General features: G+C 37.6%; 47 protein-coding genes, 2 pseudogenes and 1 other annotated feature (1 of these 50 only partly in view). Of the genes and pseudogenes, 39 read left to right on the top strand and 10 right to left on the bottom strand.

From position 1 onward, the window contains the following. Window positions 1–63 precede the first annotated feature (63 nt). Window positions 64–456, top strand: a complete 393-nt coding sequence (locus tag NON16_RS03595) for a Na-translocating system protein MpsC family protein (RefSeq protein WP_257347158.1) — start codon at window positions 64–66, stop codon at window positions 454–456. Between the two features lie 361 nt (window positions 457–817). Here the strand turns inward: NON16_RS03595 and NON16_RS03590 are convergent. Further along, window positions 818–1,231: pseudogene (locus NON16_RS03590) on the bottom strand (RNA-guided endonuclease InsQ/TnpB family protein); the annotation flags it as partial. Between the two features lie 50 nt (window positions 1,232–1,281). On the opposite strand from NON16_RS03590, the gene NON16_RS03585 reads away from it, so the two are divergent. Further along, entirely contained in the window at window positions 1,282–2,388 is a 1,107-nt protein-coding gene (locus tag NON16_RS03585; protein WP_257347157.1) for an enoyl-CoA hydratase/isomerase family protein, read from the top strand. 628 nt (window positions 2,389–3,016) lie between these two features. Here NON16_RS03585 and NON16_RS03580 read toward each other — a convergent pair. After that, on the bottom strand, window positions 3,017–3,412 hold the full coding sequence (locus NON16_RS03580; RefSeq protein WP_425589722.1) for a DUF1646 family protein: 396 nt from the start codon (window positions 3,410–3,412) through the stop codon (window positions 3,017–3,019). Between the two features lie 534 nt (window positions 3,413–3,946). Between NON16_RS03580 and NON16_RS03575 the strand changes: the two genes are divergently transcribed. Next, window positions 3,947–4,591 (top strand): SGNH/GDSL hydrolase family protein, encoded by a 645-nt coding sequence (locus tag NON16_RS03575; protein ID WP_257347155.1) that lies wholly within the window; start codon window positions 3,947–3,949, stop codon window positions 4,589–4,591. 238 nt (window positions 4,592–4,829) lie between these two features. Here NON16_RS03575 and NON16_RS03570 read toward each other — a convergent pair whose 3' ends face one another. Both NON16_RS03570 and NON16_RS03565 read right to left on the bottom strand, forming a co-directional pair. Next, entirely contained in the window at window positions 4,830–5,678 is an 849-nt protein-coding gene (locus NON16_RS03570) for a metallophosphoesterase (protein ID WP_257347153.1), read from the bottom strand. A gap of 68 nt (window positions 5,679–5,746) precedes the next feature. Further along, window positions 5,747–6,310, bottom strand: a complete 564-nt coding sequence (locus NON16_RS03565; protein ID WP_257347151.1) for a YkoP family protein — start codon at window positions 6,308–6,310, stop codon at window positions 5,747–5,749. Between the two features lie 207 nt (window positions 6,311–6,517). On the opposite strand from NON16_RS03565, the gene NON16_RS03560 reads away from it, so the two are divergent. Both NON16_RS03560 and NON16_RS03555 read left to right on the top strand, forming a co-directional pair. Beyond that, window positions 6,518–7,621, top strand: a complete 1,104-nt coding sequence (locus NON16_RS03560) for an MGDG synthase family glycosyltransferase (RefSeq protein WP_257347149.1) — start codon at window positions 6,518–6,520, stop codon at window positions 7,619–7,621. A 158-nt stretch (window positions 7,622–7,779) separates the two neighbouring features. After that, window positions 7,780–8,223 (top strand): YhcN/YlaJ family sporulation lipoprotein, encoded by a 444-nt coding sequence (locus tag NON16_RS03555; RefSeq protein WP_257347148.1) that lies wholly within the window; start codon window positions 7,780–7,782, stop codon window positions 8,221–8,223. Here NON16_RS03555 and gltC read toward each other — a convergent pair. Beyond that, window positions 8,220–9,125, bottom strand: a complete 906-nt coding sequence (gene gltC / locus NON16_RS03550) for a glutamate biosynthesis transcriptional regulator GltC (protein ID WP_257347146.1) — start codon at window positions 9,123–9,125, stop codon at window positions 8,220–8,222. The two genes, NON16_RS03555 and gltC, sit on opposite strands and share 4 nt — an antisense overlap. A gap of 158 nt (window positions 9,126–9,283) precedes the next feature. Here gltC and gltB point away from each other — a divergent pair, with 158 nt between their 5' ends. Genes gltB through NON16_RS03535 form a run of 3 tightly spaced genes read left to right on the top strand, consistent with a single transcriptional unit; the run spans window position 9,284 to window position 15,511 of the window. Then, window positions 9,284–13,810 (top strand): glutamate synthase large subunit, encoded by a 4,527-nt coding sequence (gltB, locus tag NON16_RS03545; protein WP_257347144.1) that lies wholly within the window; start codon window positions 9,284–9,286, stop codon window positions 13,808–13,810. Between the two features lie 15 nt (window positions 13,811–13,825). Further along, on the top strand, window positions 13,826–15,316 hold the full coding sequence (locus tag NON16_RS03540) for a glutamate synthase subunit beta (RefSeq protein WP_257347142.1): 1,491 nt from the start codon (window positions 13,826–13,828) through the stop codon (window positions 15,314–15,316). A gap of 54 nt (window positions 15,317–15,370) precedes the next feature. After that, window positions 15,371–15,511, top strand: coding sequence for a hypothetical protein (locus NON16_RS03535; RefSeq protein ID WP_257347140.1), 141 nt, complete (start codon window positions 15,371–15,373; stop codon window positions 15,509–15,511). A gap of 285 nt (window positions 15,512–15,796) precedes the next feature. Here the strand turns inward: NON16_RS03535 and tlp are convergent, their stop codons facing one another. Both tlp and NON16_RS03525 read right to left on the bottom strand, forming a co-directional pair. After that, a complete protein-coding gene (tlp, locus tag NON16_RS03530) occupies window positions 15,797–16,027 on the bottom strand; it encodes a small acid-soluble spore protein Tlp (protein WP_257347138.1) in 231 nt (76 codons plus the stop codon). Between the two features lie 240 nt (window positions 16,028–16,267). Next, a complete protein-coding gene (locus NON16_RS03525) occupies window positions 16,268–18,001 on the bottom strand; it encodes a sigma-54 interaction domain-containing protein (RefSeq protein ID WP_257347137.1) in 1,734 nt (577 codons plus the stop codon). A gap of 260 nt (window positions 18,002–18,261) precedes the next feature. Here NON16_RS03525 and NON16_RS03520 point away from each other — a divergent pair, with 260 nt between their 5' ends. The 20 genes and pseudogenes from NON16_RS03520 (at window position 18,262) to NON16_RS03425 (ending at window position 43,089) form a co-directional block, all read left to right on the top strand. Next, complete coding sequence (locus NON16_RS03520) at window positions 18,262–19,044, top strand: SDR family NAD(P)-dependent oxidoreductase (RefSeq protein ID WP_257347136.1); 783 nt, start codon at window positions 18,262–18,264, stop codon at window positions 19,042–19,044. A gap of 67 nt (window positions 19,045–19,111) precedes the next feature. Further along, complete coding sequence (gene gcvPA / locus NON16_RS03515; RefSeq protein ID WP_257347134.1) at window positions 19,112–20,512, top strand: aminomethyl-transferring glycine dehydrogenase subunit GcvPA; 1,401 nt, start codon at window positions 19,112–19,114, stop codon at window positions 20,510–20,512. Window positions 20,513–20,537: 25 nt separating this feature from the next. Continuing rightward, entirely contained in the window at window positions 20,538–22,112 is a 1,575-nt protein-coding gene (gene gcvPB / locus NON16_RS03510; RefSeq protein WP_257347245.1) for an aminomethyl-transferring glycine dehydrogenase subunit GcvPB, read from the top strand. Window positions 22,113–22,143: 31 nt separating this feature from the next. Then, window positions 22,144–23,436 (top strand): ABC transporter substrate-binding protein, encoded by a 1,293-nt coding sequence (locus NON16_RS03505; protein WP_257347132.1) that lies wholly within the window; start codon window positions 22,144–22,146, stop codon window positions 23,434–23,436. Between the two features lie 140 nt (window positions 23,437–23,576). Next, window positions 23,577–24,518 carry a carbohydrate ABC transporter permease gene (locus tag NON16_RS03500; protein WP_308216572.1) on the top strand — a complete coding sequence of 314 codons (942 nt, stop codon included), beginning with the start codon at window positions 23,577–23,579 and terminating at the stop codon, window positions 24,516–24,518. After that, window positions 24,518–25,348: a carbohydrate ABC transporter permease gene (locus NON16_RS03495; protein ID WP_257347130.1), complete on the top strand. Its 831-nt coding sequence runs from the start codon at window positions 24,518–24,520 to the stop codon at window positions 25,346–25,348. Before NON16_RS03500 ends, NON16_RS03495 begins: the two co-directional genes overlap by 1 nt. A gap of 48 nt (window positions 25,349–25,396) precedes the next feature. Beyond that, entirely contained in the window at window positions 25,397–27,118 is a 1,722-nt protein-coding gene (locus NON16_RS03490; protein WP_257347128.1) for a sensor histidine kinase, read from the top strand. Further along, window positions 27,115–28,296 carry a response regulator transcription factor gene (locus NON16_RS03485; RefSeq protein WP_257347126.1) on the top strand — a complete coding sequence of 394 codons (1,182 nt, stop codon included), beginning with the start codon at window positions 27,115–27,117 and terminating at the stop codon, window positions 28,294–28,296. The genes NON16_RS03490 and NON16_RS03485 overlap by 4 nt, the downstream gene beginning before the upstream one ends. Before the next feature lie 183 nt (window positions 28,297–28,479). Further along, window positions 28,480–29,766 (top strand): ABC transporter substrate-binding protein, encoded by a 1,287-nt coding sequence (locus tag NON16_RS03480; protein WP_257347124.1) that lies wholly within the window; start codon window positions 28,480–28,482, stop codon window positions 29,764–29,766. A gap of 28 nt (window positions 29,767–29,794) precedes the next feature. After that, window positions 29,795–30,739: a carbohydrate ABC transporter permease gene (locus tag NON16_RS03475; RefSeq protein WP_372508730.1), complete on the top strand. Its 945-nt coding sequence runs from the start codon at window positions 29,795–29,797 to the stop codon at window positions 30,737–30,739. Window positions 30,740–30,835: 96 nt separating this feature from the next. Continuing rightward, window positions 30,836–31,579 carry a carbohydrate ABC transporter permease gene (locus tag NON16_RS03470; RefSeq protein WP_257347241.1) on the top strand — a complete coding sequence of 248 codons (744 nt, stop codon included), beginning with the start codon at window positions 30,836–30,838 and terminating at the stop codon, window positions 31,577–31,579. 66 nt (window positions 31,580–31,645) lie between these two features. Further along, entirely contained in the window at window positions 31,646–34,804 is a 3,159-nt protein-coding gene (gene ebgA, locus NON16_RS03465; RefSeq protein WP_257347120.1) for a beta-galactosidase subunit alpha, read from the top strand. Beyond that, window positions 34,788–36,497, top strand: a complete 1,710-nt coding sequence (locus tag NON16_RS03460) for an amylo-alpha-1,6-glucosidase (RefSeq protein WP_257347118.1) — start codon at window positions 34,788–34,790, stop codon at window positions 36,495–36,497. Before ebgA ends, NON16_RS03460 begins: the two co-directional genes overlap by 17 nt. A gap of 51 nt (window positions 36,498–36,548) precedes the next feature. Then, a complete protein-coding gene (locus NON16_RS03455; protein WP_257347116.1) occupies window positions 36,549–37,178 on the top strand; it encodes a YesL family protein in 630 nt (209 codons plus the stop codon). 191 nt (window positions 37,179–37,369) lie between these two features. Continuing rightward, window positions 37,370–38,230: a DUF2935 domain-containing protein gene (locus NON16_RS03450; protein WP_257347114.1), complete on the top strand. Its 861-nt coding sequence runs from the start codon at window positions 37,370–37,372 to the stop codon at window positions 38,228–38,230. A 101-nt stretch (window positions 38,231–38,331) separates the two neighbouring features. Next, on the top strand, window positions 38,332–39,285 hold the full coding sequence (locus NON16_RS03445; RefSeq protein WP_372508729.1) for a S8 family peptidase: 954 nt from the start codon (window positions 38,332–38,334) through the stop codon (window positions 39,283–39,285). 106 nt (window positions 39,286–39,391) lie between these two features. Further along, entirely contained in the window at window positions 39,392–40,258 is an 867-nt protein-coding gene (locus NON16_RS03440) for a chemotaxis protein (RefSeq protein ID WP_257347110.1), read from the top strand. 98 nt (window positions 40,259–40,356) lie between these two features. Next, window positions 40,357–40,993, top strand: a pseudogene (locus NON16_RS03435) (aldo/keto reductase). Between the two features lie 42 nt (window positions 40,994–41,035). Next, entirely contained in the window at window positions 41,036–41,713 is a 678-nt protein-coding gene (locus tag NON16_RS03430) for a response regulator transcription factor (RefSeq protein WP_257347108.1), read from the top strand. Further along, window positions 41,710–43,089, top strand: coding sequence for a sensor histidine kinase (locus NON16_RS03425; protein WP_257347106.1), 1,380 nt, complete (start codon window positions 41,710–41,712; stop codon window positions 43,087–43,089). Before NON16_RS03430 ends, NON16_RS03425 begins: the two co-directional genes overlap by 4 nt. A 114-nt stretch (window positions 43,090–43,203) precedes the next feature. Here the strand turns inward: NON16_RS03425 and NON16_RS03420 are convergent, their stop codons facing one another. Next, complete coding sequence (locus tag NON16_RS03420; RefSeq protein ID WP_257347105.1) at window positions 43,204–44,073, bottom strand: YitT family protein; 870 nt, start codon at window positions 44,071–44,073, stop codon at window positions 43,204–43,206. A gap of 282 nt (window positions 44,074–44,355) precedes the next feature. Between NON16_RS03420 and NON16_RS03415 the strand changes: the two genes are divergently transcribed. The 4 genes from NON16_RS03415 to NON16_RS03400 all read left to right on the top strand — a co-directional run bounded on the left by NON16_RS03415 (window position 44,356) and on the right by NON16_RS03400 (window position 47,874). Further along, window positions 44,356–45,390, top strand: a complete 1,035-nt coding sequence (locus tag NON16_RS03415; protein WP_257347103.1) for an ABC transporter permease — start codon at window positions 44,356–44,358, stop codon at window positions 45,388–45,390. Window position 45,391: 1 nt separating this feature from the next. After that, window positions 45,392–46,066 carry an ABC transporter ATP-binding protein gene (locus tag NON16_RS03410; RefSeq protein WP_257347101.1) on the top strand — a complete coding sequence of 225 codons (675 nt, stop codon included), beginning with the start codon at window positions 45,392–45,394 and terminating at the stop codon, window positions 46,064–46,066. Between the two features lie 139 nt (window positions 46,067–46,205). Continuing rightward, on the top strand, window positions 46,206–46,553 hold the full coding sequence (locus NON16_RS03405) for a DUF1516 family protein (RefSeq protein WP_257347099.1): 348 nt from the start codon (window positions 46,206–46,208) through the stop codon (window positions 46,551–46,553). 406 nt (window positions 46,554–46,959) lie between these two features. Next, complete coding sequence (locus tag NON16_RS03400; protein ID WP_257347097.1) at window positions 46,960–47,874, top strand: class I SAM-dependent methyltransferase; 915 nt, start codon at window positions 46,960–46,962, stop codon at window positions 47,872–47,874. 824 nt (window positions 47,875–48,698) lie between these two features. On the opposite strand, the gene NON16_RS03395 is transcribed toward NON16_RS03400, so the two are convergent. Next, window positions 48,699–50,243, bottom strand: a complete 1,545-nt coding sequence (locus NON16_RS03395) for a 2-isopropylmalate synthase (protein ID WP_257347095.1) — start codon at window positions 50,241–50,243, stop codon at window positions 48,699–48,701. A gap of 66 nt (window positions 50,244–50,309) precedes the next feature. Beyond that, window positions 50,310–50,544 (bottom strand) — a binding site (T-box leader). Between the two features lie 741 nt (window positions 50,545–51,285). Here NON16_RS03395 and NON16_RS03390 point away from each other — a divergent pair. The 5 genes from NON16_RS03390 (at window position 51,286) to NON16_RS03370 (ending at window position 54,928) form a co-directional block, all read left to right on the top strand. Continuing rightward, a complete protein-coding gene (locus NON16_RS03390) occupies window positions 51,286–52,194 on the top strand; it encodes an ABC transporter ATP-binding protein (protein ID WP_257347093.1) in 909 nt (302 codons plus the stop codon). Continuing rightward, on the top strand, window positions 52,184–52,981 hold the full coding sequence (locus NON16_RS03385; protein ID WP_257347091.1) for an ABC transporter permease: 798 nt from the start codon (window positions 52,184–52,186) through the stop codon (window positions 52,979–52,981). Before NON16_RS03390 ends, NON16_RS03385 begins: the two co-directional genes overlap by 11 nt. 16 nt (window positions 52,982–52,997) lie before the next feature. Beyond that, the gene (locus NON16_RS03380; RefSeq protein ID WP_257347089.1) at window positions 52,998–53,642 is read left to right on the top strand and encodes a TetR/AcrR family transcriptional regulator; all 645 of its coding nucleotides are present in this window, start codon (window positions 52,998–53,000) and stop codon (window positions 53,640–53,642) included. Between the two features lie 182 nt (window positions 53,643–53,824). Next, window positions 53,825–54,433 carry a DUF502 domain-containing protein gene (locus tag NON16_RS03375; RefSeq protein ID WP_257347088.1) on the top strand — a complete coding sequence of 203 codons (609 nt, stop codon included), beginning with the start codon at window positions 53,825–53,827 and terminating at the stop codon, window positions 54,431–54,433. A gap of 165 nt (window positions 54,434–54,598) precedes the next feature. After that, window positions 54,599–54,928, top strand: a complete 330-nt coding sequence (locus tag NON16_RS03370; protein WP_257347087.1) for a four-helix bundle copper-binding protein — start codon at window positions 54,599–54,601, stop codon at window positions 54,926–54,928. Between the two features lie 43 nt (window positions 54,929–54,971). Here NON16_RS03370 and NON16_RS03365 read toward each other — a convergent pair whose 3' ends face one another. Continuing rightward, window positions 54,972–56,192 carry an MFS transporter gene (locus tag NON16_RS03365; protein WP_308216571.1) on the bottom strand — a complete coding sequence of 407 codons (1,221 nt, stop codon included), beginning with the start codon at window positions 56,190–56,192 and terminating at the stop codon, window positions 54,972–54,974. Between the two features lie 284 nt (window positions 56,193–56,476). Here NON16_RS03365 and NON16_RS03360 point away from each other — a divergent pair, with 284 nt between their 5' ends. Beyond that, entirely contained in the window at window positions 56,477–56,785 is a 309-nt protein-coding gene (locus NON16_RS03360) for a DUF3870 domain-containing protein (RefSeq protein WP_257347083.1), read from the top strand. Between the two features lie 449 nt (window positions 56,786–57,234). After that, on the top strand, window positions 57,235–57,671 hold the start of the coding sequence (gene glaH, locus NON16_RS03355; protein WP_257347081.1) for a glutarate dioxygenase GlaH. 499 nt of this gene lie beyond the right edge of the window; 437 of the gene's 936 nt are visible here — the first part of the coding sequence; it begins with the start codon at window positions 57,235–57,237; its stop codon lies off the right edge, out of view.

Below are 57,671 nucleotides of genomic sequence, written 5' to 3'. Positions count from 1 at the left end.
AGTCAATTATTTTTTGCCAACCAAGTAGTTAAAAAGTTTAATCGAAGAGAGATGAGAAACTGAATGACAAAAAACATTGAACATCAATTCAATATGCTAGTCCGGGAAATACGTAAAGAGTGTGTTGGGAATGGACCGAGAGAAATTACCACTCGGTTTGTAGGTCCTTGGGCGATAAGTGAGATGAAAGGGAATCTGACGAATATAGAAAAGTTTATGATCAAATCAAAAGAAGGACATCAGATGGTTCATCAAGCAAGGACCACATTAGTGAAAAAAATTTATGAAGATCCTGTAAAGGTGAACAAGCTTGAGGAATTAGTTCAGGCGAAATTTATCAGTGTTTTTACAGATATCAATATAGATACGGATATTGCAATGACAATTTACGTGTTTGACAAACCTATTATGGTCAATAGTGATATTAAAAATGAAATACATGAAGCCAATCAATAGATGTAAATGGTTCAGTTACTATTTGAGATATTCTCAACAAACTCGAATATCATTGAATTTTATTCCAATCTTGTACACTTATACATTTTATGATAATTGCACCGCATCCCCCCTTTGGATATGACTTTCTAAAGGGGGGGGAGAAGAAAAGGGTGCAGGAATTGAAAAACCAGCTGCTGGGAATGGGCCATCGCTTATATGAGTGGCAGCCTAAGGTTTATAAAGTTATCCCAATTTCCTCTTAAAGGAGGTGATGCGCGTAAGAGAGGATTTGGCNCGCTTATATGAGTGGCAGCCTAAGGTTTATAAAGTTATCCCAATTTCCTCTTAAAGGAGGTGATGCGCGTAAGAGAGGATTTGGCTTCGCTTTGTACCAGTTTTCACCGCCTATCGTTCGTCTGTTCATCACTTTTTGTGCTTTCGCTAACTTTTCCTCTAGTGAACGGAAAAACCTTGGATTGGGGTAGACGGTTCCATCCGAAAGAATAGCAACGTTTTTTAGACCAACGTCCACTATCGACGTGTTGGTTTGCGGTAATGGAATGATTTTCGTTTCTGTCATTAGAGAAACAAAATATTTACCAGAGGGATTTCTCCTGTCGGTAACACTCAAAATTCGTCCTTTGACTTCACGGCTTTTTGCAAATCGGACAAGGCCTAGTTTGGGTATTTTAATAGAGTTATTTATGACAGCTATATTTCCGTTTGTAAATTTCGTGGTATAGGATTGAACAGGATTCTTTTTAGACTTCAAACGTGAGGGGCAGGAGTTTTGAGTTAAAATGGAGGACAGAACATAATAGCTTAATAAAGGGGAGGAATTACATGAGTGATCAGCCAAGTGTTCTTTTTGAAGTAAAGAATCAGGTGGGATGGATCAAGCTGAATCGATCCCGCGCCATCAATGCGCTGTCTTTGGAGATGGTTGAAAGCATCGAAAAGCAGCTTCACCAATGGAAGGAAGACCAACAAGTCGCGTTGATTTTTCTTGTGGGGGAAGGCGATAAGGGATTATGCGCAGGCGCTGATATTCGCTTTCTCTATAACGGAAGGGGAACGGACCTCGAAAAAACGGCTCTTCCATTCTTTGCAACGGAATACCGGATGGATCTGGCCACCCATCAATATCCCAAGCCCATACTTGTCTATATGAACGGAGTCGTCATGGGGGGCGGGGTTGGCATTTCCTTTGGCTGCAAGCATCGGATTGTGACGGAAAAGACCAAATGGTCGATGCCAGAGATGAATATTGGCTTTTTCCCTGATGTGGGAGCCAGCTATTTCTTTAACCAAATGCCTGGCCACATCGGTCGCTATCTCGCCCTAACGGCTAGCATCATTAAAGCTGCGGATGTTCTATATATCAGAGCAGCCGACCGGTTCATGCCCAGTGACCGCTGGAATGACCTTAAGAGAGAGATGGATGAAATGAAGTGGACGAAAAAGATCGTCGCAGAACAATTGAATCAGCTGTTAGATGATTTTACCTCCACAATTATGCCCGGCTCATCGTTAGCTGCGATGCAGGAGAAAATTGACCTGCACTTCGCTTTTAACACGGTGGAGGAGATCATACATTCCTTAAGCCGGGCAGTGGAAGCGGGAGATCCGTGGGCGTCTGAAACAGTTAAAACGTTAATATCCAAATCTCCTACCTCCTTAAAGGTGACCTTACAGCAACTTCATGAGGGAGCTGGAAAATCCTTAGAGGATTGCTTTCGCATGGAGTTGTCCTTAGTCTTGAATCTTTTGAACACCCACGATTTTTACGAAGGGGTACGATCTGTTGTAGTAGATAAAGACCGAAATCCGAAGTGGAATCCTTCGGCGATTGAAGAGTTGAGTGAGGAATATGTCGCCTCGTTTTTCCAATATCCGTGGAAGGGTAAGGATCCGATGAGGACGGAGCCTTTGCCAACTCATCATAAATAGGCGAAAAAGCGTCCTTATTTTATTTGAGGACAAAAATAAGATTAGGGTGTAGTGAATGATTTATCAAAGATTTCGGAGCGCAAAAGAATTTTTAAACAATGTAGATGATTTCTTAATGGAAGATGAAGCAATACATAATTTAACGCTGGGGATTTTATACTAAGCAACCGTAAAAGAACAAAAAGAACCGGATGGCCGATAGTGGAGTGAGGATTACTTAAATATTTATGTAAATCAAGTAAAAATCCTCGTTATGTAGAAATTTCGATTGAATTTCGTGTGCCAGGTTTCGCATTAACATACCCCTAAATTAGATGTTTTTTTATTTTTAGCTATCAATTGAGCTTTTATACTAAGGAAGTGTGTTTAAGGCGATGAAAAAAATTCTTCACAGTCAAAACCTTTGTGACGAGCTGCTTTTTACGTTAGGCATTAATATCCATTGGGTCTATTTTGTTCGAGGTATGGGGATTCTCGGCTTAGTTTACGTGGTAACTCCATTGCAACTCTATTTCGTGGCAGCTACTTTTTAGCTGATAGGAAACAGCCATTACTCCATTTCTTCTTTGATAACGGAAATAAATTCATGGTCTAAGATGTAATTTTTTACTTTTTCACTCTAAATGGATTATCGCGTTACAAGAATTACGATGAAATATAATACCATTGCATTCAAACCAACCGGAAAAGCAAAACGGGCATATTGCAGGCTGGTAATTTTAAGCTTTCCAGCAGCAATAATATTCGGAATGTTTCCTGGTATTAGCATTCCTCCACTGACCATAAGTCCCATTAAAATTGCTTTTATCGTTGGTTCGTCCATTGCAGGACTAATTTCTGCTGAAGCCAATGTAGCGTTGTCCAAAACTGCCGAGATCATGTTTAACCAGTACAATACTAATGGACTTAAGTCTAGCAAATATATCCCCATAATAAACAAAAACACTTCTAGATTCCGTTCGACAATCTTTGTAAAAGGCAAAAATAGTACAAGCAATAATATTATTGTCAATCCAATTATCATAAACGTAGCCCCCCTTGAAATATAATTTTGAAAAACTGAAGTATTTGACTTTTCCTTTCCATTCATTATTAATTTCAACACAACTTTTTGCAATTTTTCGGACATTATTCTATTTCCTCTTGTGACAAGGTTTCTATAGCTTCTCTAATATTTGAGACATCAATATATATTTTCGTATCCTCTCCAACATATATTGCTTTAACGTTTAACTTTCGCCATAACGCTCCGAATATAGCATTTATTTGACCTGGCACACCAGGTGAAATCCAGTACTTGAAGGATCTTTTTCGCTCGAACATTAACACCAAATCGACACCAAATGATTTTATTAGATCTGATACCACACGGAGGTAATTGTTACTTTCAGAATTAGTACTTCCCACTACGAGTCTAATAAGGTTTTGATTCTTTAACTTTGTTTGTACTTTCCGTGTGGTTATTTAAATTATTGTTCTAAACGGTTGTCTATGTCGATCGCCTGTTTGTCAGCATAAAGTATTAAGAATGTTAACGAATATAGATAGGTGAATTGACGTGAATAATACTAAATTAGATTACGTTGCATTGGGAGATTCATTAACTCTCGGAGTTGGAACACTTATAGCTCCTGGCTTTGTTCCTAGATATGAGGACGCTCTTAGCATTTCTGCACATGCAGATGTTAAGCGTAAAGTGTTTGCACGGAATGGAGCAACTTCGAAGGATGTATTATCTTTCCTATCAAGAAAAAATGTTCAAGAGGCTATTCACGGGGCAGAGGTTATAACAATAAGTGCTGGTGGAAATGATCTCATTCGAGCAGCGAGATCCTACATTGCTTCTAATGACAAACGTTTTTTTGAAGAAGTTCTTTGGCGATGTATGAAGAATATATCGGCAATTTTAAACACGATTATCGAGCTGAAATCGATTGGCAGGCATCCGTATATCATCCGTTTAATCGGACTCTACAATCCATTTCCGTTTATTGATTTTAGTGACAACTGGGTAAAAGCTTTTAATAGATACTTAAACAGCTTTGAGGAAAGCAACATTGAAGTTGCAAATATATATGTTCCTTTTAAAAAAGCAGGACGTAAAGTACTCTCCATCGATGGACTTCACCCAAATGGCAAGGGATATGAAATTATTTCAGAGGAACTAGTGAAACTTGGATTCGAGCCACTATTAAACCAATAAGGAAAGCGGAAGCGCCCTGTTCAGGTGCGACAAGCGCTGGAGATTCTGTAACATAACACGCTTTTTGTGTTTGTGGAAGAATTGAAGCGACCTCGAGCACCTGGGCGCTGAAGCTAGACATTACATCTAGCATCAAAATTTTATACCTTCTGCTTACCTTCTAAGAAAAGACTGACTTTATTTAATGGTAGATTAATTTCTCCCATAAAATAAGCCAGTCTTATACATACTTTAACATTTAAGAAGCTACATGATCTTTGCCCTCTGATACGTTTAGGTTTACTTCATGGATTGTAATTTCCGGTCTTGATCCGACTCGAATATTAAATCCAGTTTGCCCAAGTCCCTCACTTATATAAAATGGTTTACCTTTTATATGATGCAAGCCCTTTACCATTTGCAAGTGGACAAGCTTACCCATCTTAATCAAATGATAAGGTTTGGGCCAATGAATTTGTCCCCCATGAAAATGACCAGATAATAAGTAATCAAACGGTGAATCATCCATATCGAGAACGACATTCGGGTCATGTGTGAGTACAAGATTAAATCCAGAAGCAGGTAAGTGCTTATACGCTTGCTCCAAATCACTATGACCTGTCCCGTAATTGTCTATACCAATGATATTGATCAGTTTCCCTTCGATCTCAATTGACATATTTTCATTTCGAAGCGTTGTACAATTATACCGATTTAACATTTCTTCCAGCTCTTGAAAGTTGCGATCTTTTAATACATAATCATGGTTTCCAAAAACAGCATATATTCCATGCGTAGGATTTAAGCGTTGGAATACTTCTAAATATTGAGGTAATTTTGGAATGCTGCGTTTTCGATCCAAAAAGTCACCCGTTAATGCAATGAGATCAATCGATTCATCTTTTAACGATTTATATAACTTTTCTGGAGTAACTGAAAGGTTCTCTAAATGTAAATCAGATATATGCAAAATATTAATAGAATGGTTCGTTTCAATTTCAGGGGAATTAATTTTAATTCTATTTAAAGCAAACAAATGAGTGTTCTTATAGGCACGATAAATTCCAAAGAATATAGCAGTCAGTATCAGAATAAAACCATACAACAAAAAAATCCCCTCCCTATATACAATTATAGGAAATAAACTGGGGATTGGAACCGGTAAATGATGGGATATTATACGCGATACCGTTCTAACAATTGTTTTTTAGACATTATTAAATAATTTGGCTCAGGAATCTTGATTGATTTTTGCGTTTTAGGGGATGTCGATAACATAAAAATCGGCAGTAAAGCAGTTAGTTTGAATGCGCGATAACCTTTACTAACTATCGAAAAGGTTTCAAAACCAAGACGATGACAGCCTTTATTTAGAAGTGTAATACCGATTATTCCTTTAATCTGGTTTTTTTCGGAGTGTGAATCTAAATAGCTTGCAACTTTTGGTAATGAGCTTTGAACAAGCTTGAATAAGTGGCGGGCTTTGTGAAGATCATTTTTTTGATTAGACATCATCCGTAATAAGCGTACATTATGCAGATGTATTTTGATCAATAGGTCATTTTTTTCAATGGCCGTACCATCCATTAGCGTAATGGATCGACCCATATATCTCGTTATTCGTACTCGAAAGATACAAGGATCCTCCTTGTTTTTTTCTAAGTACCTTAGTCTGGTGAACATAAAGTATAAAGGGTCAATTAGTTCCCAAACCGTAAGTGCGTAGCCTCTTATATTCATGTTCTTCTTTATCTCCTTCTAAATGTATGCTTCCTCAATATTGTCGGCAATACAAATAAGGATTATTGATGGAAATAAGAGGATGGTCTTCGTATTGAATGATTTCGAAAAATGAATCAAACACTAATTGTACGTGTTAAAAAGGGGGACAAAAAGGTAGCGAATCGTACTTTTTAACCTCTAATAAATAAAAACGGGCGGATTCTTATGAAATGTGCATTAATGTTACCTTTGTTATCAATCTCTTCTGGCCATCATCATGTTGCAGATTCCATCAAAGTTGAATTGGAACAAGATGGGGAATATAGGTGTATAAAAGAAGAGCTTTTATCTAACACTTTTGGGCTTGGAGAACGATTTATTTCAAATTTCTATTTAAGATGGATCCAATTCAGTCCCAAATCGTATACAGCAATCTACAAATTCACAGCACAAAAACCTGTTGGAAAAGACGTCCGATATACACTATTTGAGGCAATGTTCCTAACAACCCTCCAAAAAATAATTGAAAAATACAAACCATCAGTAATTATATGTACACATGCACTCCCTTCGTATTTATTAGGAATAATGAAGAAGAGAGGGGAGCTTTCTATACCTGTCGTCAATGTCTATACCGATTATTATATAAACAACATATGGGGAAGGCAGTTTATAGATATCCATTTCGTCCCTGACCAAGTATTTAAGCACTCCCTAACGAAAAGGGGAGTACCTTCTAGTCAGATTTATGTTCAAGGAATCCCCACTCACCGCACGATTCGATCTTCTTCATTTCGAGGGCACACCAGAAAAGAGAAGTATCATGTTCTCATTTCTGGTGGTAACTTAGGGACAGGGGACTTATACCGTTTTATCCGTCAATTAAACCCAGGTGGAAGAATTCACTATCAGGTTTTATGTGGGAAAAATAAGGGGTTGTATGAAAGGTTGACACGACAGCGAATTCCAGCGATTGAGCCTTTGCCTTATATCCATTCCCGTGAACAAATGGATCAGCTTTATAATGAAAGCGATGCTATTGTCACAAAACCTGGTGGAGTTACGGTAGCTGAATGTTTACAGAAGCGTCTCCCTATTTTTGTTTATGATTATTTACCAGGACAGGAAAAATACAATCTGGATCATTTAAGTGGTCAAAAACTTGTGAATCCTTTATTACAGTGGGATGATATCGAAAAAAAATTATTGCTGCTGTTGGATAATGAACACGTTTATTCCACCGCCCAATCCCATATCGAAAATTATCACAATCGAATGGATTCCAAAAGTATAAACGAAGGTTTCAAGCAAGTACTACAAGGACTGTAATTGTGATTCGTATAATTCTTGCGTTTTCACTCACCCTATTAAAGGTTGTTCAAAAAGTCCGGTAAAAATAGCTGTTGAACTTCAGATATTCTAGCTTTTTTTAACCTCCTTTTTGAACTCACCCTATAAGTGATGAAATGGAGCTGAAGGAGATAAAAATGAAGAAAACTATAGTAACGCTTATGGTAACAATCATGTTAACAGTAATTGTCCTCGTGAGTGCTTGTGATAATAAGAACGATTCCAATGAACAAAAAGGCATGGAAACAAAGATCACCCACACAAATGATCCTACTATATTAAAGTCAATTGATGATCTTAAAGGCGTAGAAGATATAAGGATGGTCCGTTCGAGAAATAAACTTCTTGTCGCCATTAAGATCACAAACTTTGATCGATTCCAACTCGAAGAAATAACAGGTAAAGTGAAGAAAAAACTGAAAAAACAACACCCGGATAAAGAAGTGACGGTTTCTTCTGATAAAAAAATCTTCTTAGAACTAGACCGTTTAGATAACCGAATTAAGAGCGAACAACTAGGTGAGGATCAGATTAATAAAGAAGTAGAAAAACTAATTAAACTCTCTAAGGATGAAGGTTAATAACCAAAGCGATTAAGCGTATCGTAAAAGTCCTTTAGAAACTCAAAAAAAAGCTTTTCTGATGGAGCAAGCTCTCGGTTTTTTGGGATGATGATACCAACTGTTCGAGTTACATTTGGTTCAATCAGCTCAATAGACACAGTTTCACGATCCTGGATATCGTGAAGGGTGATTTCCGGGAGCATACTCACACCAAGTCCTGCAGAAACTAGCCCTTTTATTGTATCAACATCCTCTCCTTCAAAAGCAATCCTCGGACTAAAACCGACCTGTTGACATGACCTCATAATTAAATCACGCAAAATATAACCATTTCTAAAGACAACAAATGGATCATGACGTAATTGACCTAATCTAAGCTGTGATTGATCAGAAAGTGGATGACTCTGAGGTAAGAGAGCAAGAACCTTTTCTGTAAAAAAGATATGGCCTTTTAAGTCCTTTTGTTGTCCAGGAACAGGCGAAACAAATGCGAGATCAATGTGACCCTGAACTACTGCATTGGTTAATTCATGAACGGTACCTTGTCTAAGTTGAAATCCGATTTGTGGATGGTCCTTTCGAAATGCAGAAATAACTGAAGGTAATGTTTTTGCTGCAAGACTTGTTGGAAAACCAAGACGAATTGTACCTGTTTCCGGATTTAAATATTCATAAACCTCTTGTTTAGCCTTATCTAACTCAATGATAGCAATCTTGACATGCTCTAAATAAATTCTTCCAACGGGTGTTAAACGAATATTACGTCCTTCCCGGAAGAACAGGTCAACCCCAAGCTCTTGCTCCAAGTTGGATATTTGGCGGCTTACCGCAGATTGTGCGACATGTAGCTCGGCAGCTGCATCACTAACGTGTTCCATTTCAGCTACTTTTATGAAGTAGTAAATTTGCCTCAACTCCATTGTATCAACCCCTCACAACCAATCATTCTCATTTCGAGAACGTTATGATCGAATATATATATTGAAAGCATAACAAAAAATCAATAGTATGGATACTAACAACTAATTCTGAAATTTACGAATTTAGATAAATTTAGATAAATGGATGAGGTGATTGATTGAATCGTACAGGATTACCACCAAAACAAGGACTTTATGACCCGGAATTTGAAAAGGATGCATGTGGAATCGGTTTTATCGCACAGATAGATGGGATACAGTCACATCAAATGGTTAAGGATGGACTCAGTATTCTCTGTCGACTCGAACATCGTGGAGGGCAGGGACTGGATCCTGATTCTGGTGATGGGGCAGGGATCATGCTACAGCTCCCAGATCAGCTCTTCCGAAAAACATGGTCAGAACATTTACCAGTTAAGGGAGAGTACGCCGTTGGTATGGTCTTTCTTCCAAACGATGAACTTGAAAGAAAACGTGCTGAACTGTTAATTGAACAAAAGATAACTGAAGAAAATCATGACCTGATTGGCTGGAGAACGGTACCTGTTCAAGAAGATGTTGTTTCGACAACAGCTCAGCAAACAATGCCGTTCATCCGCCAATTTTTCATAAAAAAGCCTGATTCAACTTTTTCAAACGAGGTGTTTACACGTTCACTATACATGATTCGTAAGCGAATAGAACGGGAGGTTAAAAGACAAGACTGGCCCGAAACACTTCCCTTTTATATTGCAAGCTTATCAACAGATGTCATTGTATATAAAGGAATGTTAACATCCTACCAGTTAGACCAGTTCTATGAGGATCTTGCTAATCCACTTTGCGAAAGCACCTTTACAATGGTCCACTCCAGATATAGCACAAATACTTTTCCTTCGTGGGAACGTGCCCATCCGAATCGGATGATCATGCATAACGGAGAAATAAATACGATTAAAGGAAACATGAACTGGATGAAGGCTCGTGAAAAAGCCGCCTCGTCATCTGTTTATGGGAAGCGACATTCTGAATTATTGCCCATCATCTCAGAGGCTGGCAGTGATTCTAGTATGTTTGATCAAGCATTTGAATATATGGTTATGAACGGCAGACCGCTTACTCATACAGCTATGATGATGGTTCCAGAAGCGTGGGATTTAAATACACAGATGACTGATCCTGAACGTGCTTGCTATGAGTTTCTTAGCTGCAAAATGGAACCATGGGACGGCCCAACCGCACTAGCCTATTCAGATGGAAAACAAATTGGGGCGTGTATTGATCGGAACGGTTTACGACCAGCCCGGTATTATTTAACAGATCAGAACACAATTATTTTCTCCTCAGAGGTCGGTGTTCTTGATATTGAGCCACAACGAGTTGTTCAGAAGGGCCGTCTTGCTCCAGGGGAAATGATTTTAGTAGATTTAGAAACCAATGAAATTATTCTTAACCATGAACTGAAAAAGTCAATTGCAAATGAGTTTCCATACCGTAAATGGTTAGATGACCGTTTACTTGCCCCTAAACCAGTAGAACAGGTCATTCGCGAATCTATTTCTGAAGATGAACTATTAACCTATCAACTGGCAAATGGATATACGAACGAGGAATTAATGAAAAATATTGTACCAATGGTGAAGGAGAAGAAGGACCCAATTGGTTCGATGGGTAACGATACTCCACTTGCTGTATTATCAAATAAACCACAGTTATTGTTCAACTATTTTAAGCAGCTTTTCGCCCAAGTTACGAACCCACCAATCGATGCAATTCGTGAAAAAGCAGTGACTTCGACCAAGACTTATCTCGGTCCTGAGGGAAATCTATTGGAGAATGGACCTGGGGATTGCCAAAGAATTCAATTGTCAACGCCACTCTTAAAAAAGAATACGTTCGATTACTTACTTAATGGCATGGGTAAGGGATACAAAACAGATTGTTTTTCCACTTTATATAAAATAAACGGGCAAAAGGATAACCTGGAACAATCGTTATCTAATTTATTTAACAAGATCGAGCATAGTGTAATAAACGGAACGAATTTAATTGTTTTATCAGATCGTGGTTTAGATGAAGAACATGCACAAATCCCTTCTTTAATCGTAGTCAGCGGTCTTCATCATCATTTAGTTAGGGCAGGTTTGCGTACGAAAGCAAGCATCATTATTGAGACAGCGGAGGCACGAGATGTACACCAGTTCGCCTTATTAATCGGCTATGGAGTAGATGCGATTTATCCGTACCTTGTTCATCGGACAATTGAACAGCTGATTAATGAGAAGCATCTTGATGAATTTACCTATGCCGATTCTGTTAATCAATATATGGAGGCAGCGACATCCGGTATTGTAAAAGTAATGTCGAAAATGGGGATTTCAACGATCCAAAGCTATCGTGGTGCACAGACCTTCGAAGCAATTGGAATTTCTCAATCAGTCATTAATCGTTATTTCGATGGAACCTCTTCAAAATTAGGAGGTATTGATTTATTTACAATTGCAAAAGAAACAGAAAGTCGACATCAATCGGCTTTTCAAGAAAAACAATCATTAGAATCCGGAGGAGCAATGCAATGGCGTAGTGATGGAGAGCACCATGCATTCAATCCAGAAACGATACACACTTTGCAGCATGCGTGTCGAACAAATAATTTCAACTTATATAAACGTTTCTCTAACCTTGCTTCAAATGAGACGATTACATTTTTACGAGACCTGCTGGAAATTGACACAACAACCTCCTCTATACCAATTAAGGAAGTAGAATCAGTTGAATCGATTTGGAAACGATTCAAGACAGGTGCAATGTCCTATGGTTCGTTAAGTCAGGAAGCCCATGAAATTTTAGCGATTGCCATGAATCGCATCGGTGGTAAAAGTAACAGTGGCGAAGGTGGGGAGCATCCTGACCGCTTCAATCCAGATGAAAACGGAGACAATCGACGAAGTGCAATCAAGCAAGTGGCATCAGGCCGATTTGGAGTTACAAGCGATTACCTTGTCAATGCAGATGAACTTCAGATTAAAATGGCGCAAGGAGCAAAACCAGGTGAAGGTGGCCATCTTCCAGGCAAGAAGGTGCATCCATGGATAGCTGAAGTAAGAGGATCTACCCCTGGGGTCGGCCTAATCTCTCCACCACCCCATCATGACATTTATTCAATTGAAGACCTGGCCCAATTAATCTATGACTTAAAGCACGCCAACCCGAAGGCGCGAATCAGTGTCAAACTTGTAGCAAAGTCAGGTGTTGGGACAATTGCTGCCGGGGTCGCGAAAGGAAAAGCTGACGTCATTTTGATCAGTGGTTATGAAGGAGGGACAGGTGCATCTCCAAAAACAAGCATTCGACATGCGGGGCTACCATGGGAAATTGGATTAGCAGAAGCACATCAAACATTGCTCTTAAATGGACTTCGTAGTTCTGTTGCGTTGGAAACCGACGGGAAGTTAATGACAGGAAAAGATGTTGTGAAGGCTGCTTTATTAGGTGCAGAAGAATTTGGTTTTTCTACAGCACCACTTGTTGTACTTGGTTGTATTCTTATGAGAGCCTGCCATCTTGATACATGTCCTGTAGGAATCGCAACACAAGATCCAGAGCTCAGGAAGAAATTCATTGGAAAACCTGAACACGTGGTTAACTATATGCGATTCATAGCTGAGGAAATGCGCGAAATCATGGCCCAATTAGGGTTTCGAACAGTGAATGAAATGATTGGTAGAACGGATAAACTCAAGGTTAGCACAAGATTGAATGAACATCCAAAAGCGCAAATGCTTGATTTGGCACCATTATTATTTACTCCTGAGCCATTTATTACGAACTTTAACACTGAAAATCAAGATGAACGTATCGACCATATCGATGAAAAAGTTCTTATTCCGATGTCTAAACCGGCACTTATGAAGGGTGAACGTGTTTCATTGAATGTTCAAATACAAAATACAGATCGTGCAGTTGGAACAAGGTTAGGATATGAAGTAACACGTAGATATGGGAGTGACGGTATTCCTAATGATACAATTCACACTACCTTCAAGGGTTCAGCAGGACAGAGTTTTGGAGCGTTTGTCCCAAAAGGTATAACTTTAAACCTTAAGGGAGATGCAAATGATTATGTTGGAAAAGGTCTATCGGGTGGAAAGATCATTGTATCTCCACTAGTTAAACCTAGAGTCCGTCAAATGCAAGAGACAACAATCGGAAATGTAGCCTTATTTGGAGCAACCTCTGGCGAAGCATATATAAATGGTGCTGCCGGTGAGCGTTTTGCCGTTCGTAACAGTGGAGCAAATGCTATCGTAGAAGGAATCGGTGATAATGGCTGTGAATATATGACTGGCGGCAGGGTCATTGTTCTAGGCAATGTAGGAAAGAACTTTGCTGCAGGGATGTCCGGAGGAACAGCCTATGTTTGGACGATGAATGTCGATTCTGCCATTCAGAATTGCAATAAAGAATTGATTCAATTTGAAGAGTTAAATCAGTTTGAAGAAATGGAAGAGATCAAACAGATGATCCAATATCACTATATATACACAGGAAGCTTACGAGCTCGTTATATTTTGCGGCACTGGAGGGATGTAGTCACTCAATTTGTCAAAATAATCCCTGTTGAATATAAACGTATGCAAGCAGAACTCGATAATCGAGTGGTACAACAACCTACGAACAGCTCGGACTTAGTATCACTATCATAAAAGGGAGGGAAGCAAATGGGTGACCAACATGGTTTTCAAAAGTATTCACGTAAAGAGACTGGAAATCGTTCAGCTTTTTTAAGAATCGAAGATTGGAAAGAGTATACAAAAAGACCTTCCGAGTCTGATTTGAAACAACAAAGTTCTAGATGTATGGATTGCGGCACCCCATTTTGCCATACTGGGATGGAATGGGGAGGGTCTACCGTAGGGTGTCCCATCAATAATCTTATTCCTGAATGGAACGAACTTGTTCAAAACGGGAAGTGGGAACAAGCCCTGCACCGACTAGAGGCAACAAATAACTTTCCAGAGTTCACTGGTCGGGTTTGCCCTGCACCCTGTGAAGGATCTTGTACACTTGCCCTTCATAGTGATGCCGTTACAATCAAATCTATAGAAAATGAAATTATTGAAAGAGGGTTTGAGAATAACTGGGTACAGCCATCTCCTCCAGAAAAGAGAACGGATAAGCGAGTTGCAATAGTAGGTTCAGGTCCAGCCGGATTAACAGCAGCCGATCAGCTAAACAAAATAGGGCATACCGTTACGATTTTCGAAAGAGAGGATCGAGCTGGTGGATTATTAATGTATGGAATACCAAACATGAAGCTGGAGAAGGAAGTTATCGAACGTAGGGTTAACCTTTTAGAAGCAGAGGGGATCCGGTTCGAACTTAATACAGAGATCGGAAAAGACATTACTAGTGATCAGCTAGAAGCGGAATATGATGCTGTTATTCTTTGTATAGGATCACAAAAACCAAGAGACTTACCCATTGAAAATAGAGAAGGTAATGGAATTCATTTTGCAATGAACTATTTGACCCCCTCTACAAAAGCATTTATGGAACAGGAACATCTAAACGATTCATTGGACGCTGAAGGGAAGGATGTTATCGTAATTGGAGGCGGCGATACAGGGGCAGATTGCGTTGCGACTGCGTTGCGACAAAAGTGTAAGAGTGTCGTCCAATTTGGTAAACATCCATCATTACCGGAAGAACGTGAAGTGAACAATCCTTGGCCACTTTTTCCACTAACGTTTTCACTAGAATATGCATATGAAGAAGCTATGCAAAATCTTGGTAAGGACCCACGTGAATATGAAATTATGTCAAAGGAATTTAAGGTGTCCTCGGATGGAGATGTTCAATCACTAAGCACGATTCAAGTAACAAAAGAGGTAAAAGACGACGGAACAATTATTACAAGTGAGATTCCTGGTACTGAGAAGGAATGGCCTGCCCAACTCGTCCTTATCGCAATTGGATTTACTGGTCCTGAATTGGCACCTCTGGAAAACTTCCGATTAAAGGAAGATGACAGAGGAACAATTTGGACAGAAGAGAAAACGTACAAGACGAATAAGGAAGGTGTATTTGCTGCAGGGGATGCCCGTCGGGGTCAAAGTTTAGTCGTTTGGGCCATTCGTGAAGGTCGCGAGGTCGCAAAAGAATGTCACGAATACCTGGAAAACTCTAAGATAACTGCTTCAATTGGATAAACACAAAAGACAGCGGGTAATTTATTAATATCCAATATAAAGGAGGCCGTTACTTTGGGACGAGGTAAAAACTTTAAACACAAAAAACAAGGAACGATCAACCGACCACCTGAAGGGGCAAAAATCGCACGAGAAGAGTTTTCGCGCGAAGAACCTATCGATTTAGAAAAGCTTGAGGATAAGAAAAAACAGTAATACTTCAACAAAGTTAATCAATGCTACAAAGAGGATGCAGGTAAATCAGCATCCTCTTTGTTTTCTTTTAGAAAATAAGAAGGGATGAAATTAACGACCTTTGCCTTCTAAAACATAACACTTAAGCTAAAGAAAACTTGGCAAAGCCAAGCCTTTGGCGCCGGCTGAGCTTTAGTTGCGCTTATACTATAGAAAGTATTTTTATACTTTCTTAACGTGTTAAAAAGCCGATTTCCTTAAAGAAGTAGGAAAATCGGCATTTTGCCTTTCTTAAAACTGTTTCTTTCAGATATCGTTTTGCTGATCATTCACTTCATCTTTGATTTCTTCACGCAAGCCGTCAATGCTTTCTTCGCGTCGCTGATTTTTTTGTTCAATCTGCTGCTTTTCTTCTTCACTGAGTTCTTCAGAATGTGCTTTTTCAAAATCTTTGGCCTCATTCATATTTTGCAGCGTGTTGCCAATAATATTTTCGATTCTCTCCGGGTTGTTAGAACGGTCGTCTGGTTTTGCCATGATTCACTCCTCCTTTGCATTTTAAACTTAGTATGTACCTAAGAAACCGGTGTATGTGCATAAATGTATCATTTTAGGATGAACATTAATAGTGTATAAAGAATAAGAATTTCATGTCAGACCTACCTGTCCAAAATGTGAGAAAAGAAAAAATTGGATTTAGTAAGGTAAGCTTGTGGATCTTTTAAGATTCACATGTTTCTTTATAGAGGGTAGTGAGAGTTTGTCGATATACCCGCCTTACTTTTTCGATTCCAGAATACTATACTTTTTAATTCTACGATAAAGTGTTCGAATTCCGATGCCAAGTTCTTGTGCGGAAAGTGCTTTTCCTTTGTAGTTATATCCGTATTTATCCAAAGTGTTTTTGATCATATCCTTTTCCAATTCTTCCAAGTTTAGCTGTGAATTTTGTATCCCCTCTTCTGATGGTTTTAACAATCGATCTGGTAAACTTTCCAAAGTGATCTGATTAGATGTTTCGAGGTTTAAAGCATATTCTACAACGTTTTCCAGTTCTCGGATGTTTCCGGGCCAATCGTAGTCAGTTAAGATTTCCATGACCTCGTTTGAGAAAGAGTTTATTTTTTTCCCTGTTTTAACATGAAATTTTCGCAGAAACTCATTGGCCAATAATTCAATATCATTTTTTCTAATTCTTAGCGGTGGTAAGTGAAATGGAATGACATTTAAACGATAATATAAATCAGCCCGGAATTTCCCATTATCAATTAATTGTTCGAGGTTTTGATTGGTCGCAGCGATAATTCGAACGTTAGTTGAAATAGAGCGAGTCCCCCCAACACGAAAAATACTACCATCCTGAAGCACCTTTAATAGTTTTGCTTGTAAATGGAAAGGCATATCTCCAATTTCATCTAAAAATAAAGTGCCACCTTCTGCTAATTCAAAATATCCTTTTTTTCCTCCCTTTTTTGCTCCTGTAAAAGCTCCATCCTCATAACCATATAATTCACTTTCAAACAGAGATTCTGGGATGCTTGCGCAATTCAACGGAATAAAGGAACCGTTGGAGTGAATACTTGAATAATGAATCGCTTTTGCAATAATACTTTTTCCTGTCCCTGTTTCTCCTGTGAATAATACCGTTGAGGTGCTATTTTTAATACGCTCAATTTTGTTTTTAAGATCAATTATTTGGGTACTTTCCCCTTTAATTGCGTCAAGGGAAAACAGTCGAGATCGTTCTAAATAACGTTTATTATTCCTACTGCTATTATTTATACGGAAAACAAAGCCGATTATGGAATTGTTATTTTTTATAGGTGAAGAAGTTAAACTTGCTTTGAATTTTTCAATATATATATCATGTATATCATGTCCCTTCTGAAGTAGTTTCAATACATCATTTGGTATATATGTTATTAAACTATTAGATTTTAAGTTTAAATCATTCAGCCATACTTGGGCTTTTTGATTGCAATGATTAATTTTGCCATGACTGTCACAAATTAACAAAGCTTCTGTAGAAATATTCAACGATTCCTTGAAAACTTTCAGTACATTGCTTAATTGATGGTTTTGTTCCTCTTGCTTAACTATTGAGACAATCAGTTCAGTCAATCCGTTCAGAAATTGTATGTATTCATCCTTATATTTTGCAAGTCTATGTCTACCTTCCTTCGTAAAAGAGGTCAATGAAATAACTCCTAAGGATTGGTTGTCAACTTTTATGGAATTTAACAATTCGATTTTGGCAGGACAATCAAGGTTGAATCGGCAGCCCGAACAGGAATCCATATGGCCAGGGCGATCCACTAGGAAAGACCCTTGGTCAAAAGCCGTTTTTATTGAAGGGAAGTGTACTGTTTTTCCTTTCCTCATCTCATAACGTTGAGTTGAAATAAACAATTGTCCATTTGCATTAATGATAGCAGCATCAATTTTTAAAATGTTTGAAGCTCCGACTAGTAATTGTTCAATGATTGGTTTGGACATCTCCATAGAAATCATCCATATCACCACCTGTTTCAAAGTATTCCTTACTAGTTCAGTATAAACACTATTGTCAATATTGGCAATAGACTGACAACTTTGTCATACATTTTTTGCAAGACCTTTTATTAATAACATTTTTTTCAAAAGAGTTTATTCGTAAAACATGGATTGTAAAAGGGAATACAGTATAAATGATGAATTTTTTTTGAAAAAAATAAGTTGGCACATTATTTGCATTATAGAATTGTGAGAATAGAAAAAGGAGTGCAATCAAAATGGTTAAACATCAAGATCTATTTGGTCTAGAAAACAAAGTAGCGGTTCTTACAGGTGCTGCCTCGGGTATTGGGTTTGCAACGGCTGAACTTCTTGCTGAACTGGGTTCAAATGTCATCATCCTTGATATTGATGAAGAGAAAGGGAAGGTAGCAACGGAAAAGATTCTGGCGAAAGGGGGAGAAGCATCTTATTTTAAATGTGATGTTACATCAAGCTCAGATTGTGAAATGGCCATTAAAGAAATTGAGACACAATTCGGACGTATTGACATTTTGTTTAACAATGCTGGAGTTATTCGTCGTCGCAATGTTGTAGACCTCGAAGAAAAAGACTGGGATTTAGTCCTTGATGTATCTCTTAAAGGGGCTTACCTATTGTCCAAGTATGCGATTCCCGTCATGGCAAAGAACAATGGCGGCAGTATTATTAATACCGGATCGGGTTGGGGATTGAAAGGAGGAAATGAAGCGGTGTCTTACTGTGCCGCTAAAGCTGGTGTTGTAAACCTAACGCGGGCTATGGCTATTGATCATGGTAAACAAAATATTCGTGTGAATTGCGTTTGTCCTGGGGATACGGACACACCTTTATTAAGAGATGAAGCTAACCAATTAAATGAAGAAGAAAATGCATTTTTAGTCTCTTCTGCTCTGGGAAGACCAATTGAAAGACTTGGAACGCCTCGTGACATTGCGAACGCGGTGTTATTTCTGGCAAGTGACTTGTCTACTTGGGTTTCAGGAACGGTCCTAACCGTTGATGGCGGAGGGCTAGCATAATGAATTTTGAATCATTACTTGACTCTTTGAACTACCTATAAAACAAGTATGGAGGTTGAGATAATACATGATCAATCATAAAAAAAACGCACATCCTTATATTCCGAATACAGCTCCAAGTGTCCAAGCGGAAATGTTAAAAGAAATAGGTGTCGAAAGCATTGATAAGCTATTTGACGGAATTCCTGACGAATTGCATTTCAAAGGGGAAATGGATATTCCAAAAGCACTAACCGAGTTTGAATTACGTCGTCATATGGAAGGCCTTTTAAATAAAAACAAAAGCAGTAATGAGTACATCAACTTTTTAGGTGCGGGTTGCTGGCAGCATTTCGTTCCCGCTGTGTGTGATGAAGTGAACCAACGTTCTGAGTTTTTAACTGCCTATGCAGGTGAACCGTATGAAGACCATGGACGTTATCAAGCACTTTTCGAATATCAAAGCTTAGTAGCTGAATTAGTTGATATGGATGTTGTCAATGTTCCTACTTTTGATTGGGGGCAGGCAGCTGCCACTTCCATCCGAATGGCGGCAAGAATGACTGGACGAAGTGAAGTATTATTGCCAAAAACGATCGCGACCGATCGTTACAAAATTATAAAAAACTATTGTTCCCCAGATATTGAATGCAGACTTGTAGACTATGATGAGGAGTCAGGGCAGCTTAGTATAGAAGATTTAGAGGAAAAGATTTCTACCAAAACAGCAGCGGTTTATATTGAAAATCCGTCATTTTTAGGATTCATAGAAACTCAAGGGCAAGAGATTTCAGACATTGCCCAACAGTTTGGCGCAATCAGTGTTGTTGGGGTTGATCCAAGTTCACTAGGCGTTTTAGCACCTCCAGCACATTACGGTGCAGATATTGTGTGTGGAGAGCTCCAACCTTTAGGAATGCATATGAACTACGGCGGTGGCCAAGCTGGTTTTATTGCAACACGTGATGAGGAGAAGTTTATACAAGAGTTCCCATCCAGACTGTTCGGAATCGTACCGACCATTGTGGAGGGGGAGTATGGATTTGGTGACGTTGCCTATGAACGCACTTCCTTTGCTTTACGTGAAAAAGGGAAAGAATCGGTTGGTACGCAAACGGCATTATGGGGAATCACAGCTGGTGTTTACTTATCTTTGCTAGGTCCGGAAGGCATGCACGAACTCGGACAGACGATCTTGCAAAAGTCTCAATATACGATTCAACAACTGGATAAAGTGCAAGGTGTTCAATCATCACGTTTCAAAGCAACAAGTTTTAAAGAATTTGTTGTTGATTTTAATCAGACAGGAAAAACAGTAGAAGAAATTCATAATAAATTACTAGATAACGAGATTTTTGGCGGTAAGGATTTATCTAAAGATTTTCCAGAATTAGGTCAGTGTGCATTGTATTGCGTGACAGAAGTTCATTCGAAAGAAGACATTGATAAGCTAGTTTCATCCATTAAGGAAGTAGTAGAAAGTGAATGAATTACACCCGAAAGGATTGATGTACATGAAACAGATTGTTAGAGACCATAAAGTGAGGGACTTTAATCAAGCGAAATGGGATGAACCGATCATATTAGAGCTTCATCAACCTGGGGAAAGAGGTGTGATCATTCCTGAAGCTGAAGAGATGATTGTTGAATCGGTCGGTGACGGCATTTCACAAGTACCTAAAAATATGAGAAGAAAGAAAAAGCCGGATTTACCAGAGATTTCACAGGCTAGAGTTTTACGTCATTATGTAAGACTGTCACAGGAGACTTTAGGATCAGATTTCAACGTTGAAATCGGCCAAGGGACATGCACGATGAAGTATATTCCTAAAATAAACGAACTATTGGTTCGTACACAAAAATTAACAGAGATCCACCCGTTGCAGAATGTAAACAGTGTCCAAGGCATTTTAGAAATCATTTATAAATTGGACCTTTGTATGAGAGAAATTTCTGGGATGGATTATTTCTCTTTCCAGCCGAGCGGTGGTACACAGGCATTGTTTGCAATGGCTTCTCTTGTAAGAGCTTATCATAATGAGAATGGGGAAGGGACCCAGAGGGATGAGATCATTACAACGATTTTCTCACACCCTTCACAGGCAGCAACTGCAGCAGTAAAAGGTTATAAAATCATTACATTGCATCCGGATAAAGACGGTTTTCCCGATTTGGATGCATTAAAAGAGGTTGTCTCCGAAAGAACGGCAGGGTTTGTTGTTGCAAACCCTGAAGATACGGGGATTTACAATCCGAGAATTAAGGAGTTTACAAAAGTTGTACATGAGGCAGGCGGGTTATGCTATTACGATCAGGCAAATGCAAATGGTTTACTGGGGATTACTCGTGCGAAAGAAGCCGGTTTTGATATGTGTTTCTTTAATCTCCATAAAACATTCGCCGCACCGCATATGTGTGGAGGTCCTGCAACCGGTGCTTTAGGAGTTGGCGAGAAGTTGAAAGAATTTCTACCAGGTCCGATCGTTGAATTTGAGGATGGAAAATATACACTTAATGACCAGCTTGAACATAGCATCGGTATGGTTCGATCTTATCACGGTGTACCGCAAACGATGGTGAGAGCTTATGCATGGATTAGAGCGTTAGGTGCCGATGGACTGAAAGATGTAGCGAAGGTGGCTGTCCTAAACAACAACTATTTGTATCACAAAATAACTCAAATCCGCGGGGCAAGTGCTCCTTATGTCAAAGGAAAACGTCTCGAACAAGTACGTTACAGTTGGGAACAACTGGCCAATGAAACAGGAGTCACGACCGAGGATGTCGGAAGAAGGATGACTGATTTTGCCCATCATTACTGGACGAGTCATCATCCATACATTGTTCCTCAGCCGTTTACACTCGAACCAACAGAATCCTATTCAAAAGCTGATTTAGATGAGTATATTGCTGCTCTTACTCAAATTTCAAATGAGGCCTATGAGAATCCTGAAACCGTCAAAAATGCTCCCTACAATAGTGTCATTCACAAACTTGACGAACAGGATTATTTAGATGACCCAGACAAATGGTCCATCTCTTGGAGGTCCTATTTGAAGAAGGTGAAGATGGAGGAAGGAGTTAAGTGAGAACAGTGGGGGAAAGTGAGGCGTATACAATATGAAAAAAGTGAAACATTTGCCTTTCATAATTGGAATTTTGTCATGCTTAATCCTTGCTTCATGTTCAAGCGGGAAAAATGGTTCTAACAATGTAGAAGGAAAAACGGCAGGAGAAATTACGATTTGGGGATGGGACGTTGCTGCAGATACTTTGGAGCTTGCAACTGAAAAATTTAATGAACGGTACCCGGATATTAAAGTGAAGGTTGAAAATTTCAACAGTGATGATGTATATGAAAAATTAACCGTCGGCCTAGCAGCTAGGGGTTCAGGGCTACCTGATGTGCTGCTGATGGAGGATGAGCGAATTCCAAGCTATACGAATCAATTCCCAAAAGGCTTTGTCAATTTGTCCAAGTTAGGATATGACAAGTATGAGGAACGTTTTAGTCCATCAAAAGTGAAGAGTGTAAAAAACGACAAAGGTGAATTTATTGCCGCGCCATGGGATGTAGGGCCGGCTGGTGTATTTTATCGTGTTGACTATTTCGAAGAAGCGGGAGTAGATCCTGACTCTATCAAAACTTGGGAAGATTATATAGAAGCAGGAAAGAAGATTAAGAAGATCACAGGTACAAAATTGCTTCCGATTGATATTTCGAAATATGATGGTGTATTCCACATGATGCTCCAACAACAAGGGGTATCGTACTTTAATGAAAAAGGTGAGGCTGCAATCACTTCTGATGAAGCGATTCGAGCAATGTCTGTCATTAGAGACCTGTACAAGAATGATTTAGTAGCAAATATTGACGGATGGGATGGTATTGTTACTGCAACAGTTAACGGTAAAGTTGCATCAGTGCCATATGGAGTTTGGTATACAGGAACCATCAAAGACCAGGCACCAGATCAAAAAGGAAAATGGGACGTATTCTACCTACCGAAATTTAAAGAAGGCGGTACACGTTATGCGAATGTAGGAGGCTCATCACTGTTGATTCCATCATCAACTAATAATAAGGAGGCAGCGTACTCATTTGTTGAATTTTTTACCACAGATGTAGAGACACAAATGCTAGGATTTAAAAAATATGGACTGTTCCCGTCTCTGCTAAAAACATATGATGATCCTTTCTTTAATGAAGAAAGTGATTACTTTAATAATAGTAAGATATTTCAAATGTTTGCTGAATCTGTTCCAGAAGTACCTCCAATTACCATTACGAAGGATTTTGCCCGGGCAAGCCGTACCGTTTCAAATGCTCAAGCCGCGGTTTTATTAGAAGGTGAATCGGTTGAAAGGGAATTAGATCAAGCTGAAGAAAAACTAGAGAACGAAATCAAGTAAACTTTTTAATCTATAGTATGGTGATGAGATGTTTCTAAATTTTTCAAGGAATCATCTCATCTTCTTTTTCACAAAGAAGTAGATACCGTTTATATTATTTCACAAAGGAATGAAACAAGTTTCTGAGGAAGGGTGGAAATATGGCACGATTAGATAAAGTGGAGAGTGGGAAACATTTTAAGAAAAGGGTTTTGGTTGGTAGGTTGTCAAAAACAAATGGAAAATTGGTTACGCCAAAAACAGCACCATTCATATTTATTGCTCCAGCCGTTTTATTACTTTTTGCGTTTACGTTATATCCCGTTATTTCTTCATTTTTATTAAGCTTTCAAACGTTGGTAGAAGGAGAACGTGTCTTCTCCGGACTAGATAATTATACCCGTTTATTTCATGACCCATTGTTCTATCAATCTTTGATAAATACATTTCAACTATTAATCGTACAAGTTCCTATCATGCTCTTCATTGCTTTGACCATTGCTGTTACACTCCATTCTCCGATTGTAAAAATGAATTCTTTTTTTCGGATCTCCTTTTTTATGCCGGCGATTACTGCACTGGTAGCAGCATCTATTATTTTCATGATTTTATTGGATGAGAACTATGGACTAGTAAATTATGTCCTCTCGTTAATTAGAGTGGAAAAAATTCCGTGGTTTTCGGATCCACTCTGGGCTAAAGTAGCGATCATTATTGTCATGACGTGGCGTTGGACCGGTTATAATATGATCATTTTTTTAGCAGGTTTACAAAATATTCCTCATGAATTATATGAGGCAGCTAGTATTGATGGAGCTGGGAAAATTAGTAAATTTTTTCATATAACGATTCCCCAGCTAAAACCAATCTTCATTTTTACGGTTGTATTATCTACGATAGGGACGTTACAGCTATTTGATGAGCCGTTCATTTTGACAGAGGGAGGACCGAATAATGCAACAATGACGATCACATTATATTTATATTTAAATGGTTTTAAATACTTTGATTTTGGTTATGCGTCAGCAATTGCGTATGTCCTTGTACTTATCATTGGTATGATTTCTTGGTTCCAATTGAAATTGGTAGGTGATCGTGACTAATGCGTAATCAGTATTCATTATTGAATAAAATCGTCATTTACTCTTTTCTGTTAATCGGTGTCATCATATCAATAGGGCCATTTTATTGGATGTTTATCGGGGCAACGCACCCTTCAGGTGAGATCTTTAATATCCCTCCTCAACTATTGCCTGGTGATTACCTAGTAGAAAATTTCATAAGTCTGCAAGAATCTCTGGGGATGTTGAAAATCATCTGGAATTCATTATTTATTGCATTGACTTTTACGGTTTTAAGCACGTTGATCAGTGCAGCAGCAGGTTATGCTTTTGCAAAATTTCAGTTCAAAGGAAGAGACAAGATCTTTTTTATGTTGTTGCTTACGATCATGATCCCTTACCAGGTCACATTAATTCCCCTTTTTGAATTAATGGTAAGTCTTGAATGGCTTAATACGTACAGTGCAGTTATTTTGCCAAACCTTGCTTTTCCTTTCGGTATCTATTTGATGAGGCAAAATATGAAATCTATCCCTGATTCGTTAATTGAAGCAGCAAGAATTGATGGAGCGGGAGAGTTTCGGATCTTTTTCACCATTGTTTTAGCCACAATGAGACCGGCCCTTGCGGCAGTTGCCATCTTTTTATTCATGTTTCAATGGAATAACTTTATTTGGCCTCTCGTCATTCTGAATTCTAGTGAAATGTTTACACTTCCTGTGGCTCTATCAAGTTTGATCGGTATGGCCCGAGTTGACTATGGCCAGCTAATGTTGGGAGCTACCTTATCAACCCTTCCAATAATGATTTTCTTCTTAATCCTGCAAAAACAGTTTATATCAGGCATTCTTGGTGGATCAGTGAAGGAGTAATCTGAGAGACTGTCGAAACAACTATGAATTACTGTGAGGAGGGTCATAATGAAACCATCTTTTCAACAACAAGTAATGCAAATAATTGATCATCCAAAAAGAAGTATCCAAACAAAGTTAGTATTGTTTTTCTTAATCGTTACCTTAATTCCTTTAATTTTATTAGGTGTTCTTTCCTATCATAAGTCATCAAATGTTGTGAATTCACAACTTGGTAGTTATGGAGAATTTGCGGTAAGACAATTGCAATATCAAATAGATTCAAACTTGACTCATATGCACCTCATCGCAAGTGATATTCAAAAATACCTATCAGATCCAACATTAATCGTTTTGAACAGTGAACAACCGAAAACATATGAAGGCTTTATTGAGCAAAGGAATTTCGAGCGCTTTTTAGAAGGACATAAAACGACTCAGACAAAAGGGATTTTTCTGATTACACAATCCGGATATTACTTTGGGAAAGGGAGGCTGGATATTGATGAGCTGACAGATGAACTGTATTGGAAAGAGTTTATGAAAAATAGTAATGATGGATTTTGGACAGGCCTATATACACCAGACCACTACAATTACAGATTTAGAGACGGATCGGGTGAAAAAGTCATCGGCTTACTTGTTCCTACAAAAAGCAGCTATGGAATTTTAAAAGACAGCAGGATTTTAATTGAAACGAATGCTGAAGAATTATTCCAATTGATACATACGTTGGAGAAGGATTTGAATTCGATCATTACGATAACTGACAAAAGCACTGAGGTCATTTATCAGACAGATATAGACCTCGAGAAAAGCTCGAGTGATATTGTTTGGGAAAAAAATCTCTCTTCAAGTGATTGGACTGTTGAAGTGAGAATCCCTCATGAACAATTCTATCAATCTTCAAGTGCTATACAAATGTACACCATTATCGGGATTGCTATATCTTTATTACTTGCATTATTACTTGCCTTTTTATTTTCCAAACCTATTACCGGTAGAATTAAACGATTAATGGAATCCATGCATCAGGTGAGTAATGGTGATTTGCAAACAAGGACGTTTGTAGATTCGAACGATGAGTTAGGAAAACTGGAGCGGAGCTTTAATACTATGGTTGGACAAATTCAGTCGTTGGTCCGCGAAGTCAGCCAAAAAGAAAGACTCAAGAAAGATGCGGAACTAAAAGCCTTTCATTATCAAATCAACCCCCATTTGTTGTTCAATACATTAAATTCCATTCAATGGAAAGCAAGGCTTCTAGGAGTAAAAGAAATACAAGAAATGATTTACCATTTGACTGAAGTGTTGGAAGGTAATCTGGATTTTACTAATGAACTGATTCCTTTAGAAAAAGAATTGAATATAATTGAACATTTTCTCAAGGTTCAAGAGATTCGTTATGGTAAATCATTTGATTACAATCTAAACTGCGATTCTGATTGTGAAAAATTCTTAATACCTAGAATGTCTTTGCAGCCACTATTCGAAAATATCTTTTTTCACGGCTTTGAAGATGGTTGCGGGGCAATCGAATTATCGATCAGCTGTGAAGACGATCTACTACATTTAATTCTTAAGGATGACGGAAAAGGTATAAAAACTAGTAAACTCCCTATCTTACTTGATGAACTCCAGCCAAAAAAGGGAAAAGGTGGGATTGGTCTATATAACATCCATCAAAAATTCAAGCTGCATTTTGGTCACATGTATGGGTTATCGTTAGATTCTGAACGAGGTAGGGGAACAACAATTCACATTTGTTGGCCAAAGGAGGGTTACTTATGAACAATTTGAAGATCAAAGTACTGATTGTAGATGATGAGTGTATCGTACGCAAGGGGATTCAAGCTACTGTTGATTGGGACGAATATGACATGGAGGTTGTTGCAGATGTTCCAAATGGAGAAAAGGGTTGGGAAGCTTTTCAAGAATTCCGTCCAGATGTCATTATTACTGATATTGTCATGCCTGAAATGGATGGAATTGAATTTTCTCGGAAGGTGAAGCAGCATTCTCCAGATATAAAAATATTGTTGTTAAGCTGCCATAGGGATTTTGAATATGCACAGGAGGGCTTAAAGATCGGTGTTTCCGGCTATCTACTAAAAACCTCTTTTAATGATAAGGAGTTAAACGATTATTTACAACAGTTTCATGACGAGATTAAAGCCCGGAAACGATCTATTTTGAACACTTTTAAATCATTCGAAAAAACGAATTCTAGTTTTTATGTATGGCTTTGTGGGTTCAACAGTAATTTTGAAGCTGAATTGGAAAACTGGTTCGAAACGGACTGGAGTTGGATGGAAAACCCGTTCCATGTATATTTCGTCCGTTCAACAGCGAGGGAAAACAATTGTATTGTATGGGAATTAATACAAAAGCATTTGAATGGTAAAGGCGAAATGATTCGTTATGGAAGCGAGCAATGCTTCTTATTCTGTGATGGTGCAAGAAAACAGGAACTTGATATGATACTGATAAACCTTAAAAATACGTTAGATACTGTACAGTGGAACCGAATTGGGCCGGCAAGCGGAATGGATGGATGGGTAAATGCTGTGAAAAGCCTCTATAGACAAGCTGAAATTGAAAAAAACTTTGCATTTGAAACAATATCATGGCCGGATCCGATTATACAGGCCGTTCAGTTAATAACAGTTGACATTTCTTCTCCATTAACTGTAACTGAAGTAGCTAAGCAAGTCGGACTTAGCCGTAGTCACTTCAGTACTTTATTTAAAAAAGTGATTGGGGAAAGCTTCGGTTCTTTTACTGAAAAAATGAAATTGAAAGTTGCTACCGAACTACTTGGAACAACAAAAATGAATATTGAGGAAATAGCTATTAAAGTCGGTATGTGTGATGCCAAATATTTTAGCAAGTGGTTTAAAAGGTGTATTGGGATGCCGCCTTCCCAATATCGAATCAAACAAAAAGACGAACTGGAGTATACAAATTGACACCAACTTTTGATTTCAAGACGAATTAGCACTAAAGTTCGTACATCAGTCAGTTCATATGAATCGTTATAAAAGATAAAATGAAAGCGACTTAAATTTTCTGTTTTTTCAAAAAAAGAAGGTGGTGACTTTAAAAAATCAAAAAAAGCTTTATCATGCATCTAAAATTCGAGGGGGATTGAAATGAAGAAAATTGTTGCATTTATGACTGTATTTCTATTAGCTTTATCCGTTGTTTTAGCAGGTTGCAGTAACAATGATCTAGCAAGTGGAACGAGTGATGGAAATAGTGATTCGGGGGACAAGAAGTCAAATGAAAAGGTAACGCTCCGTTTTGCAACGTGGGATTCGGGGGAAGCTTTGAAACTTCAGCAGGAAATTGCTAAGAAATTTGAAGCTGAAAATCCTGGCGTAAAGGTCCAAGTTGAACCTTACAGTGATGGGTTCGATCAAAAACTCGCCGCATCTTTTGGAGCTAAAAATCCTCCAGATGTTATGTACATGTGGAATTATACGGAGTATTATAAATCTCTTGAACCGTTAGATCATTTTATTGAACAAGACTCTGAAATTAATATAGATGATTTTTATGAAGGGCTATTTAACTATTCTAGTGTGAACAATCAGACGTATGGCTTGCCATTAGGGTTTACAACACATGTTGTTTATTATAATAAAGATTTGTTTGATAAGGCAGGTGTCCCATATCCAAAAGACGGGTGGACTGTGGAAGACTTTAAAGAAAAAGCGGAAAAGTTAACAAATGTTGATAAAAGGCAATACGGATTTGGTGTAGAAGCGGAACCCGATCCTTATGATATTCAAGGGTATGTGTGGAGCAATGGGGGAAGTTTTATTAGCCCTGACGGGAAAAAGATTGAAGGTTATATGAACAGCCCCGAGACTGTTGGAGCGATTCAAATGTTAGGGGATCTAGTAAAGGACAAAAAAGCTGTTTTAGTTGGAGGGAACAAACAACAGAGTGGTGACGATATTTTTAAAGCAGGAAAAATAGCGATGTATGAAAGTGGAATTTGGCCACTTAAAGGTTATCAAGAAGCGGGTATTAACTTTGGTACTGTAGAAATACCATCCTTTGATGGAAAGCCAGTAAAAGGAATTATCAACACATCCGCCATTTCTATGGCAAAAGATTCAAAGAATAAAGATTTAGCTTGGGAATTTATTAAGTTCTTTGTTTCACCGGAAGCAATTAAGATGAGAACTTCAGATTTACCGGTTAGAAAAAGCGTTGTACAAGAAACTAAAGTTGCTGAGGATCCCCTTTATGAACCATTTTATACCATGTTAGAGCGTTCATCTGATACTCCAGCATTTCTCCTAAATGAAAACTGGAGTGAAGTGAAACGGAATTTATCATTAGCGATTAATGCAACAATGCTTGGAAAAGACGCAGAGAAATACTTAAATAAGGCAGTTAAAGATTCGAAGAAGTTTTTGAAAGAGTAGTAGTTTCCTTTAGAAAGAAGGTGGAATGATGAGCACTGAAATATCAACAAATGTATCAAAACAAACAGTACTTCAAACAAAAAAGAAGTTTAAATGGGGGAGTATCATCCCCTTTCTTTTTATCTCTCCATGGGTCATAGGCTTTTTTGCATTTACGTTCGGACCGTTACTATTTTCATTAGTGATTAGTTTTTTTAATTGGCCAATAGTTGGTGAAACAAAATTTGTTGGATTTCAAAACTATATAGAAATGTTTACCAATGATCCGTATTTTTGGAGCTCATTGGCAGTAACAGTAAAATTCGCAGTTTTATTTGTACCATTTAATTTGATTATCGCCCTGTTTTTAGCAATCTTGTTAAACCAAAAAGTGAAGGCTATGTCGGCTTTCAGGACAATCTTTTATCTTCCATCAGTTATTTCAGGAGTAGCGCTTGCAATGATATGGGCTTGGGTATTTAGCGGAGAATACGGAATTTTAAATTACTTTTTATCATTTGTAGGGATTAATGGACCTGATTGGCTTAATGATCCGAACTGGGCTCTTGTTGCAATGGTGATCGCAAGTCTATGGGGACAGGGAACGATGATGCTGATTTTTTTGGCAGGATTAAAAAATATCCCTCAAAATTTATATGAAGCAGCATCAATTGATGGTGCAGGAAAAGTAACGAAGTTTTTTAAAATCACTATTCCTATGTTAAGTCCCATCATATTATTCAATTTAATAATGACTATTATTGCAGCTTTTCAACAATTAACACTTGCACTTGTATTAACCGGTGGTGGGCCTTTACGATCCACCTATTTCTACGCAATGTACGTTTATGAGAATGCATTTAAATATTTTAAAATGGGGTACTCATCGGCCAATGCTTGGTTCATGTTTATTATTGTTTTGGGCTTAACGTTTATTGTGTTCAAATCTTCAACTATGTGGGTTTATTACGAAGGTGAAATGAAAAATAAATAATTTGGTTAAGGAGGTGCACAAGTGAAATTTGGAAAATCACTAAACTATACGATTCTTATTGGATTTTCAATTTTGTTTCTGGCACCATTTTTCTGGATGGTTACGACAGCGGTAAAGACACCCGATGAGATTTATTTATTCCCACCAAAGTGGATTCCTTCAGACATTCAATTCGGTAATTTTATGAAAGCATGGACGATTCAACCATTTAATACATTTTTGATGAACTCTGTTATTGTCACCGCGCTGTCAACGATCGGACAGCTCATCTCTTCATCACTTGTTGCCTATGGATTTGCAAGATTTACTTTCAAGGGGCGAGATTTTCTATTTATGGTATTACTTGCAACGATGATGATTCCATGGGAAGTAACAATGATTCCTTTATATATGGAATTCAATTATTTAGGTTGGATAAATACGTTAAAACCATTAATTGTCCCCTCCTTTTTTGGTGCCCCATTTTTTATCTTTCTGTTGAGGCAATTTATTATGACGATTCCGAAAGAGCTAGATGAAGCGGCTAAAATCGATGGTGCCAATCACTTCCAGATTTATTCAAGAATTTGCATGCCAATAATGGTTCCTCCATTGATTCTAGTTGCTGTTTTTCAAATCCTTGGGAGTTGGAACGATTACCTTGGACCGTTAATCTTCTTAAACGATCAAAGTAAATACACGTTAACGCTTGGTTTATCACAATTTAGAGGGATGTTTGGGGTCGACATGGAGTCGATTATGGCTGTGACATTCTTAATATGTTTACCACCACTCATTCTTTTCTTTATCGCTCAAAGGTATATCGTTGAAGAAGTGATGGATTCAGGGTTAAAGGGGTAGGGAAGTGATTTACGGAATAGTTCCAATTGAAGAGATGGAAATTAATCAATAAGGGGTGGATAAGGAATGACACATCTGGATAATGAATTTTTGAGGGATTTAGACAATTTGAACACTCTTCACCGGAATCGAATGGAGGCAAGAACCTACTTTATTCCGTTTCCCGATGAACAATCGGCATTCGTTACAAAGCGTAAGACTTCACCATGGTTTCGTTTGTTAAATGGGACATGGAAGTTTCATTATACGGATACTCCACAACAAGCACCTAAGCAATTTTTTCTTGATGATTTTAAATGTGCGGATTGGCATGATATTCAAATCCCTGGCAATTGGCAGCTGCAAGGATATGGAAGGCCTCATTACACCGATCTCTATTATCCGTTTCCTTTAGACCCTCCACATATCCCAACGGTGAATCCGACTGGCTGTTACCGTCGCGAATTTTACATTCCGTCTAACTGGGGAGATCGAAAGACATCGTTAAAATTTGAAGGTGTCGACAGTGCCTTTCATATTTGGATCAACGGGCATTTCGTAGGCTATAGTCAAGGAAGTCGTTTAACCTCAGAATTTGAAATTACGCCCTATATTCGAACAGGAAAAAACAATATTTCCGTTAGGGCTTATCAATGGTGTGATGGAACATATATTGAAGACCAGGATATGTGGTGGCTAAGTGGGATTTTTCGTGATGTTTATTTAGTCTCTCAAGCTCCAGTTCATATACAAGATTTTGATATTCAAACAAAATTAGATCAAAATTACCATAATGCAACGTTGAGCCTCGGTATGGTATTAAAAAATGAAACGGATAAACTACAGGAAAATATGAGTATAGTACTTAAACTTTTCGATAGTGATGGTCACCTAATGCTGGACCCTTTCATTAATAAAGAATTGACAATAGCCGCAAAAGGCGAACAAAATTTCAGCGCTGTAATCCCAGTAAAGAACCCGGAAAAGTGGTCAGCGGAAAGACCCTGTTTATACCATCTACACATCGTTTTAAAAGATGAAAGTAGTCAAGTAGTAGAAGTTATTCCGTACCGAATTGGGTTTCGGACCATTGAGGTGAAGAACGGATACATCCTTGTGAATGGTTCCCCGGTTATGTTTAAAGGAGTTAATAGACATGACCACCATCCAGATCTAGGGCGTTCCGTTCCATATGAAGTGATGAGACAAGATATTATCATGATGAAAAAGCATAATATTAATGCAGTCCGGACGTCACATTATCCAAACGACCCTCGCTTTTACGATTTATGTGATCAATACGGTTTATATGTGATTAACGAGGCTGATTTAGAATGTCATGGCTTTGAGTTAGTCGGAAATATTGACCAGCTTTCTACAGATTCTGAATGGAAAAAGGCTTATGTAGATCGGATTGAAAGGATGGTACAGCGAGATAAGAATCACCCGTCTATTATTATGTGGTCTTTAGGAAACGAGTCAGGATTCGGTGGGAATTTTGAAGCAATGGCGGCGAGATGCCGTGAACTGGATGGCACACGTCTTATTCATTATGAAGGGGATAGTGAAACAAAGGTCACGGATATATTTAGTACGATGTATTCCTCTGTCGAAAAAGTGATTGGGTTTGCGGAAGAGGAAAACTGGGAGAAACCTCATATTCTTTGCGAATTCGCACATGCAATGGGGAACGGACCTGGAGGATTAAAAGAATATTGGGATGCATTTTACAGCTACAAGCGTCTTCATGGCGGATTTGTATGGGAGTGGGTTGATCACGGAATCCGCCAACACACTGCCGACGGAAAAGAGTATTATGCGTATGGCGGGGACTATGGAGATACCCCGAACAACGGAAACTTTGTAATTGACGGATTAGTTCGTCCAGATCGTACACCATCTCCAGGTCTAATTGAATATAAAAAAATAATCGAACCCGTTGCTGTGGAGGAAGTAGATCTAAAAATAGGATCAATCAGAGTTGAAAATCGTTATGATTTTCTTTCACTCGATCATTTAGATGTGTCATGGAACATTGTAGCTGATGGTAAAGTGTTGCAGGGAGGGAATCTTGCTCTACCATGTATTAAGGCCGGACAAAATGAAGACATTTCTATTCCTTATAGAAAGATTTGCAATCCAACCAACGATACAGATTACTGGTTAACAATTTCGTTCACATTAGCTTCTAGTACAGCTTGGGCTAAAAAGGGTCATGAAGTGGCATGGGCACAGTTTGAATTGCCTGTTGAAGTATTATCAAAGCAATTACATCCTATTTCTATGAGCCTTTTGTCAGTTAAGGAAACTGACAACACTTATGTTGTCGAAGATGCCGATTTTGAAGTTACGTTTAATAAAGTGAATGGTCTGATTGATTCATGGGTATTCGAAGGGAGACCATTTATTCAAAGAGGACCTATACTCAATTTTTGGCGTGCACCAATTGACAATGATATGTATGTTGTCGAGGAATATAAAAAAGCATATTTGAACAAACTGCAGCACCGAGTAACGGGGATGAAATTTAGACAGGTCGATGACTTTAAAGTACAAATTCATGTCTATGTCCGAGTTGCACCACCTGTTTATAATTGGGCTTTTGAATGTAGTTATACGTATACCATTTACGGAAGCGGTGATATTGTTATAAATACTCATGGAAAGCCAGTTGGTGACGTGCCAAAAACGTTACCAAAAATCGGACTGCAGTTAGAAATGCCGCAAGACTTCGAGTGTGTTAAATGGTATGGCCGGGGACCGGGAGAATCGTATAGTGATAGTAAACTAGCCAATCGTTTTGGGATATTCCGTAAACAAGTGCGTGACTTGTATACGCAATACGTTTATCCACAAGAAAACGGAAATCGCACTGATGTAAAATGGGTTTCACTCACAGATCAACGTGGTCTAGGTCTTCTGGCGGTCGGAATGCCTCATCTTGATTTTAGTGCACACCTGCATACAATGGATGATCTGGAGACTGCAAATCATACATGTGATTTAGTACAACGTGATTTTATTACATTAAACCTTGATTATCGACAAAACGGTCTCGGCAGCGGTAGTTGTGGACCGAGACAACTCCCATCATATGAACTAAGGCCAGATGAATTCGATTTTACAATTCGACTAAAACCATTTTATTCGGATGAATCGTCTGAAATAGAGATAAGTAAAGATAGCCGTTTCTTTCAAAAAAAAGACGAACAATCAGGAGAAAAACTTTATGAACTTCAACCTTAATGAAGTTCCGTTTAGCCGATATGGTTCCTATATTGTAATCTCACCCTTGCATTCCAAAGATAAAAATAAAGACTTGTACATTCGTAATATTCGTGGAGGCGATAACGACTTAGGTGCTGTATTTCGTATTGAGTTGGTGTATAAAGGAAAACGGGTTCCTTATAAAGTAACGGCAACACCCACCTTGTTAAGGCTTGATGCCGAAGAAGGGTATATGGAGCTGTGTATTTATGAACCACAGTTTTTAAGAGTGAGAGGTAAAGGAGTCGGATTACGTTTATCAGCGAACACTGGTGCATATGACTATGCAATGCCTGTTCAAAACGGAAGATGGGAAGTAAATAGCTTCGAACAGGAAATAAGGTACATGGTCACACCGTTAAAAGGATTGTTGAATGTTGATGCACCTTGGGTAGAACAAAAATGTGAACATATTATTTTGGATTTGTTACCAGGTGAAGAAACGGGCGAAATGGAATGTGCAATTGAAGAGTTCCATACTGTTTGGACTAAACAAAACTATGAAACTGATTTTGAAACTTGTCATCGATTGGTAGATGAGGAGTACCAGAAATGGATGAGTAACACTTTACAAGTAGCAGATCAATACATGAAAGGTAAAGAGTTGGCTGCTTATATTACCTGGTCCTGTGTAGTTAATCCCGAAGGTTATCTTTCTCGTCCTGCGATGTATATGTCTAAAAACTGGATGACCAATATATGGAGCTGGGATCATTGTTTTAACGCGATGGCTCTTGTCAAAAGTAACCCTGAATTAGCATGGGATCAATTTATGATCTTTTTCGATAAACAAGATGAAAGCGGAGTCCTACCCGATTTTATGAATGATCGATTTGCACTGTGGAATTGTTGTAAACCACCTATTCATGGATGGACATTACGATGGATGATGGAACGAACGGATTATATTACTAAAGAACGACTAAAAGAAGTTTATGAACCGTTAATAAGATGGACCGAGTGGTGGTTTGATCATCGTGACGATGATAATGATGGAGTGCCGCAATATAATCATGGTAATGATAGTGGGTGGGATAACAGCACAGTGTTTCAAGTCGGTTCACCAGTTGAAAGTCCCGATCTATGTGCATTTCTCATTATGCAGATGGACGTCCTTTCCGATATCGCTGCACAATTAGGTTTACAAGAAGACGAAAAAAAATGGCTAGCGCGCGCAAATGAAACATTAGATAGAATGATCGATCACTGCTGGGATTACGATCAGTTTAAAGCTTCGCGTTCAGGTTGTCATACCATGTTTGAGTCAAAGAGTCTTGTCCTATTTATGCCAATTATACTTGGAAAAAGACTTCCCGAATCCATTCTTTCTCATCTTATTAAAGGGTTAAAAGAGAATGGTAGGTTTTTTACAAAACATGGCTTAGCTACTGAGAGTATAAACAGCCAATATTATTGTGAGGACGGCTATTGGCGTGGCCCGATATGGGCACCGACTACAATGCTAATTCATGAAGGTTTGAATTCATCTGGGGAAAATGTATTTGCAACAGATGTTGCAAGAAGATTTTGCAATATGGCGGCAAAAAGCGGGATGGCTGAGAATTTTAATGCATTAACGGGGAAAGGGCTTCGTGATCGAGCCTTTACATGGACCTCAAGTGTGTTTCTAGTTTTAGCTAATGAGTTGTTTGCAGAAAACTCGGGGAAATAAAAATTCCTTGGGTTTTTATATAATATAGTGAAAATGAGGGGTGAATCATAAATGGGAATGAATGGTGCCTTAGGAGGTTTTTATCGTGTTTGTGAATGGACAATGAAATTAGTCTACGTGAATGTTTTATGGATTGCCTTCACATTGTTAGGGTTTATAGCTTTAGGGATCATGCCATCTACCACTTCTTTATATGCGATAGTACGCAAATGGATTATGGGTGAAATGGATATCCCTATTTTCAAGACCTTTTGGAAAACATTCCGAACTGATTTTATAAAGGCTAACCTAATTGGATTTATATTGCTTGTAATTGGTATTATTCTATATGTTGATATATTATTTTTTAAATCCTCTGTGGGGATCGTTTACGAAGTATTATTGGTTTTATTACTCGGTTTAGGATTGTTATATTTAATTACATTAATGTACATTTTTCCTGTTTTTGTCCATTATCGATTAACTATGATTCAATATTTTAAAATTGCTCTTGTCATTGGAATATCTAATCTGCAAACTACTCTAATGATGGTTGTTGGTATAGGGATTTTATATATTTTATTTTGCTTTCTCCCAGGACTGGTTTTTCTTTTTAGTGGTGTGCTATTAAGTTTTACTTTTATGTGGTTTGCCTTTAAAACGTTTACTAAAATAGACCGCCTTAAACAGTTAGTTAGTTAGAAATGATTAAGAATAAATAGAACAAAACCCTGTTCAGTTAGGGTTTTGTTTTTAGGTTAGTAGAACCTCTTTCCTTACAACCAGCGTAGAAATCACAAGCTACGGCGCATTCAATAGACGTTTGTTTCATGTTCTCTTTTTCCCACAGACACCATACGTTAATAACAAATGGAAATTATGGGAGGAGAACTATGGCATACGAGAAAATTTCGGTTTGGCAAGAGCATCACTTTTGGCTTGAGATACTAGAAGACCATGCTCATTTTATCCATGACTATTTGTCAGCCTTTGAGAAAAAATTTGTCGATACGGCATTGCAATACATCAAAGCATTTAATAAATTAAGACAGCACTTATGTACCATTAACCAGAGCCTTTCAGAAGACTCCGCTGAAATGATTCAGTTAGCTAAACAAATTAATCCAGTAGCCTTGGGCTATTATCAATTTGAAGGACAATTACAACGTTTACGAATTGTTAATAGAGTAAACTTAAATCTATCTCCTTCTTATTTAAACGGGACGTTAAGTGAGAACCAGGAATACCTTCGTCAATTATCCTTTTACATGCAAGGAAAAGAACCTCCAATCCTACCACTCGTTGACTTATTAGATCTATGGTTGGAGGATCAATTAGGCCATTCTGCTTTATTAATACAAATATTAGATGCAGTAGAACTTCCACTACTCCAACAAGCAGAACATTTCAAGAACGTGTTTTCTGCGCATATAATCAAAAATGATGCGATCAAAGGTTATTTGCGTTTTATTAAACCCGGGTTCTCTGTGCAAAATCACTTTGCCAAAGAAGTTGCTGAATCTGTGTTGGGTCTAAATCAACTCGTTTTAAAAGTGCTCAAGCTTTATGTCGACGATGAGGTATTAAACCAAGCTACATTACGTTTTATCGAACACCATTTTCCTGAAGCCTGTTACTTTCTACGAAAATTAACCTATTATACTCCAGATCTAAATATACCTCCATGCTCACTTAGCAAACCTTCTTTTAGAAAATCCATGGTCGATTCTAAAGAAACAAGTCATAAAGATTAGTTTTTTTGAATTTTTAGGACAACACCCTATACCTTTCTCCTTACCTTTGAATTTACTAGTTATATAAGAGGATCGATATAATAGGTGAGGAGAATATGAGTATGAGTATGTCAGATTTGCAACTGTTTCCATCTAAAATTAGTGGAACAAAAAAGGACAGGAAAGAGATCCCAAAGAGTGTAGAAATGGTAAAGGCTTCCCGGATGTGGGACCTTGGATACAAGGGCAGAGGTGTTGTTGTGGCTGTATTAGATACCGGTTGTCAACATACACACCCCGATTTACGAGAACGAGTGATTGATGGACGGAATTTCACATCAGATTACAATGGGAACCCAAAAATATTTTTGGATAATCATTATCACGGAACTCATGTGTCAGGAACAATTGCTGCAAGTTTAAACGGTACAGGTGTTGTTGGTGTAGCACCAGAGGCAAGTTTACTTATATTAAAAGTTATCAGGGGAAATGGAACAAGTTCGTATGAAAGTGTAATTAAAGGAATTAAATACGCAACTGATTGGAGAGGGCCAGAAGGTGAACGAGTGAGGGTCATCTCTCTTTCTCTTGGTGGAGGTATTGACGATCCAAGACTGCATCGTGTTATTAAACGAGCGGTGGAAAATGATATACTCGTCGTCTGTGCCGCAGGAAACCTTGGAGATGGAAAAGGCTACACATTTGAGAGAACTTATCCGAGCTATTATCCCGAGGTTGTTTGTGTCGGTGCAGTGACAGAAGATAAGAAGCCGGCGGGTTTCACGAATACAAACGATGAAATTGATTTAGTAGCACCAGGAGTAAACATTCTTTCAACATACACAGATAATAAATACGCTGTACTAACAGGTACTTCAATGGCAACACCTCATGTGTCAGGGGCAGCCGCTCTACTTATCGAAGGGTATGAAACCAAACTAAAGCGAACCCTAACTGAACCTGAGATTTATAGGTTACTTGTAAACAATACCGAAAATCTTAGTTACAATCGAAATTCTGTTGGTTCGGGTTTATTAGACTTATCAAAAGGAATTACAAAAAAGAAGCAGAACTAGTAGTATACAGAGGAAACCCTATAGGCTAGCCCGTGTTGCTGGCCTTTTATATTATAAGTTTATATGTTCCTGCATATGGATTGGGAACCGAATCAGGGAGGGAAAAATGTCAAAATCAATCGCAGTTGCCGTTATACATGGTGCTGGTATCCAAAGGGACGACTTCGCAGAAATTTTAATTGAAAACCTGCAGAAATCCTTAAAAAAACGATTGGAAAAAGAGGATTACCAATATACAGGCGAAGAGTTTATTTTCCAACCCGTTTATTGGGGAAAAGTGTTCAATGCTCGAGAAAGCGAACTCTGGGAGAACATGCAAAAAGGGGGAAACCTTGACTTTAAACGATTAAGAAAGTTTTTTATTGAATTTCTTGGTGATGCCGTTGCTTATCAGCCAACGAAAAAGGGTTATCAAAATTACGAACGAGTCCATGAAATTTATAATAAGACATTGAAAGAACTTAGCCAAAAAGCTGGTGAAAAGGCACCTTTAGCTGTAATTGGACATAGTCTTGGCTCTGTTATTACAAGCAACTTTTTCTATGATTTACAAGAACGCCCTAACCAGATGAGGTACTTAACTGAGATGCTAGAGAATGCTACACCACTTGAACGTGGTGATACCCTTGCTCAGTTTATATCATTAGGCTCTCCATTGGCGCTATGGAGTTTGCGCTATGCTTCCTTCGACCGTCCCATTCAGGTCCCGGCACCAGAGTTTTCAAATGTTTATCCGAATGGTAAGGGCTCTTGGATTAATATTTATGATCGTGATGATATTTTAGCTTTCCCAATGCGAACGTTAAGTGATGCATATGAATCGGCTGTTAAAGAAGATATAGAAATGAATGTTGGCAACGTGTTAACGAGCTGGAATCCGGCCTCTCATCTTGGGTACGTTAAGGACAAAGATATTCTCGACCTCCTGACAGATCAACTTATACAACTCTGGTCATCCGTCAATGATCTCTAACCAATTGAGGTGATAGACTAGCATTGAGTGAAATTGTATTCTTTTTAATTTACGAGAATACCTTTTATAATGGACATAACTTGGAAGGAGTGGTAAAGATGATTCATACAATTCAAGATACAACAACATTACATAACGGTGTAAAAATGCCATGGTTAGGCTTCGGTGTTTTTAAGGTAGATGAAGGAACAGAAGTTATTCAATCAGTTAAGTGGGCACTTGAGGCAGGTTATAAAAGCATTGACACAGCAGCAATCTACAAAAATGAAGAGGGTAGCAATGGAAAAATTGTATAAGGAAGGTAAGGTTAAAGCAATTGGTGTTAGTAATTTTCAAATTCATCACCTGAAGGATTTAATGAATAACGCTCAAATTAAGCCTATGGTCAATCAAGTTGAATTTCATCCGAGCCTGACTCAGAAAGAACTCCTCGCATTCTGTAAGGAGGAACACATCCAATTAGAAGCATGGTCACCATTAATGCACGGCAAGCTCCTTGACCATACGATTCTAAAAAAGATTGGAAATAAGTACGGCAAATCACCGGCCCAAGTCATTTTACGTTGGGACCTTCAAAACGGAGTGGTGACCATTCCAAAGTCAGTAAACGAGGCACGTATTAAAGAAAACGCTAACCTTTTTGACTTTGAGTTATCAGAAGAAGAAATGTCGATAATTAATGCTTTGAATCAGGACGAACGATTTGGACCTGATCCGGATAACTTTGATTTCTAATGACTGATTTTCATGTAGAAATAATAAGAAAGGTCGTTTTCGATGATTCATATCTTAATTGCTGATGATGATGCTCATATACGTGAACTTTTAAGGCATTACCTTCAAGAAGAGGGCTATATTATATTTGAGGCAACTGATGGGGTGGAGGCTTCATCTTGCCTTGCAAAACACCAGATTCATTTAGCAGTTGTAGATATTATGATGCCTAATAAAGACGGCTATCAGCTATGTGAAGAGATTAGAAAGTATTATGATTTTCCGATCATCCTATTAACAGCCAAGGACCAGCTTAAGGATAAGGAAAAAGGGTTCTCGCTTGGAACCGATGATTATGTAACCAAACCATTCGAACCAAAAGAACTATTGTTTCGAATTAAAGCATTACTTCGTAGATTCCAAATGGTAAATGCGGACACAATAAAGATAAATGAAACGGTTATTGATCGAAAAAGCTATGAAGTTCATTGTAATGGAAGCCTTCTGTTGCTTCCAATGAAAGAGTTTGAATTATTGTCTCAACTCGCGAGTTATCCAGATCGGATTTTCACTCGTGAAGAGCTTATCGTACTCATCTGGGGATCTGATTATCATGGTGATGATCGTACGGTAGATGTACATATTAAAAGATTGCGTGAACGCTTTTCTAAACGTACCGATGATTTTTCGATCAAAACGGTTCGAGGAATTGGTTATAAATTGGAGGCTGCAGAGCGGTGAAAACTCTTTATTTACGTATCGTTATGACGACGATTCTAGTAATGTTCGTAAGCAGCATCATTGCCTTTATCCTTTCGAATGCCTATTATCAATACAGTTTAAAACCATATAATGACAAGAAAATAACTGAGATGACTGAAGATATAGTGACCTTTTACGAAAATAATCCTGAAATTAATTTAAAAGGTTATTTAGAAAATACCGCTGAACTCGGTTATCAGATTTATCTTGTTGATAATCAAGGAAGGGACGCTTTTTATGGTGGGGAATTTGGAAATAAAGAGATCCACCCAAAAGTTGTACAGGATGTTCTAGGTGGACAAACCTACCACGGGATTGCTGAATTTCCGTCAAAAGTCTTTATTACCGGCTTTTTCGATAATCAGCTCATAAATACAATTGGGATGCCAATAAACGTTGGCGGGGAGTCTTATGCATTATTTGTACGGCCAAATATTGAACTCCAATTTAGTGAAATGCGAATCTTTTTCTCAATCCTTCTTTTACTAACGATTTTATTAAGCATTTTGCTTGTGCTAATCAGCACTCGTTACATTGTAAAACCAATTGTAAAGCTTACGGAAGCGACTAAAAAAATTGCAGAAGGGAAGTATTTAATTCATCTGAATGTGAAACGCCGCGATGAGATTGGAAAGCTTGCTAGCCATTTTTCACAAATGGCGAAAAATATAGCGCAGCTTGAAGAAATGCGTCAAGAATTCGTTTCAAACGTTTCTCATGAAATACAATCTCCTCTGGCGTCGATCCAAGGATTTTCCCAGACGTTGCAAACAGAAAAATTATCTCCGGAGCAACGGGATCATTATTTATCCATTATTGAGTATGAAAGCAGACGGATGTCACTGTTAAGCAAACAACTGTTAACGCTTGCTTCACTTGATAAAGAGGAGGATATACTGGAGAAAAGCTCATTCGATGTGGCTGAACAAATTAAACAAGTGTTCGTTATGACGGAATGGAGTTGGAGAGACAAAGATCTCGCAATTGAGATGGATCTGCCTTCTACCTTCATTTATGCGGATCAGAAGTTACTCCACCAAGTATGGACAAACCTTCTGACAAATAGCATTAAATTCACGGATAATGGTGGGTCCATTTCAATTCATCTCCGTAAAGATGAGAAAGAGTTCCGGGTTACGTTTAAGGATAATGGAATGGGCATTTCGCAACAAGACCTTCCCAATATTTTTACCCGCTTCTATAAAGCAGACAAATCCAGAAATCGAAAAGAAGGAAGTAGCGGATTAGGACTGGCAATTACTAAAAAAATTGTAGAGATGCACGATGGGCAGATTCATGTTGAAAGTCAATTAGGTGTTGGAACCACTTTCCATATTCATCTTCCTAGAATGTAACGTCCCGATCAAATCACTTTAATAATAAAATAAATAGGGATGTTTTTATTAAACATCCCTCCCTAATCTTATTACGGGCTTCATATAGTATCCAATAATGTTTTAACCCGGCTACTATTTTACTGGTTCATAAAACTTTGATAAAGAAAACCCTCGTCCAAGGATTTCAGAAGCATTGAGAAATACAACAAAGGAATCAGGTTCTTGCTCCTTCAGAACCTTTTTCAAATAAATGGCTTCCTGTTGTTCAACAACACAAAGTATCATTGTTTTTTCCTTGTTAGCATAGCCACCGATTGAGCGTATTTTTGTAAGTCCTCGATCAATTTCATCTTTAATTATCGTCTGAATGAGATCTTCCTTTTCAGTAATAATGAGGACAAGTTTCGATGGCGAGGTTTGTAACTGGACAAAATCAATCACTTTACTTGTAACATAAATCGACATCATCGCATATAAAGCAAGCTCTAGGTTAAAGACGATTGCGGAGCTGACAACAACAAGTCCATCTACGATTAACTGGGAAAATCCGCTGGATAAGCCTGTGTACTTTTTTAAAAGCTGTCCAATCATGGCTGTCCCACCAGTCGAGCCCTTTCCTCGATAAACAATCCCAAGTCCTACCCCTAATAGTATCCCTCCATAAATAGCAGCTAGTAAAGGGTTATCAATTTTGGAAGGAATATCAGCACTGAGCCAGATCGTGAATGGTACAAAAAAGGTTCCTACTAAAGTCTTTAAACTGAAATCTTTGCCGAGGAGAACAACCCCAACAATAAATAGTGGTATGTTTATAACCCATTGTGTATATGCGGGATTGAACTGATATAACTCATATAAGATGGTACTTATACCTGAAACGCCGCCTGCAGCAAGCTTAGCTGGCAATAGAAAGATATTAAATGATAAACCAATTAGTGCAGAACCGATAATAATTGAAAAGTATTCAATAAATAACTTTGTATGGTGTGAAGATCGCGTCATTTGTAATCCCTATCCTTTCTTTATTGAGACTTTACTATACTAACATAAGCTTCAACAAAATATGAACGACTCTCTTAGCTAAGTATAAAGAGTACTTATGAAAAATGTCATTAAGTTCATTAGAAGGTCCTGTTCCCAATTGAACCGGACCTTCTAATAGACTTACCGTTGTTTATCCGCTACTGTTATACTCCCCTTTAAATAATTTGTAATCCTTCGTTCATGTTCGGTTCATATTTCAATTGTAGACTCTAATTATTAAGAAGAATTGGAGGCAATAAGATGAATATCGCTTGGAAGGAAATCAAAAAAAATAAAGTGCGTTTTATGATTTTAGGATCGATCATATTTTTAGTTAGTTTTTTAACATTTATTATTTCAGGGCTATCGAATGGCTTATCTCAAGATAATGCAGCACTAATTAAAGATCTGCCAGATGGTCATATTTATATGAATTCAGACGCAGAAGAAACGTATAATGCATCTAAAATTGATGAAAACCTTCAATCGAAAATTTTAGGTGATAATAAAGAAGCAACAGCTTTTTCAATACAAATGGGCTTTGTAACCGATAACAGTGATACACAACATAGTGTTGCCTTTGTAACATCTACTGGGTCAAATTTGTTTGAAAACGTTGGTAAAGGAGAGGTGATCGTAGACAGCTCATTAAAAGAAGAAGGTATAAAGGTTGGAGATAAGTTAACGAACAATCAATTTAGTGGTGCATTTATAGTAAAAGGTTTTGTAGACAAAAAGACATTTAGTCACGCACCAGTTGCTTATATCAATACGGAAAATTACAAAGAGATTTACAGAGTGAGTGAGATGCAATTACTTTTTATCCCCGGTGAAGATAAGGCTCAATCATTTTCAGGGCTACAGTCTTTTTCTAATAAAAAGTTTCTGAATACAATACCAAGTTACAGCGCGGAACAACTATCATTAAATATGATTACATGGTTTTTGGTTGTCATTAGCGGGATGTTATTTGCAATATTCTTCTACATGATGAATGTTCAAAAAATTGGATTGTATGGAATATTAAAAGCCATCGGATTTAAAACCATTTCCTTATTTGTGATGATGTGGTACCAAATGATTTTCATTACCTTAATCGCTCTTGGAATATCTGCTGCATTAAGTCAAGGCTTTGCAGTTATAGCTCCTAAAGGATTACCTTTTGATTTAACTACTGAGGCAAGTATTCAATTGACATTCATTTTTATAACGATAGGATTTGTTGGAGCTACACTTTCAGGTATTCAAATTAAGAAGGTTGAACCATTACAAGCGATTCAGCAAGGAGTGGTTTAGTATGTCATTATTTCAAATTGTTGAGGTTAAAAAGACATTTAAGAACGGGGAAGTGGATGAGCAAGTTCTAAAAGGTATTAATCTGACACTGAAGGAAGGAGAAATAACAGCATTAGTAGGTGCATCAGGGTCTGGCAAAAGTACGATTCTTACGATATCAGCGGGACTTCAACGTGCATCGGAGGGTCGACTTGTTTTCGAAGGTAAAAATCTAAATGAAATGAATCAAGAACAAATTAGAAAAATTAGAGCAAGGCAGTTTGGTTTCATTTTTCAATCCTCTCATCTTGTTCCCTTTCTTACTGTTCAAGACCAGCTCATGGTAATGCTTAACGTTTCTGAAACAAAACTTAAAAAACATGAACAAAAAGAAGAAGTAGAAAAATTGCTCAAAATAGTAGATATGTATCACCGAAAAGAGGCTTATCCACCTTCTTTATCAGGAGGAGAAAAGCAAAGAGTAGCTATTGCTAGAGCGTTAATACACAAACCGAAAATATTGTTTGCAGATGAGCCAACTGCAAGCTTAGACTCACGCAGAACGAAGGATGTGATGACGTTAATTAGAGAACTAACAAGAACAATGGATATCACAACGCTGATGGTAACCCATGATGAAGAAATGCTTTCATATGCTGATCAAATCGTAACAATGAAAGATGGTTTAATTCAGTAGATTTAGTGTATAAGAGAGTGATAATGTGGATAAAATGTAAACACTTATTTTTATGGAAGGTAAACGTGAGAAAATGTGTTATACTACAAACTGATTATCGTTCATTTATTACAATATCTTGAATAAAGGAGAAGATTAAATGGTTTTATTAACAAACACTACTCACATTCATATAACTTCGTGGGTAATAACAATTCTATTATTCTTAATCGCATTTGGAAAACCATCAAAAGGGGTTCATATGGTACTTCGTCTGTTCTATGTCCTCGTTTTCATTACGGGAATCGCGCTGTTTATTACTTACAACGGTATGAATCCGGCATTATACGGTATTAAAATGGTGGCTGGAATAATTACGATTGGTCTAATGGAGGTAACACTTGTTCGTAAAAAGAAAGGAAAAGGAACGGGCGGTATCTTAATTAGTGCAATTGTTCTTCTTATCATTACAATTTATTTAGGGTTTGATTTACCAGTCGGATTCTAAACAAATATAATCTCCCTGTTTCATTCACTCATTACCTATAACCGGGATACTGCCACAGCATAATCTTACTGTGGCAGTTTTTTTACACGTTAAGAAAGTATAAAAATACTTTCTTAACGTGTAAAAAATACAGTTGTATTTATTCAGTTTGAAAGATAAAGGGTGTCAGTTCAAACCGCATCCCGAGTTTGTTAAAGTCAAAGTTCATTACTCAATCAAATAGGTGGTTAAAGGACAAACTCATAATTTCGTACTTTGCAACAAGGGCAATATATCACTTTTAAAAAAGGTGTTTTTATTGACAAAATATTTATTTGTGCTATAATTGATTGCTAACATATTTATGTGTATAATAAGATTCTCCTGGCCGGGGGAATCTTATTTTTTTGTGTGGGAGGATAATTGTATGAAGCAAAATGAGTCCAGTTTAACTTCCTTAATATCAGCTTTTGGTCGAGCCTATCACAGTAAATATGACACACCAAAAATTTACGATGATTTTATTGCAAAAGATCTAATTTCCCAAAAAGAGTTTTCAGACATCAGAGAGAATATGGTTCAAGGAATACATTTTTTCAACAAAGATATTGCTCAAAGGTTTCAAGATGATCCAGATGAAGTTTTAAAATGGATTACACAAGTCCAGCTTTCTCCAACGCCCTTAGGACGTGCTGCGTATTGCGAAAAAGTATTACTTAATGAAGTTATGTTAGGATTAAAACAGTATGTCATACTTGGAGCTGGGTTAGATACCTTTTGTTTCCGACATCCAGAATTGAAAAACAGCTTAGAAATATTTGAAATTGATTATCCAGCTACACAGGAATTTAAAAAGAAAAGGTTGGATAATGCTAATTTTAAAATTCCGAGTAATCTTCATTTTATTTCGATGGACTTCACCAAAAAGTTTTCTTATCCAAATCTAATAGATAAAGGGTTTGATAACAAAAAAACTTTCTTTAGCCTTTTGGGTGTTTCTTATTATTTAACTAAAGAGGAAAATTCAAGCTTGATAAATAATTTATTTGCCAAAGTCCCATCAGGAAGTTCTATAGTTTTGGATTATGCAGACGAGAAACTCTTTGAAGAAAAAGGAATGTCTAATAGAGTTGAAAATATGGTGAAAATGGCTTCAGCAAGTGGAGAACCAATGAAATCGTGTTTCACTTATTATGAAATCGAGAATATGTTAGAAAAATCAGGCTTACTAATTTATGAACATTTATCACCAGCTACGATAAATGACCTTTTCTTTAGTAATCGGACGGATTATTTGTCTGCATTCGAAGCAATTCATTATATCCATGCTATAAAAAAATAATGTTTCAGTTAATAACAAACTTGCCTCTCAATCTATCGCTAAGGATTGGGAGGTTGTTTATTATTTTTGCTTAGCTTATACGAATCGTTAGGTTACAAAAAAATATTCGTGGCTTTCATTACCATTATTATTTTTAGACTAAAACGTTTTAGGTTTGTAATTCTTTACCAAGATACCATATCAATACCTTGATGATCCAAGATTTATTATAGGAAGAGAAATGGTGTGATTTGATAGAAAGAGAAGAGTTAGAAGTCGAAGTGACAAAGAAGCGGAAATCAATATGAGATTATCCATCGTTTGAACTGACAAAATGTTAAGACTCACTATACATGGGACAAGAATAATAACAATCCTTGATCACTAACGGTTGAAGGTTTTTAATTGAACAATACGAGCTAATATCAGCTTTTTGTTTATTCAAGAAAAGAGCGCATTTATTTAGTAAAGAATGCGCTCTTTTGTATTGGGCCATATAGTTGAACATCAAGAGAGAAACGAATAGAAAAAAAGTGAAGTTAAATTTACGATTGTGTTTTTAAATGTAACGGCAATAATAATGCAATCATTGAACATTCTAATCCTCTTATATACTCTTTTACAAAATATTATTCCTGTACTAAGTTATAAAAAAATTAGGTGATCGGAATGGACCAAACTTTTTACATAGTATAGTTTTTTGACTACATGAGACCACTGACATACTGTTGTCAGGTTTAGTCGTTTATAATAGCTATAGGAACAGCAGCTAGAAATTACCCGGCGACCCAAATAATTGAACTAGATAAATTCTTGATTAAACTATATTTTTTACTCGTTGATTGTTAATTTGTAAAGGTAAAACTATTATCCTTGGCTTTTCGATGATCTGTTTGGAAAAACTGATTAATTGCTATCAAAAAAGCTTTTGCACTTGCCTTGATGATATCCGTATCCATCCCTCGACCTGAATAGGATTGATCATCTTTTTTGACTTTTACAATCACTTCTCCTATCGCATCTTTCTCGATATTTTTCGAGCGAATGGAATAATCCTGCAGCTGGAATTGAGTACCAATTAACCGTTCAATTCCATTATAAAGAGCATCAATGACACCATTTCCTCGTATAGTCGTACGTGAAGGGTTTTGTTTTTCATCGATAAGCTCAATCGTTACCTCGGTTTGTTCATCTGGATAAGAAATCACTAAGTCTGATAGTTCATATCGGGTCTTATGATTAATAAATTCTTGATTGATTAGTTTATGAATATCGTCATCAATCACATATTTCTTTTGATCAATCACATTTTTAAAGTTTTCAAAAGCATTCGCAAGTTCTTCTTGAGTTAAATCATAACCCAAGTACTCTATCTTCTTTTTAAGAGCATGTCGTCCGGAATGTTTTCCAAGCACAATGGTACTTGAGGAAACACCAACCGTTTCCGGTCTAATGATTTCATATGTTGACGACTCTTTTAATACGCCATCCTGATGAATGCCAGATTCATGTGAAAAAGCATGATCACCAACAATGGCTTTATTTGGTTGAACCATCATACCAGTATACTGACTTACAAGTCTGCTTGTATGATAGATTTCATTCAACACCAAGTTCGATTTTGCTTGATAGATATCCTGTTTTGTTTCAAGAGCTAATGCTACTTCCTCAATAGCTGTATTTCCTGCTCTTTCCCCTATACCATTGATGGTTCCCTCAATTTGATCAACACCTGCATAAACAGCAGCCAGTGTATTTGCAGTGGCCATGCCTAGATCATTATGACAGTGGGTACTTAATAAAACATTGTCAATAGAGGGGACATTCTCTCTCACTTTCCTAAACATATCTCCAAATGTTTCAGGAGATGCGTATCCAACTGTGTCTGGTAAATTAATTACAGTTGCACCAGCCTGAATCGCTCGATCAACGACTCGATATATGAAGTCTAGTTCTGTTCTACTTGCATCTTCTAAGGAAAATTCAATCTCCGAAAAATAATTTTTCCCGTATTTAATAGCCATTTCAGCAGCTTCAATCACTTGCTCTTTTGTCATATTTAGTTTATATTTGCGATGTATGGGTGAAGTCGCGAGAACAATATGCAAGCAAGGTGTTGCAGCACCTTTTAATGCTTCTCTTGCGGCTTCAACATCTGTTTTATGAGCTCTTGCTAATACTGCAATACTCGTGTTGCGAACAGCTTTTGATATAGCTTGAACATTGACGATTTCTCCTAGCGATGACGCTGGGAATCCAGCCTCGATTCGATCTACTCCTAATTTCTCAAGCTGCAGTGCGATAGAAACCTTTTCTTCAGTGGTAAGATGGACCCCTGGGGATTGTTCACCATCCCTCAAAGTGGTGTCAAACATATGAATCTTCCTCATCTTCCTTCCTCCTTTAAATTTTCTTGAAATAAAAAAAACTCCATGCCAGACCGCCTGTATATTGATACAAGGGACGACAGGAGTTTATTCCCAACGTGGTACCACCCAATTTCACTTCTTACTCTGCATAAGAAGCCTTAATTCATGCCTTTAACGCAGGTCAGACGGATTTTCTTACTTATTGTTGTTCAGAAAACCAGTTAAAAGGTGAGTCGAGAACAGATTATCCCAATACTCTCAGCATACATATTGGTCTCTGTATGATAATTGCTGCTATCTTAATCCTTCTCATCACTGTTGACTTTATTTTATATAACACCATATCTGCTTTTATAAAAAATGTCAACAAAAACTATTAACTTTTCTGAAATTTAAGTAATGTACGTGTGAGTTCCTGAAAACCGAAAAAACCTCTTATATTTTTTCGATGTAGGGTATTTGGAAACGATTATCATCCTATCCGAGGTACACACAGAAAGTAAAACAAAACCAGACTAGCATTCAAGGTCCGATGTAATTGGTTTATTAATTAAACTCACTCTCATTCTGTATTGTTGATCGGAAGCTTACAGAAGCCACCAAATCTTTCAGTGTAGTACTCTTGGTTGGTGTGATATTTTTTACACGTTAAGAAAGTATAAAAATACTTTCTATAGTATAAGCGCAACTAAGGCGAACGCCAGCGCTAAGGCTTGGCGAACGCCAATTTTTCTTTACTTTAATAAAGTATAAAACAAGGGCCTTTAGGGACTAAGACGATCACCTGCGCTAAGGCTTAGGACCAACTAAGTTTTCTTTAGATTTTAGAGACAGTGAGACTTTTTGACTAGAAACCTTCCATTTCGGGACTACGATTATCGACATCATTCGACCTCTGATGGGAAATAACCCATTTATTCAAGTAACCTTTCAGTAAAAGTTATCCACAGCCGCGGATTTCTCTGTGTACAACATCGATAAAAAACATATTCCATATTGACCATTCGGTCAATATGGAATATAATACAACTGACTACATGGTCAATATAAGGAGGTAATCGGATTGAAAGCAATCGAAATGCATAACCTCACGAAATACTACGGAAAGCATAGGGCTGTTTCCAATCTTAACTTCACCGTCAATGAGGGTGAAGTTTATGGATTTATTGGTCCGAATGGTGCAGGAAAAAGTACGACAATTCGAACATTAGTTAATTTTATTTTCCCAACAGATGGATCTGCAAAAATATTTGGTAAGGATATTATTTCTGAATCGACGGCAATTAAACAGGAAGTTGGCTATCTACCATCTGAGGTCCACTACTATGAGAATATGAAAGTCAAAGAACTGCTAAACTATTCTTCTGGTTTTTATAAAAATAAAGTGAACAAGAAGCGAATCAAGGAACTTTCGGATCGTTTGGAATTAGATCTTAATAAAAAATTTGAGGACTTATCATTTGGAAATCGAAAGAAAGTTGGGATCGTTCAAGCACTATTACACGAACCGCGTCTTCTCATTATGGATGAACCAACTGGTGGCCTTGATCCGTTAATGCAACACACTTTTTTTGATTTGCTCCTTGAAGAGAAGAAGAAGGGGGTTACGATTTTCTTTTCTTCTCATATTTTGAGTGAGGTTCAAAAGATGTGTGATCGAGTCGCCATTATTAAAGAGGGCCAATTAATCGCCAATGATACGATGGAGAACTTGACGAAAAATCAATTCAAAAATGTAACAGTTCTATTGCAGGATCAACAGACCCTTAACCTGTCTCTCGATGGAATTATTCGTCAAGAACAACTCGGTCAAACGTTGAAACTCCTATATCGCGGAGACGTTCATACATTCGTTGATGAAATCAATCGACAGACTTATCGCGATCTGTTAATTGAGGAACCTTCGCTAGATGAGATTTTCATGCACTTTTATGAAAACAGAGAGAATGGGGGAGAAAAGAATGATTTTTAAACAGGAATTCAAATGGAACCTTCGTTCACTATTGATTTGGTCCTTCATTATCGGCGGATTAACTTTTCTGATGATGCAAATTTATCCTGATTTTGCTAAACAGCAAGATAGTATGAAAGCCTTAATGGAAGCCTATCCTGAAGGAATAAAAAAAGCATTTAGTATGGATAAAATAAGTATGGGAACTGTTCTGGGATTTTACGCAATTGAAGGATACATGCTAATCACACTAATAGGTAGTATTTATGTCGTCTTACTGGCAGGTAATATGCTTGCAAAAGAAGAAAGCGAGAAGACAATCGAATTTCTGCTTTCCAAACCGATCTCAAGAACGTCAATGATCTTTCAAAAAATTATTGTAGTGGTGTTAAATATTATTTTATTTAACGTAATCGTATCATTGATTACCCTATCTGGGTTCTTAATGGTCGATGATGGAACGTTTGATCTTAGTACGTATATGCTTATTTCAATCGCACCAATCTTACTGCATCTAACGTTCGCAGCGATCGCCTTTCTATTATCAAGCATCCTTAAAAAAGGGCGTCAAATCCTTTCTGTTACGGTTGGCCTTGTGTTTATCACCTACTTTTTCCAAATTATTGCAAGTGTAGCCGATTCATTAGAGAGCTTAAAATATCTTAGTCCGTTTGCGTATGTAGATGCGGCTGACATTATTATTGATGGATCACTGAAAGGGTTGTATATTATCATTATGGTTGCGGTTATGCTGATTAGTACACTATTTACTTTTATGTATTACCGTAAGAAGGATATTGCAGTGTGAGGCGGGATTTGAATAAATGAACAGCGCATTTGATAAGTTACCAGATGAGAAAAAACAACGTATATTAAACATTTGTTTAGAAGAATTTGCTATGAATGGCTATGAAAACACATCCACTAATCAGATTATCAAGCGAGCAGGAATTTCAAAGGGATTGTTATTTCACTATTTTAAGAATAAAAAAGGGTTATTTATGTATCTTGTAGACCATTCTACTCGTGTTATCTCTGATAATGTCTACAAAAAAATAAGTACTATCGAACAAACTGATTTTTTTGAAAGGATTAAACAGATAACGGTCATTAAAATGAATCTCTGTTTGATATACCCAAATGAGTATCAAATTATAATGAAGGGATTTATAGATACCCCGAAAGATCTTCAAGAAGATATGAATCATCTTTATAAGAAGATTTATGAGGATGTTTATGAGGCGAACGATAAGTACTTGTTTGCGTATTTAAAGGATGAGGATTTACGACCCGGATTGACTAGGAAGTTTGTCCTTGATTATACATTGAATGTAATGGATCAATTAAATCGAAGTCTTCTACAAGCATATAAAGGTAAGGAGCAAGAACTGTTAATAAATCCACAGCCTTTTCTAGATCAACTTAACCAATATTTTGATGTTATTCAGCATGGAGTATACCAATCGTAATTTGAACAATTTACCTAGTACAATAAAATTTTGATGCAGAGAGGCAATGTCTAGCTCCAGCGCCCAGCCACTCGGATCACTTCAGTCCCCTTCCGGCGGCAACAGCCTCCTCAGTGGCCTTCCAGTGACCTTCTTGGCTACCCAGGGCGCTTGCGCTTTTCTTTATAGAGATGGAGGTTGAAATGAAAGCACTTGCCAAGAACTTTTTAAATGGGATTGTAACCGTGGTGCCAATTATTTTAGTCATGTATGTGGTCATTAAAGTCTTTGAATTCTTGGACAGCATACTTGGAAACACGTTTCGAGGATTCTTGAAAGAGGATTATGTTCCGGGGCTAGGTCTGCTCGCCTCGTTAATATTGATTACCGTTCTAGGGTGGTTATCCAAACAGTATCTAAGTGGAAAAATTGTTGAACTCGTAGATAAGTTTTTGGACCGAATTCCAATTATTAAAAGCCTTTATTCAGTTATAAAGGATACAATCCAATCGTTTCTTGGGGAAAAGAAGTCCTTTTCAAAGGTTGTTCTCGTGTTTATACCAGGAACAAATATGAAATCGATCGGTTTTGTTACCTCTGAGGACGTCCATCAACTTGCAGATCCACTTGCTGGTCATATTGCCGTTTACATGCCACAGACATTTCAGGTTGCTGGATTTACTTTTCTTATCCCAAAAGAAGAAGTAGAAATTCTTGATGTGAAACCGGAGGAAGCAATGAAATTCGTCTTGTCCGGTGGTATGACTGTCAAGCAACGTTCCAATACTGAGTCAGTGTTTAAAAAAAGTTAATACGATAAAGAGAAAACCCGGCTACCACCAGCCTTAGCATAAGTACTAACCGTAGATGCACTTATACTAAGAAGGATCTTTATATACTTAACGTGCAAGTACAACATGTTTACAATTCCTCTAAAACGGTAACAGTATAGTACTATACTGTTGGAGGAATTAATTATGGTTACTGTAAGAGACCGAAACATCATTGAACTCTGCCTCGCCTGTAAAGAGCATTGTGAACGATATTTAAATGAAGGTGTGACTATGTATCCTAAACTTTCTACCGTTTGTACTCAGTTACTAACGGAGTGTTCAGAAATTTGTTCTTACACCGCAAATGCATTGAAACGGGAAACACCTTTTTCACAAGAGATTTGCCATTTATGTGAGCTAATTTGTGAAGCATGTGGAAATGAATGTTCTGTACAAATCGATTTAACTAATATGTCAAAAAGTGCTGATTTATTTTACGAGCTTGCTGAAAACTGTCGATATCGATTTGTATAATTCGCGAAAAGAGCCTTTTTCCGGGCTCTTAAGTGTTTATAAATCATGCTGGTTCCAGTTTATTTTCGTTTTCCTTTTCGGGTCGGATTAACGTAAATACAACAATAACGGCAATTAAACTAAGACCCATCATTCCAAAGAATATAAATTCTCTACCAGTATTTAAAGTAGCTGCTACAACTGGCGGACCAAGGGCAACACCAACGTATCTCATACTGCTATAAACGCATGTAACCGTTCCACGTTCTTCTTTATCTATGCCTTCCGTAATCATTGCATCTAATGCAGGAAGAATTATTCCAATTCCAATACCAGCAATAAACAGTGCTGATAACAAAGAATAAATGCCATCTGAGAACCCAATCCAACCAAGGTTTACTGTCACAAGAATTAAACCAGCAGCGATAATCCCTTTCATCAATTTTTTGTTATCTCCAACCTTTTTTCCTGTTATATAAGAAGCAATGGATAATGACAGAAGCGGGATCGCTAGTACAAGCCCCTTAATAACACCCTCCATACCATATTTCTGTTCCAATTGTTCAGATAGAAAAAATAAAATTCCAAATAAAATAAACATCGAAAAAATGCCTAAAAAGAAAGTAGCAACCAACCATTTACCTTCACGGACGGCTATTTCTTTTACACCTGAAACAAACTCTTTGATCGTTTGCTTCTCTTGATTACTTTTCTTAGGTGTCTTAACCAAAAAGAAGACAAGGAAAGCAGAACTTAAACATAAAACCGGAATTGCAAAGAATGGCATGTACCAGATAACAATTGCGAGTATTGATCCTAAAATAGGACTTAATACTTTCCCAAAAGTATTAAATGATTCAACGATACCGAGCCCTTGACTAATTTGCTTATCATCATTATACATATCTCCAATTAAAGGAAGAACAACAGGTGCAGCTCCTGCCGAACCAAATCCTTGAATTACTCGACCGATTAGTATCCATTTAAATGGGTCGTCTACTTGCCATGATGCCCATCCTGCGACAGCCCCACCTATTCCTGCGATGAGGAGACCCGGGATAATCACGATTTTTCGACCATATCGATCGGACAGAAATCCTGCGATCGGGATAAAGACAATGGCTACTGCGGAAAAAAGAGTAATGATCATACTAACTTGAAGTTCACTCAGATCTAATTCCTTTTCGATGGTTGGTAAGATCGGGATAAGCATAGAATTTCCGAGGGTCATTACTAACGGTATAAGTGCTAGCGAGAGGAGAGCAAATTTATTTTTCTGGTCCACTTTATCCACTTTCCTTTCATCGATCATTCGTGTAGTAGTATTCGATGAAAGAAAGTAAATCATACATGTTAGAGATAGCTTTTAGGTTTATACCAAGTATCGTTATTATGTACTGCTTCAGCTTAAGTAATCTAATTTATCTAACATTTAACATTAAAAAGTAGTATGATATTTATATGCTCTGAATGAACAGATAAAGTTCTGGGTGAAAACTTAGGCGGTTTAAACAGGCGACACTTTTATTGAATTATTGAACGAAAAGGTATGGGTTGGAGGTGGAGATTATGGAAAAAATGGTGATGTTAGCGGGACATGCAAAGCTTCCACAAGGAATGTCAGCGAGCGAAATACATCAAACATTAACAATTACCATTGAAGTAGATCGAAAATATTGGGTTATTCTTGACGCTTCATGCACGTTAACAACGGGTCATGCTCAGAATTTCATTAGTAAGTTGTTGAAAGGATATAGCTTTTTGGATGGATTAGATCCCATTATTCATACGATTGAAAAACACTATCACGGCAAAGCTCAATCAGCATTAATTGCGGCAGTTAAAGATGCGTACAAGCAATTTAGTTTGATTACTTAAGAAAAGCAGAAGCGCCCTGTTCAGGTACGATAAAGAAAACTTGGTAAACGCCAAGCATTTCAGGCGATCACCTTAGTTACACTTATGCTTGTGAGTGCAAGCGCTGGAGATTCTGCAACAGAACACGCCTTTTGTGTTTGTGGAAGAATCGAAGCGACCTCGAGTAGCTGGGCGCTGGAGCTAGACATCGAATAAACAATTCGTAATTTTCGAAATAAATATTGACAAACTGAAAAAATATTACTAAAATTATTATTATAAATTACCCGTAGGTAGGAAACCCCTTCCGCGTCAAGTAATGATTATTAACTAAATTAATGAATAACTGTTAAGTCTATCGGACTTCCTTTCAAGAAGCCATAATTAGACTAGTAGCGAGTTCTATCATTTCACATTGGAATGGTATAACTGGCTATTTTTATTGTTTTTTAAAAAAAGGAGGAAGAAAAATGAGTGTTGTTAAAGAAGTTGTAAAGTCGTTAGTAGGGGGAAAGGAGACATTTGAGGTCAAAAACCACCCACATCATCATCGTCTGTATCATCTTGAAATCAATAATGATTCGTTGTATACGTTTTTGTCAGAGAATAGACATGTAAATGCACAACAGCTGGAGTATGTGCCTTATATGAGGTTAGCTTTGTCACAATCCCTGGAAAAGATACTCGGTAAACGATTTTCAGAAACGGTTCGTGCTATTTTACATGATCGGGATTCAGGTGGTTTTACAGTTGGTATGCAGTACCAAACTGAGGATTATGATGACTACATTAAATTTGCGACAGCTCTTGCACATTTGCTCGGCGGCGTTAATTTTGACGCCATGTCAGGCACATATTATGCACGATTTACAGTAAAAGATACAGACGAAAGTGATTCTTATTTAAG

It is taken from the genome of Pseudalkalibacillus decolorationis (assembly GCF_024609785.1).
GTDB classification, from domain to species: domain Bacteria; phylum Bacillota; class Bacilli; order Bacillales; family Fictibacillaceae; genus Pseudalkalibacillus; species Pseudalkalibacillus decolorationis.
The sequence above is the reverse complement of the archived record's forward strand: the minus strand, read 5'-3'. Positions and strand labels throughout refer to the sequence as shown.

Coding starts and splice junctions, on each gene's coding strand:
- NON16_RS03595 (WP_257347158.1), top strand. CDS start 64: ATGACAAAAAACATTGAACATCAATTCAATATGCTAGTCCGGGAAATA.
- NON16_RS03585 (WP_257347157.1), top strand. CDS start 1,282: ATGAGTGATCAGCCAAGTGTTCTTTTTGAAGTAAAGAATCAGGTGGGA.
- NON16_RS03580 (WP_425589722.1), bottom strand. CDS start 3,412: ATGATAATTGGATTGACAATAATATTATTGCTTGTACTATTTTTGCCT.
- NON16_RS03565 (WP_257347151.1), bottom strand. CDS start 6,310: ATGAATATAAGAGGCTACGCACTTACGGTTTGGGAACTAATTGACCCT.
- NON16_RS03560 (WP_257347149.1), top strand. CDS start 6,518: ATGAAATGTGCATTAATGTTACCTTTGTTATCAATCTCTTCTGGCCAT.
- NON16_RS03555 (WP_257347148.1), top strand. CDS start 7,780: ATGAAGAAAACTATAGTAACGCTTATGGTAACAATCATGTTAACAGTA.
- gltC (WP_257347146.1), bottom strand. CDS start 9,125: ATGGAGTTGAGGCAAATTTACTACTTCATAAAAGTAGCTGAAATGGAA.
- NON16_RS03540 (WP_257347142.1), top strand. CDS start 13,826: ATGGGTGACCAACATGGTTTTCAAAAGTATTCACGTAAAGAGACTGGA.
- tlp (WP_257347138.1), bottom strand. CDS start 16,027: ATGGCAAAACCAGACGACCGTTCTAACAACCCGGAGAGAATCGAAAAT.
- NON16_RS03525 (WP_257347137.1), bottom strand. CDS start 18,001: ATGATTTCTATGGAGATGTCCAAACCAATCATTGAACAATTACTAGTC.
- NON16_RS03520 (WP_257347136.1), top strand. CDS start 18,262: ATGGTTAAACATCAAGATCTATTTGGTCTAGAAAACAAAGTAGCGGTT.
- gcvPA (WP_257347134.1), top strand. CDS start 19,112: ATGATCAATCATAAAAAAAACGCACATCCTTATATTCCGAATACAGCT.
- gcvPB (WP_257347245.1), top strand. CDS start 20,538: ATGAAACAGATTGTTAGAGACCATAAAGTGAGGGACTTTAATCAAGCG.
- NON16_RS03505 (WP_257347132.1), top strand. CDS start 22,144: ATGAAAAAAGTGAAACATTTGCCTTTCATAATTGGAATTTTGTCATGC.
- NON16_RS03500 (WP_308216572.1), top strand. CDS start 23,577: ATGGCACGATTAGATAAAGTGGAGAGTGGGAAACATTTTAAGAAAAGG.
- NON16_RS03495 (WP_257347130.1), top strand. CDS start 24,518: ATGCGTAATCAGTATTCATTATTGAATAAAATCGTCATTTACTCTTTT.
- NON16_RS03490 (WP_257347128.1), top strand. CDS start 25,397: ATGAAACCATCTTTTCAACAACAAGTAATGCAAATAATTGATCATCCA.
- NON16_RS03485 (WP_257347126.1), top strand. CDS start 27,115: ATGAACAATTTGAAGATCAAAGTACTGATTGTAGATGATGAGTGTATC.
- NON16_RS03480 (WP_257347124.1), top strand. CDS start 28,480: ATGAAGAAAATTGTTGCATTTATGACTGTATTTCTATTAGCTTTATCC.
- NON16_RS03475 (WP_372508730.1), top strand. CDS start 29,795: ATGAGCACTGAAATATCAACAAATGTATCAAAACAAACAGTACTTCAA.
- NON16_RS03470 (WP_257347241.1), top strand. CDS start 30,836: ATGGTTACGACAGCGGTAAAGACACCCGATGAGATTTATTTATTCCCA.
- ebgA (WP_257347120.1), top strand. CDS start 31,646: ATGACACATCTGGATAATGAATTTTTGAGGGATTTAGACAATTTGAAC.
- NON16_RS03460 (WP_257347118.1), top strand. CDS start 34,788: ATGAACTTCAACCTTAATGAAGTTCCGTTTAGCCGATATGGTTCCTAT.
- NON16_RS03455 (WP_257347116.1), top strand. CDS start 36,549: ATGGGAATGAATGGTGCCTTAGGAGGTTTTTATCGTGTTTGTGAATGG.
- NON16_RS03450 (WP_257347114.1), top strand. CDS start 37,370: ATGGCATACGAGAAAATTTCGGTTTGGCAAGAGCATCACTTTTGGCTT.
- NON16_RS03445 (WP_372508729.1), top strand. CDS start 38,332: ATGAGTATGTCAGATTTGCAACTGTTTCCATCTAAAATTAGTGGAACA.
- NON16_RS03440 (WP_257347110.1), top strand. CDS start 39,392: ATGTCAAAATCAATCGCAGTTGCCGTTATACATGGTGCTGGTATCCAA.
- NON16_RS03430 (WP_257347108.1), top strand. CDS start 41,036: ATGATTCATATCTTAATTGCTGATGATGATGCTCATATACGTGAACTT.
- NON16_RS03420 (WP_257347105.1), bottom strand. CDS start 44,073: ATGACGCGATCTTCACACCATACAAAGTTATTTATTGAATACTTTTCA.
- NON16_RS03415 (WP_257347103.1), top strand. CDS start 44,356: ATGAATATCGCTTGGAAGGAAATCAAAAAAAATAAAGTGCGTTTTATG.
- NON16_RS03410 (WP_257347101.1), top strand. CDS start 45,392: ATGTCATTATTTCAAATTGTTGAGGTTAAAAAGACATTTAAGAACGGG.
- NON16_RS03405 (WP_257347099.1), top strand. CDS start 46,206: ATGGTTTTATTAACAAACACTACTCACATTCATATAACTTCGTGGGTA.
- NON16_RS03400 (WP_257347097.1), top strand. CDS start 46,960: ATGAAGCAAAATGAGTCCAGTTTAACTTCCTTAATATCAGCTTTTGGT.
- NON16_RS03395 (WP_257347095.1), bottom strand. CDS start 50,243: ATGAGGAAGATTCATATGTTTGACACCACTTTGAGGGATGGTGAACAA.
- NON16_RS03385 (WP_257347091.1), top strand. CDS start 52,184: ATGATTTTTAAACAGGAATTCAAATGGAACCTTCGTTCACTATTGATT.
- NON16_RS03380 (WP_257347089.1), top strand. CDS start 52,998: ATGAACAGCGCATTTGATAAGTTACCAGATGAGAAAAAACAACGTATA.
- NON16_RS03375 (WP_257347088.1), top strand. CDS start 53,825: ATGAAAGCACTTGCCAAGAACTTTTTAAATGGGATTGTAACCGTGGTG.
- NON16_RS03370 (WP_257347087.1), top strand. CDS start 54,599: ATGGTTACTGTAAGAGACCGAAACATCATTGAACTCTGCCTCGCCTGT.
- NON16_RS03360 (WP_257347083.1), top strand. CDS start 56,477: ATGGAAAAAATGGTGATGTTAGCGGGACATGCAAAGCTTCCACAAGGA.